This window comes from Shinella sp. (assembly GCF_052438155.1).
Lineage (GTDB): Bacteria > Pseudomonadota > Alphaproteobacteria > Rhizobiales > Rhizobiaceae > Shinella.
Window position 1 is genome coordinate 300,501 of record NZ_JBQVPI010000005.1, and the last position, 55,529, is coordinate 356,029.

At 62.8% G+C, this 55,529-nt stretch carries 57 protein-coding genes and 2 tRNA genes (2 of these 59 cut by a window edge); 29 read left to right on the top strand and 30 right to left on the bottom strand.

Annotated elements, in window-relative coordinates:
* The 8 genes from ACT6VE_RS12305 to ACT6VE_RS12340 all read left to right on the top strand — a co-directional run.
* On the top strand, positions 1-254 hold the end of the coding sequence (locus ACT6VE_RS12305; RefSeq protein ID WP_444798887.1) for a cytochrome c oxidase subunit 3. It extends 625 nt beyond the left edge of the window; the window shows 254 of its 879 coding nt (coding positions 626-879); its start codon lies beyond the left edge, outside the window; the stop codon is at positions 252-254.
* Positions 255-422: 168 nt separating this feature from the next.
* Entirely contained in the window at positions 423-806 is a 384-nt protein-coding gene (locus ACT6VE_RS12310; protein WP_444798888.1) for a DUF983 domain-containing protein, read from the top strand.
* Between the two features lie 16 nt (positions 807-822).
* Positions 823-1,575, top strand: a complete 753-nt coding sequence (locus ACT6VE_RS12315) for an SURF1 family protein (protein WP_444798990.1) — start codon at positions 823-825, stop codon at positions 1,573-1,575.
* A 40-nt stretch (positions 1,576-1,615) separates the two neighbouring features.
* Entirely contained in the window at positions 1,616-1,981 is a 366-nt protein-coding gene (locus tag ACT6VE_RS12320; protein WP_444798889.1) for a DUF1304 domain-containing protein, read from the top strand.
* A 3-nt stretch (positions 1,982-1,984) separates the two neighbouring features.
* A complete protein-coding gene (gene ispH / locus ACT6VE_RS12325; protein WP_444798890.1) occupies positions 1,985-2,992 on the top strand; it encodes a 4-hydroxy-3-methylbut-2-enyl diphosphate reductase in 1,008 nt (335 codons plus the stop codon).
* 63 nt (positions 2,993-3,055) lie between these two features.
* Entirely contained in the window at positions 3,056-4,021 is a 966-nt protein-coding gene (locus ACT6VE_RS12330) for a homoserine kinase (protein ID WP_444798891.1), read from the top strand.
* Complete coding sequence (gene rnhA, locus ACT6VE_RS12335) at positions 4,018-4,455, top strand: ribonuclease HI (protein ID WP_444798892.1); 438 nt, start codon at positions 4,018-4,020, stop codon at positions 4,453-4,455. Before ACT6VE_RS12330 ends, rnhA begins: the two co-directional genes overlap by 4 nt.
* 87 nt (positions 4,456-4,542) lie before the next feature.
* On the top strand, positions 4,543-5,499 hold the full coding sequence (locus ACT6VE_RS12340) for an endonuclease/exonuclease/phosphatase family protein (RefSeq protein WP_444798893.1): 957 nt from the start codon (positions 4,543-4,545) through the stop codon (positions 5,497-5,499).
* A gap of 36 nt (positions 5,500-5,535) precedes the next feature.
* Here ACT6VE_RS12340 and ACT6VE_RS12345 read toward each other — a convergent pair whose 3' ends face one another.
* On the bottom strand, positions 5,536-6,021 hold the full coding sequence (locus ACT6VE_RS12345) for a peroxiredoxin (protein ID WP_444798894.1): 486 nt from the start codon (positions 6,019-6,021) through the stop codon (positions 5,536-5,538).
* A 72-nt stretch (positions 6,022-6,093) separates the two neighbouring features.
* On the bottom strand, positions 6,094-6,876 hold the full coding sequence (locus tag ACT6VE_RS12350; protein WP_444798895.1) for a protein-disulfide reductase DsbD domain-containing protein: 783 nt from the start codon (positions 6,874-6,876) through the stop codon (positions 6,094-6,096).
* Positions 6,877-7,049: 173 nt separating this feature from the next.
* Here ACT6VE_RS12350 and ACT6VE_RS12355 point away from each other — a divergent pair, with 173 nt between their 5' ends.
* From ACT6VE_RS12355 to ACT6VE_RS12365, 3 genes are all read left to right on the top strand, one after another.
* A complete protein-coding gene (locus ACT6VE_RS12355; RefSeq protein WP_444798896.1) occupies positions 7,050-7,655 on the top strand; it encodes a YqgE/AlgH family protein in 606 nt (201 codons plus the stop codon).
* Between the two features lie 92 nt (positions 7,656-7,747).
* Complete coding sequence (locus ACT6VE_RS12360; protein ID WP_069059549.1) at positions 7,748-7,939, top strand: CsbD family protein; 192 nt, start codon at positions 7,748-7,750, stop codon at positions 7,937-7,939.
* 115 nt (positions 7,940-8,054) lie between these two features.
* Positions 8,055-9,122, top strand: a complete 1,068-nt coding sequence (locus tag ACT6VE_RS12365) for a zinc-binding metallopeptidase family protein (protein WP_444798897.1) — start codon at positions 8,055-8,057, stop codon at positions 9,120-9,122.
* Between the two features lie 13 nt (positions 9,123-9,135).
* On the opposite strand, the gene ACT6VE_RS12370 is transcribed toward ACT6VE_RS12365, so the two are convergent.
* The 7 genes from ACT6VE_RS12370 to thrC form a co-directional block, all read right to left on the bottom strand.
* Complete coding sequence (locus ACT6VE_RS12370; protein ID WP_444798898.1) at positions 9,136-9,537, bottom strand: VOC family protein; 402 nt, start codon at positions 9,535-9,537, stop codon at positions 9,136-9,138.
* 66 nt (positions 9,538-9,603) lie between these two features.
* On the bottom strand, positions 9,604-12,462 hold the full coding sequence (locus ACT6VE_RS12375) for an EAL domain-containing protein (RefSeq protein WP_286157214.1): 2,859 nt from the start codon (positions 12,460-12,462) through the stop codon (positions 9,604-9,606).
* 162 nt (positions 12,463-12,624) lie between these two features.
* Complete coding sequence (locus ACT6VE_RS12380) at positions 12,625-13,218, bottom strand: GNAT family N-acetyltransferase (RefSeq protein WP_069059545.1); 594 nt, start codon at positions 13,216-13,218, stop codon at positions 12,625-12,627.
* 292 nt (positions 13,219-13,510) lie between these two features.
* Positions 13,511-13,660, bottom strand: coding sequence for a DUF1127 domain-containing protein (locus ACT6VE_RS12385; RefSeq protein ID WP_069061486.1), 150 nt, complete (start codon positions 13,658-13,660; stop codon positions 13,511-13,513).
* Between the two features lie 122 nt (positions 13,661-13,782).
* Positions 13,783-15,957: a mechanosensitive ion channel family protein gene (locus tag ACT6VE_RS12390; RefSeq protein WP_444798899.1), complete on the bottom strand. Its 2,175-nt coding sequence runs from the start codon at positions 15,955-15,957 to the stop codon at positions 13,783-13,785.
* Between the two features lie 243 nt (positions 15,958-16,200).
* A complete protein-coding gene (locus tag ACT6VE_RS12395) occupies positions 16,201-17,499 on the bottom strand; it encodes a M16 family metallopeptidase (RefSeq protein ID WP_444798900.1) in 1,299 nt (432 codons plus the stop codon).
* Between the two features lie 97 nt (positions 17,500-17,596).
* Positions 17,597-18,994 (bottom strand): threonine synthase, encoded by a 1,398-nt coding sequence (gene thrC, locus ACT6VE_RS12400; RefSeq protein ID WP_444798901.1) that lies wholly within the window; start codon positions 18,992-18,994, stop codon positions 17,597-17,599.
* 325 nt (positions 18,995-19,319) lie between these two features.
* Between thrC and ACT6VE_RS12405 the strand changes: the two genes are divergently transcribed.
* Entirely contained in the window at positions 19,320-19,874 is a 555-nt protein-coding gene (locus ACT6VE_RS12405) for a hypothetical protein (protein ID WP_444798902.1), read from the top strand.
* A gap of 76 nt (positions 19,875-19,950) precedes the next feature.
* On the opposite strand, the gene ACT6VE_RS12410 is transcribed toward ACT6VE_RS12405, so the two are convergent.
* Positions 19,951-20,640, bottom strand: coding sequence for an HAD family hydrolase (locus ACT6VE_RS12410; protein WP_444798903.1), 690 nt, complete (start codon positions 20,638-20,640; stop codon positions 19,951-19,953).
* Positions 20,641-20,880: 240 nt separating this feature from the next.
* Here ACT6VE_RS12410 and ACT6VE_RS12415 point away from each other — a divergent pair, with 240 nt between their 5' ends.
* Positions 20,881-22,338: a calcium-binding protein gene (locus ACT6VE_RS12415; protein ID WP_444798904.1), complete on the top strand. Its 1,458-nt coding sequence runs from the start codon at positions 20,881-20,883 to the stop codon at positions 22,336-22,338.
* Positions 22,339-22,399: 61 nt separating this feature from the next.
* On the opposite strand, the gene ACT6VE_RS12420 is transcribed toward ACT6VE_RS12415, so the two are convergent.
* The gene (locus ACT6VE_RS12420; RefSeq protein WP_444798905.1) at positions 22,400-23,077 is read right to left on the bottom strand and encodes an ArsR/SmtB family transcription factor; all 678 of its coding nucleotides are present in this window, start codon (positions 23,075-23,077) and stop codon (positions 22,400-22,402) included.
* 128 nt (positions 23,078-23,205) lie between these two features.
* Between ACT6VE_RS12420 and ACT6VE_RS12425 the strand changes: the two genes are divergently transcribed.
* Both ACT6VE_RS12425 and ACT6VE_RS12430 read left to right on the top strand, forming a co-directional pair.
* A complete protein-coding gene (locus ACT6VE_RS12425; protein WP_444798906.1) occupies positions 23,206-23,535 on the top strand; it encodes an NIPSNAP family protein in 330 nt (109 codons plus the stop codon).
* Complete coding sequence (locus tag ACT6VE_RS12430; protein ID WP_444798907.1) at positions 23,532-23,879, top strand: antibiotic biosynthesis monooxygenase family protein; 348 nt, start codon at positions 23,532-23,534, stop codon at positions 23,877-23,879. The genes ACT6VE_RS12425 and ACT6VE_RS12430 overlap by 4 nt, the downstream gene beginning before the upstream one ends.
* A 214-nt stretch (positions 23,880-24,093) precedes the next feature.
* On the opposite strand, the gene ACT6VE_RS12435 is transcribed toward ACT6VE_RS12430, so the two are convergent.
* A complete protein-coding gene (locus ACT6VE_RS12435; RefSeq protein WP_444798908.1) occupies positions 24,094-25,764 on the bottom strand; it encodes a vWA domain-containing protein in 1,671 nt (556 codons plus the stop codon).
* 232 nt (positions 25,765-25,996) lie between these two features.
* Here ACT6VE_RS12435 and ACT6VE_RS12440 point away from each other — a divergent pair, with 232 nt between their 5' ends.
* Positions 25,997-27,127: a site-specific DNA-methyltransferase gene (locus ACT6VE_RS12440; protein ID WP_444798909.1), complete on the top strand. Its 1,131-nt coding sequence runs from the start codon at positions 25,997-25,999 to the stop codon at positions 27,125-27,127.
* A 339-nt stretch (positions 27,128-27,466) separates the two neighbouring features.
* On the opposite strand, the gene ACT6VE_RS12445 is transcribed toward ACT6VE_RS12440, so the two are convergent.
* Together ACT6VE_RS12445 and mutY are read right to left on the bottom strand one after the other, a co-directional pair.
* Positions 27,467-28,084 (bottom strand): HAD family hydrolase, encoded by a 618-nt coding sequence (locus ACT6VE_RS12445; RefSeq protein ID WP_444798910.1) that lies wholly within the window; start codon positions 28,082-28,084, stop codon positions 27,467-27,469.
* The gene (gene mutY, locus ACT6VE_RS12450; protein WP_444798911.1) at positions 28,081-29,175 is read right to left on the bottom strand and encodes an A/G-specific adenine glycosylase; all 1,095 of its coding nucleotides are present in this window, start codon (positions 29,173-29,175) and stop codon (positions 28,081-28,083) included. The genes ACT6VE_RS12445 and mutY overlap by 4 nt, the downstream gene beginning before the upstream one ends.
* A gap of 225 nt (positions 29,176-29,400) precedes the next feature.
* On the opposite strand from mutY, the gene ACT6VE_RS12455 reads away from it, so the two are divergent.
* The 3 genes from ACT6VE_RS12455 to smc all read left to right on the top strand — a co-directional run bounded on the left by ACT6VE_RS12455 (position 29,401) and on the right by smc (position 34,482).
* The gene (locus tag ACT6VE_RS12455) at positions 29,401-29,922 is read left to right on the top strand and encodes a DUF721 domain-containing protein (protein ID WP_444798912.1); all 522 of its coding nucleotides are present in this window, start codon (positions 29,401-29,403) and stop codon (positions 29,920-29,922) included.
* A 174-nt stretch (positions 29,923-30,096) separates the two neighbouring features.
* On the top strand, positions 30,097-30,942 hold the full coding sequence (locus ACT6VE_RS12460) for a DsbA family protein (protein WP_444798913.1): 846 nt from the start codon (positions 30,097-30,099) through the stop codon (positions 30,940-30,942).
* A gap of 75 nt (positions 30,943-31,017) precedes the next feature.
* On the top strand, positions 31,018-34,482 hold the full coding sequence (gene smc, locus ACT6VE_RS12465; protein ID WP_444798914.1) for a chromosome segregation protein SMC: 3,465 nt from the start codon (positions 31,018-31,020) through the stop codon (positions 34,480-34,482).
* A gap of 127 nt (positions 34,483-34,609) precedes the next feature.
* Here smc and ACT6VE_RS12470 read toward each other — a convergent pair whose 3' ends face one another.
* A complete protein-coding gene (locus ACT6VE_RS12470; protein WP_444798915.1) occupies positions 34,610-35,380 on the bottom strand; it encodes an N-acetylmuramoyl-L-alanine amidase in 771 nt (256 codons plus the stop codon).
* A gap of 367 nt (positions 35,381-35,747) precedes the next feature.
* Between ACT6VE_RS12470 and ACT6VE_RS12475 the strand changes: the two genes are divergently transcribed.
* Together ACT6VE_RS12475 and ppdK are read left to right on the top strand one after the other, a co-directional pair.
* Positions 35,748-35,894 carry a hypothetical protein gene (locus ACT6VE_RS12475; protein ID WP_171902405.1) on the top strand — a complete coding sequence of 49 codons (147 nt, stop codon included), beginning with the start codon at positions 35,748-35,750 and terminating at the stop codon, positions 35,892-35,894.
* Positions 35,895-36,074: 180 nt separating this feature from the next.
* Positions 36,075-38,744 (top strand): pyruvate, phosphate dikinase, encoded by a 2,670-nt coding sequence (ppdK, locus tag ACT6VE_RS12480; protein ID WP_444798916.1) that lies wholly within the window; start codon positions 36,075-36,077, stop codon positions 38,742-38,744.
* Positions 38,745-38,802: 58 nt separating this feature from the next.
* Here ppdK and ACT6VE_RS12485 read toward each other — a convergent pair whose 3' ends face one another.
* The 3 genes from ACT6VE_RS12485 to ACT6VE_RS12495 all read right to left on the bottom strand — a co-directional run bounded on the left by ACT6VE_RS12485 (position 38,803) and on the right by ACT6VE_RS12495 (position 40,305).
* On the bottom strand, positions 38,803-39,060 hold the full coding sequence (locus ACT6VE_RS12485; RefSeq protein WP_444798917.1) for a hypothetical protein: 258 nt from the start codon (positions 39,058-39,060) through the stop codon (positions 38,803-38,805).
* Between the two features lie 61 nt (positions 39,061-39,121).
* Positions 39,122-39,502 carry a hypothetical protein gene (locus ACT6VE_RS12490; RefSeq protein ID WP_444798918.1) on the bottom strand — a complete coding sequence of 127 codons (381 nt, stop codon included), beginning with the start codon at positions 39,500-39,502 and terminating at the stop codon, positions 39,122-39,124.
* Between the two features lie 176 nt (positions 39,503-39,678).
* Positions 39,679-40,305, bottom strand: a complete 627-nt coding sequence (locus ACT6VE_RS12495; RefSeq protein WP_444798919.1) for a pentapeptide repeat-containing protein — start codon at positions 40,303-40,305, stop codon at positions 39,679-39,681.
* 609 nt (positions 40,306-40,914) lie between these two features.
* On the opposite strand from ACT6VE_RS12495, the gene ACT6VE_RS12500 reads away from it, so the two are divergent.
* A complete protein-coding gene (locus tag ACT6VE_RS12500) occupies positions 40,915-41,820 on the top strand; it encodes a DUF1499 domain-containing protein (RefSeq protein ID WP_444798991.1) in 906 nt (301 codons plus the stop codon).
* Here ACT6VE_RS12500 and ACT6VE_RS12505 read toward each other — a convergent pair whose 3' ends face one another.
* On the bottom strand, positions 41,821-42,762 hold the full coding sequence (locus ACT6VE_RS12505) for an MBL fold metallo-hydrolase (protein ID WP_444798992.1): 942 nt from the start codon (positions 42,760-42,762) through the stop codon (positions 41,821-41,823). It lies immediately after the preceding gene.
* Positions 42,763-42,773: 11 nt separating this feature from the next.
* Positions 42,774-43,070, bottom strand: a complete 297-nt coding sequence (locus ACT6VE_RS12510) for a cupin domain-containing protein (RefSeq protein WP_160861528.1) — start codon at positions 43,068-43,070, stop codon at positions 42,774-42,776.
* Between the two features lie 229 nt (positions 43,071-43,299).
* On the opposite strand from ACT6VE_RS12510, the gene ACT6VE_RS12515 reads away from it, so the two are divergent.
* From ACT6VE_RS12515 to ACT6VE_RS12525, 3 genes are all read left to right on the top strand, one after another.
* Positions 43,300-43,374 (top strand) — tRNA-Gln (locus tag ACT6VE_RS12515).
* A gap of 179 nt (positions 43,375-43,553) precedes the next feature.
* The gene (locus tag ACT6VE_RS12520) at positions 43,554-43,991 is read left to right on the top strand and encodes a DUF3597 domain-containing protein (protein WP_444798920.1); all 438 of its coding nucleotides are present in this window, start codon (positions 43,554-43,556) and stop codon (positions 43,989-43,991) included.
* Between the two features lie 251 nt (positions 43,992-44,242).
* Positions 44,243-45,343, top strand: a complete 1,101-nt coding sequence (locus tag ACT6VE_RS12525; RefSeq protein WP_444798921.1) for a thioesterase domain-containing protein — start codon at positions 44,243-44,245, stop codon at positions 45,341-45,343.
* Here ACT6VE_RS12525 and ACT6VE_RS12530 read toward each other — a convergent pair.
* Positions 45,340-46,062, bottom strand: a complete 723-nt coding sequence (locus ACT6VE_RS12530) for a hypothetical protein (RefSeq protein WP_444798922.1) — start codon at positions 46,060-46,062, stop codon at positions 45,340-45,342. The genes ACT6VE_RS12525 and ACT6VE_RS12530 overlap by 4 nt on opposite strands.
* A gap of 205 nt (positions 46,063-46,267) precedes the next feature.
* Positions 46,268-46,978, bottom strand: a complete 711-nt coding sequence (locus ACT6VE_RS12535; protein WP_444798923.1) for a hypothetical protein — start codon at positions 46,976-46,978, stop codon at positions 46,268-46,270.
* A gap of 210 nt (positions 46,979-47,188) precedes the next feature.
* Here ACT6VE_RS12535 and ACT6VE_RS12540 point away from each other — a divergent pair, with 210 nt between their 5' ends.
* Positions 47,189-47,893 (top strand): SDR family oxidoreductase, encoded by a 705-nt coding sequence (locus tag ACT6VE_RS12540; RefSeq protein ID WP_444798924.1) that lies wholly within the window; start codon positions 47,189-47,191, stop codon positions 47,891-47,893.
* An 81-nt stretch (positions 47,894-47,974) separates the two neighbouring features.
* Here ACT6VE_RS12540 and ACT6VE_RS12545 read toward each other — a convergent pair whose 3' ends face one another.
* The 5 genes from ACT6VE_RS12545 to ACT6VE_RS12565 form a co-directional block, all read right to left on the bottom strand.
* Complete coding sequence (locus ACT6VE_RS12545; RefSeq protein ID WP_444798925.1) at positions 47,975-48,721, bottom strand: class I SAM-dependent methyltransferase; 747 nt, start codon at positions 48,719-48,721, stop codon at positions 47,975-47,977.
* A 67-nt stretch (positions 48,722-48,788) separates the two neighbouring features.
* The gene (locus ACT6VE_RS12550) at positions 48,789-49,124 is read right to left on the bottom strand and encodes a hypothetical protein (protein WP_444798926.1); all 336 of its coding nucleotides are present in this window, start codon (positions 49,122-49,124) and stop codon (positions 48,789-48,791) included.
* A 462-nt stretch (positions 49,125-49,586) separates the two neighbouring features.
* Positions 49,587-49,772: a hypothetical protein gene (locus tag ACT6VE_RS12555; protein ID WP_444798927.1), complete on the bottom strand. Its 186-nt coding sequence runs from the start codon at positions 49,770-49,772 to the stop codon at positions 49,587-49,589.
* Positions 49,769-49,936, bottom strand: coding sequence for a hypothetical protein (locus ACT6VE_RS12560; RefSeq protein WP_160861518.1), 168 nt, complete (start codon positions 49,934-49,936; stop codon positions 49,769-49,771). The genes ACT6VE_RS12555 and ACT6VE_RS12560 overlap by 4 nt, the downstream gene beginning before the upstream one ends.
* 204 nt (positions 49,937-50,140) lie before the next feature.
* Positions 50,141-50,404, bottom strand: coding sequence for a hypothetical protein (locus ACT6VE_RS12565; RefSeq protein ID WP_444798928.1), 264 nt, complete (start codon positions 50,402-50,404; stop codon positions 50,141-50,143).
* Positions 50,405-50,879: 475 nt separating this feature from the next.
* Here ACT6VE_RS12565 and ACT6VE_RS12570 point away from each other — a divergent pair, with 475 nt between their 5' ends.
* Positions 50,880-51,239 (top strand): nuclear transport factor 2 family protein, encoded by a 360-nt coding sequence (locus tag ACT6VE_RS12570; RefSeq protein ID WP_444798929.1) that lies wholly within the window; start codon positions 50,880-50,882, stop codon positions 51,237-51,239.
* A 324-nt stretch (positions 51,240-51,563) separates the two neighbouring features.
* Here ACT6VE_RS12570 and ACT6VE_RS12575 read toward each other — a convergent pair whose 3' ends face one another.
* The 3 genes from ACT6VE_RS12575 to ACT6VE_RS12585 all read right to left on the bottom strand — a co-directional run bounded on the left by ACT6VE_RS12575 (position 51,564) and on the right by ACT6VE_RS12585 (position 52,959).
* Positions 51,564-51,893, bottom strand: coding sequence for a hypothetical protein (locus tag ACT6VE_RS12575; protein ID WP_444798930.1), 330 nt, complete (start codon positions 51,891-51,893; stop codon positions 51,564-51,566).
* A gap of 122 nt (positions 51,894-52,015) precedes the next feature.
* The gene (locus ACT6VE_RS12580; RefSeq protein ID WP_444798931.1) at positions 52,016-52,282 is read right to left on the bottom strand and encodes a hypothetical protein; all 267 of its coding nucleotides are present in this window, start codon (positions 52,280-52,282) and stop codon (positions 52,016-52,018) included.
* Positions 52,283-52,882: 600 nt separating this feature from the next.
* Positions 52,883-52,959: transfer RNA gene (locus ACT6VE_RS12585), tRNA-Pro, on the bottom strand.
* Positions 52,960-53,115: 156 nt separating this feature from the next.
* On the opposite strand from ACT6VE_RS12585, the gene ACT6VE_RS12590 reads away from it, so the two are divergent.
* Entirely contained in the window at positions 53,116-53,628 is a 513-nt protein-coding gene (locus tag ACT6VE_RS12590; RefSeq protein ID WP_444798932.1) for an MgtC/SapB family protein, read from the top strand.
* Between the two features lie 207 nt (positions 53,629-53,835).
* On the top strand, positions 53,836-55,529 hold the 5' portion of the coding sequence (locus ACT6VE_RS12595; RefSeq protein ID WP_444798933.1) for a type I secretion system permease/ATPase. It continues 43 nt past the right edge of the window; only the first 1,694 of its 1,737 coding nucleotides appear in the window; it begins with the start codon at positions 53,836-53,838; its stop codon lies beyond the right edge, outside the window.

The window sequence follows — 55,529 nt, forward strand, 5'->3', positions numbered from 1 at the left end:
TCGCCTTCAAGGATTCGATCTACGGCGCGACCTTCTTCATGGCGACCGGCTTCCATGGTTTCCACGTTCTGGTCGGCACGATCTTCCTGATCGTCTGCCTCATCCGCGCCATACGCGGCGACTTTACCCCGAAGCAGCATTTCGGCTTCGAGGCCGCCGCCTGGTACTGGCACTTCGTTGACGTCGTCTGGCTCTTCCTCTTCTTCTCCATCTACATCTGGGGTGGCTGGGGCGCGCCGATCGCTCATATGTGATCAGCCGATACGAGATTTCCGAACGGCCGCAGCGATGCGGCCGTTTGCTTTTGGGGCACTGCCCGGCCGCTTTGTCGCAGCTTTTCGGTTGGACGCGGCGCCACGCGGGCGCTACCTATCGGGAATGCGGCCGTCAGGCCGAAAGACCTGTTTGATTGGACTTGCATCATGGACGAGGACAAGGCGCTCTTTCCGCCCGTCGACCCCTTCAGCGCCGGCGCGCGCGGCTGTTGCCCGCGCTGCGGCCAGGGCAAGCTGTTCGACGGTCTGCTGAAGGTGCGGCCGGCCTGCACGAATTGCGGGCTCGACTATTCCTTCGCCGATTCGGGTGACGGCCCGGTCGTCTTCGTGCTGCTGATCGTCGGTTTCATCGTCGTCGGTGCAGCACTATGGGCGGAGGTGAACTATGCCCTGCCGATGTGGCTGCATTTCGTCCTGTGGGTCCCGCTGGCGATCGGCCTCGGCCTGTGGCTGACACGCATCCTCAAGGGCCTGCTGATCACCCTGCAATACAAGAACAATGCCCGGCCGGGCGAGATCGACCGTGGCTGAGGTGCCCGCGAGCCATATGCCGCACGATGGCAAGGGCCGGGGCCGGGGCAAGGCGATCCTGGCCGGCATCGCCTTCCTCATCGCGCTCGCCATCCTGCTGTCGCTCGGTACCTGGCAGATGCAACGGCTCGCCTGGAAGGACCAGCTCCTCGCCGACATCGCCGAGCGCCGTGTCGCGGCCCCGCTGGCGCTTGCCGATCTCGAGGCGATGGCCGCGAAGGGCCAGGACATCGAGTACCGCCCCGTCACCGTATCGGGCGTCTTCGCCAACAACCGGGAACGCCACTTCTTCGCCACCTGGCGTGGCCAGACCGGCTACTACGTCTATACGCCGCTCCAGCTTGCCGACGGCCGCTTCCTCTTCGTCAACCGTGGCTTCGTGCCCTTCGAAGCGAAGGAGCCGGAGATGCGCAAGCAGGGCCAGTTAACCGGTGAGCAGACCGTGACAGGTCTCGCCCGCGCTCGCCTTGCCAAAAAGCCGTCCTCCATCGTGCCGGACAACGATCTTTCCAAGAACATCTTCTATTGGAAGGATCTTGGCGTCATGGCGTCGAGCGTCGATATTCCGGCCGACAGGCTGGTGCCATTCTTCGTCGATGCCGGCGATGCGCTGAACCCCAAGGGCCTGCCGATCGGCGCCGTCACCCAGTTCGACCTGCCGAACAATCATCTGCAGTATGCCGTCACCTGGTACGGCCTTGCCGCAGCGCTTGTCGGCGTCGCGCTCTACGCGCTCTTCCGGCGAAAAGACGATCGCCCGACGTCCTGAAATGTCTTAGAAAAGGCGAGGGGACAAAAGGGGCAAAGACATGCAGACACTCGCGACCATACTCGTGGCGATCATCGCCCTCGAACACGTCTACATCCTCGTCCTCGAAATGTTCCTCTGGAGGACGCCCAAGGGCCTCAAGGCCTTCGGCATGACGCCGGCGCAGGCGGAGGCCACAAAGGTCCTCGCCGCCAACCAGGGCCTCTATAACGGCTTCCTCGCCGCCGGCCTGTTCTGGTCACTCGTCCACCCCGATCCGGCCTTCGCCTACCAGATCAAATTGTTTTTCCTTGGCGCGGTCGTGGTCGCCGGCCTATATGGGGGCGCAACGGCCTCGCGGAAAATTTTGGTCATCCAGGCGCTTCCCGCGGCCATCGCCCTTGTTGCTGTCCTGATTGCCGGATAACCGATGCGCATGATTGAAAACCGTTCGGACTTGACCATCAGGCTGTGTGGCCCGCGTGGCTTCTGCGCTGGCGTCGACCGCGCCATCCAGATCGTCGTGCTGGCGCTGAAGGCCTATGGCGCGCCGGTCTATGTGCGCCACGAGATCGTGCACAACCGCTATGTCGTGGAAGGCCTGGAGGCCAAGGGAGCGATCTTCGTCGAGGAACTCGACGAGATCCCGGAAGAACACCGCAAGCAGCCGGTCGTCTTCTCCGCCCATGGCGTGCCGAAGTCGGTTCCGGCAGATGCCGAGAGCCGCAACCTGTTCTATCTCGATGCGACCTGCCCGCTCGTCTCCAAGGTCCACAAGCAGGCGATGCGCCACCAGCGGCTCGGCCGCCATGTCGTGCTGATCGGCCATGCCGGCCACCCGGAAGTCATCGGCACGATGGGCCAGTTGCCGGATGGCTCCGTCGACCTCATCGAGACCGTCGAGGACGCAGATAAATACGTGCCGCCGGATCCGGACAATCTCGGTTTCGTCACCCAGACGACGCTCTCCGTCGATGATACGGCCGGCGTCATCAAGCGCCTGCACGAGCGCTTCCCGAATCTCACCGCACCCGCCGCCGATTCGATCTGCTATGCCACCACCAACCGGCAGGAGGCCGTCAAGCAGGCTGCGCCCGGCTGCGACCTCTTTCTGATCGTTGGTGCGCCGAACTCGTCGAATTCCAAGCGCCTCGTCGAAGTGGCGCTCAGGGCCGGTGCCACGAAGTCCGTGCTGGTGCAGCGCGCCTCCGAAATCGACTGGGAGACGATCGGCGATATCAGAACCGTCGGCCTGTCGGCTGGCGCGTCCGCGCCGGAAGTCATCGTCAACGAGATCATCGAGGCGTTTCGCGCCCGCTACAATGCGGTGGTGGAGCTTGCCGATACGGTCGAGGAAAACGAACACTTCCTCGTCAATCGCGAGCTGCGCAGCATTGAACTCACCTCCGCCGACATGGCCTTCGTCAATGGGGAGTGAGGCCGCGAACACCTGTTCGCCGGCCTCCGTCCCTGATTTCACCCCGCAAGCCTGAGAGCCGCCGTGGCCGTCTATACCGATATCACCGAAGATGATCTTTCCCGCTTCCTGACCGCCTATGACGCCGGCACGCTGACGTCCTACAAGGGCATTGCCGAGGGCGTGGAGAACACCAACTTCCTGCTGCACACCACGAAGGGCGCCTTCATCCTGACGCTCTACGAAAAGCGTGTCGACCGCAGCGACCTGCCGTTCTTCCTCGGCCTGATGCACCATCTGGCGGAGCGCGGCCTGTCGTGCCCCCTGCCGCTGCCGCGCAATGACGGCGCACTGCTCGGCGAACTCTCCGGCCGCCCGGCCGCGATGATCTCCTTCCTCGAAGGCATGTGGCTGCGCAAGCCCTCGGCACAACATTGCCGAGAAGTTGGCCGCGCGCTCGCCGAGATGCACCTTGCCGGCGCGGGCTTCGAGATCACCCGCCCGAACGCGCTCTCTGTCGGCGGCTGGCGGCCGCTCTGGGACAAGTCCGCCGACCGTGTCGACGAAGTGGAAAAAGGCCTTCAGGACGAGATTGCCGGCGAGCTGGCTTACCTGGAAACAAACTGGCCCAAAAACCTGCCGGCCGGTATCATCCATGCCGATCTTTTCCCGGACAACGTCTTCTTCCTCGGCGACGAGCTGTCCGGCGTGATCGATTTCTACTTCGCCTGCAACGACCTGCTCGCCTACGACGTCGCCATCTGCCTCAACGCCTGGTGCTTCGAGAAGGACGGTGCGTTCAACCTCACCAAGGGCATGGCGCTGCTTGCCGGCTACGAAAGCGTGCGCCCGCTCTCGGACGACGAGGCCGCTGCCCTGCCACTGCTGGCGCGCGGCTCGGCGCTGCGCTTCTTCCTGACGCGGCTCTACGACTGGCTGATGACGCCGCCCGGCGCATTGGTCGTCAAGAAGGATCCGCTCGAATATCTGCGCAAACTGCGCTTCCACCGGCAGGTAGCAAACCCTGCGGAATACGGTCTTTCCCGATGAAACATGTCGATATCTACACGGACGGCGCCTGCTCGGGCAACCCGGGTCCCGGCGGCTGGGGCGCGGTGATGCGCTACGGCGACGTCGAGAAGGAACTCTCCGGCGGCGAGGCCGATACCACCAACAACCGCATGGAGCTTTCCGCAGCACTCGCGGCCCTCGACGCGCTGAAATCGCCCTGCGAGGTCGATCTCTACACCGACTCGAAATACGTCATGGACGGCATTTCGAAATGGATTTTCGGCTGGAAGAAAAACGGCTGGAAGACCGCCGACAAGAAACCGGTGAAGAACGGCGACCTTTGGCAGGCGCTGGACGCTGCGCGGCTGCGCCACAAGGTCGAGTGGCACTGGGTCAAGGGCCACGCCGGCCACCCGGAAAACGAACGCGCCGACGAACTCGCCCGCACGGGCATGGCACCGTTCAAGCGTTGACGCGCCACTGGTAAAATCCCGCACGCTGTCGTTAGATCATCGCACGCGAATGCTAGCGATGCGCTGGCTGCGAAAGGGAACCATGCCGTGAACAAGACGTTTTCCGCCTGCCTGTTTGTTTTGAGCCTGTCCTTCACCGTGCTGCCTGCGCAGGCGACGGACCTGACGGTTATGACCTTCAATATCTGGGGCGGCGGCGCCAATGCGGACAAGCCGGTCGACGAGACGGTCGCGGTGATCAAGGCGGTCAATCCGGACATCATCGGCATGCAGGAGACGCGGGTGGAGCCGGAAAACTGCACGGCGGAATCCTGTGCGGCGGCTGGCGAAAGCGTGGCAGCGAAGATCGCCGAAAAGCTCGGTTATCATTACTACGACCAGAAGAAGAGCAACGTCGCTCTGTGGGCGAATGCGGTACTGAGCCGCTATCCGATCGGCAAGGCGACGTCGAACGACCTTGGTGTCGAGATCGACGTCGAGGGCCGCAAGGTCGCCGTCTTCAACATTCACCTCACGGACTATCCCTACCAGCCCTACCAGCTTCTCAATATCGAATATGGCGCCGCTCCCTATCTGAAGACGGGGGAGGAGGCCGTCGCTGCCGCCAAGGCCGCACGCGGGCCGGCGCTCGATCTTCTGGAGAGTGACCTGAAGGAGCTGTCTGGCGCCGATGCCGCCTTTTTGTTCGGGGATTTCAACGAGCCTTCCCACCGTGACTGGACGGCGGAAGCCGTCGCGACAAAACTACAGCCGCTTGTCGTACCCTATCCAACGACGACTCGCATCGAGGCTGCCGGCTTTGTCGATCTCTTCCGGGCAAAAAACACCGACGTGGTGGCGAAACCCGGCTTCACCTGGACGCCGACAAGCGAGCCGACTGCGACCGACGACCATCATGATCGTATCGATTTCACCTTCGGCAGGGCACGGAATCTTGTCGTCGTCGAGGCGGACATCGTGGGGGAAAAGGCACCGGAGGCGGATATCGTCGTCACGCCATGGCCGTCCGATCATCGTGCCAGTATGGCACGGGTACAATTCTGATCCCGGGGCTGTACCCCGGGATCGTGTTCAATCGGCTCAAAGCTGCTCGATCATCGCCGCAGCGCCCGAGACAGTCGCCTGGCCGGGGCTTTCCTCGACGTTCAGGCTCTTCACCACGCCGTCTTCGACGAGCATGGAATAGCGCTTGGAACGAACGCCCAGCGTGCCGGCGGAGAGGTCTACGTCCATGCCCAGCGCCTTGGTGAAGGCGGCGTCCCAGTCGGCGAGGAAGCGCAGCTTGCCGGCGCCGCCGGTCGATGTGGCCCAGGCGCCCATGACGTGGTGGTCGTTGACGGAGATGACGGCGATGTCGTCGACGCCCTTGGCGAGGATGGCGTCGCGGTTCTCGAGATAACCGGGCAGGTGGTTCAGCGAGCAGGTCGGCGTAAAGGCGCCCGGCACGGCGAAGAGCACGACGCGCTTGCCCTTGAACAGGTCCTCGGTTGCGATCTCGGCGGGGCCGTCCGGCGTGCGCTCCTTGAGCTTGAGGTCGGGCAGCTTGTCTCCAACGGCAATGGTCACGAGGCGTCTCCTGTCAGATAATCGTCATGGCGGGCGGCCGGAAGGGCCGTGCGACGGGACTATAGGCGACAGTCATTCGATGGCAAGCGGGCTTTCCATCGTCTTGTCGCCGGCGCGCAGGGTCAACTGGATCGGGTTCTTCGCAAGGTCGAACACTTTCGGCCTGCGCAGCACCGGTATGTCCGAAACGAGCGTGTCGCCATCGCGGCGGACCGGGCCGGCGGCGCCGAACTCGAAAGGCGCGCCGGAAAGGAAGACATCCGGAAGCGGGCCGTTTGCCGGCGCCTCGAAGCGCACCGTCACCATCTTGTTGTCCGCCGACCATTGGCCGGAAAGGGGCCGGAAGCCATCTTCCGCGCCGCCGGGAAGTGTCGCTTCGGCACCGGCGATCGCGGTTTCCTCCAGCGGATTGGCAAAACTCTCCGCGCTGGCATCGGCCGTCAGTTCGGCCTGCACGGGAATACAGATTTCCTTGCACACACCGAGGAAGATCGTCGCCTTGACCGCTCCGTCCACCTTGTCGAGCTTCATCGGCAGGCGAACCGGTTTGTCATAACCGATGTAATGGTTCTCGACATCTCCAAGCCGTTTCGGCGCGGGAAAGCCGACCGAGACGAGATTGGCTCCCGTCACGACAATCGATGGTGGAATGCCGCTGCCGCCCGGATCGCGCCAGTAGGTCTTCCAGCCGTCGTGCAAGCGAATGTCGAGCATGGCGCGCGTCGTGCCGTCGGCTGCCGGCAACGTGACGAGGCGCACGTCGCCGCCCGGCGTCTCGACCCAGGCAGAGGTCGCGGCCAGAGTGGCGGAGGGAAGGAAAAGCAGCGCGAGGGCGGCGGTTTGCAAGCGTTTCATGCTTCCACATCTAGCGCCGGTGCCCGCCGCTTTCCAGCAACAAACGCTCGCGCGTCAATCATAAAAGCTTGATCGCCCGTCCGATCACCGCTCGATCCTCCCAGGGCCGGTCTGCCGCACCGGCGAAAAAGAACGCTTTTCATTTGGCGGCGAATTGATAGGCTATCGCCATTATGGCTATGTCGGTTCTGAAAAACAGACGAGAACGCGGCTTCCTTGACGGTCAGTTCCTGATCGCCATGCCGGGCATGGCCGACACAAATTTTGCCCGCACGGTCATCTATATCTGCGCTCATTCGGATGATGGCGCGATGGGTTTCATCATCAATCGGCCGCAGCAATTGAACTTCTCCGATGTGCTGCTGCATCTCGATATCGTCGAAGAGGACGAGGTCATTCGCCTGCCCGGCACGACACGTGATTTCCCGATCCGCGCCGGCGGCCCGGTCGAGAGCGGCCGCGGCTTCGTGCTGCATTCGGACGACTACCTGTCCGAATCGAGCATTCCGGTGAGTGACGACATCTGCCTGACGGCGACGCTCGACATCGTGCGCGCCATTTCGCGCGGCCGCGGGCCGCGGCGTGGCCTGATGATGCTCGGCTATGCCGGCTGGGCCGCGGGGCAGATCGAGAACGAGATCGGTGCCAATGGCTGGCTGTCCTGCCCGGCGCAGGAAGAGATGATCTTCGATAAGAACCTCGACAGCAAATACGAGCGCGCACTCGGCCTCATGGGCATCAAGCCCGCCATGCTGTCGGCCGAAGCCGGTCACGCTTGATCCCTGCTGCCGAGATTTTCCTGGAACTTGTTGGAGCCTGCTCCGTTCTCTTGCCGTGTGGAAAACACGCCTCGAACAACAGGAGTACGATTGTGGGTAGCACGAGCGACAAGATCAAGGGCACGGCAAACGAACTCGCTGGCAAGGCCAAGCAGGCCGCCGGCAAGGCGACAGACAATCCGAAGCTGCGCGCAGAGGGCGCTGGCCAGGAAGCCAAGGGCAAGACCCAGAAGGCTGTCGGCAAGGCCAAGGATGCCGTCAAGGGCGCGGTTGATCGCCTCTGATCGACATGGGGATGACACGTCGGTGTCATCCAGCATTCGCGACTGAAGAATACCCGTATCGCCATTGGTCGATGCGGGTATTTTGCGAGAGGCCATACCGCAATTTGGGAACGCCATGAAACTCTTCACCTGCACGACCTGCGGCCAGACCATCCATTTCGACAATCGCGTCTGCGTGCGCTGCGGTTCCTCGCTCGGCTTTCTCGCCGAGGACGTGACGTTGCACGCCCTGGTGCCGGAAGGCGACGGTTTCTGGAAGATTGCACCGGGCGAGGGCGTCTATCGGTTCTGCGACAATGCCGCGCACGACGTCTGCAACTGGCTGCTGCCGGCGGACAGTTCCCATGCCTTCTGCCAGGTCTGCCGGCATAACCGCATCGTGCCGACCACCGATCCAAAGGGGCTGGAACGCTGGCAGCGCATCGGCGGGGCACAGCAGCATCTGTTCTATTCCATTCTGCGCTGGGGGCTGCCGCATCCGACACGCGAGGAGGATCCGAACGGCGGTCTGGTCTTCGATTTCCTGGCGGACGAGGTGGACACCTATGGCAACGTCGTCAACGCCGCCATGACCGGCCATGAGGACGGCCTCATCGGCCTGCGCGCGGCGGAAGCCGACGACGCGGTGCGTGAAAGCGTTCGCGTCTCCATGGGCGAGCCGTATCGTTCGCTGCTTGGCCATTTCCGCCATGAGATCGGGCATTTCTACTGGGCGCTGCTCGTTCGAGACGAGGCGACCCTAGAGGAGGCACGTCGCCTCTTCGGTGACGAACGCGAGGACTACGCGGCCGCCCTGCAACGCAATTACGAGCAGGGGCCGCCTGCCGACTGGTCGCAGAACTTCATCAGCACCTATGCAAGCGCACATCCGTCAGAGGATTTTGCCGAGTGCTGGGCGCACCTCTTCCACATCGTCGATACCTTGGAAACTGCGCGTGCCTTTGGCCTCAACACGGATCCCAGGGGCCACGAGGAGCTGGAAGCCGAGGTCAACTTCGATCCCTATCGCGCGCCGAATGCCGGCCGCCTCGTCGAAGCCTGGATCCCGCTCAGCGTCGCCCTCAACGCCATCCAGCGTTCCATGGGTCAGCCGGACAGCTACCCCTTCGTGCTGCCGCCGCCGGTCGTGGAGAAGCTGGATTTCATCAACCGGCTGGTGCGAACGGCGGGCGGTAGAAACTAGCCGGCGGCGAAAATCAGGGCTGTTGCGAATTGTCAGGAGATCCGAGATCTTGCGGCTCTCCGATCTCGACCGCGTGCCCGTCCGGATCGTAGAACCGGAACACGCGTTGCCCCCATGCCTGACGCTCGATGGGGTGTATCAGCTCGACATGGGGCGCAATGGCCTCGAAGGCCGCATCGACATCGTCGTGCTCGAAATACAACAACAGATTTCTTCGACCGTAGGGCTCTTCCGTCGCAAACTCTTTTCCCCAGACGGTTTGTTCGAGCGACCGTCCTTCATGGATGGCAAAGCCGGACTCGAAGAGGACGAAGTTCCCGAAATCTTCCCGTACCTTTAGGCCGAGCCTCTTTTGGTAAAATTCCTTGGAACGGCTGATGTCGCGCACGAAAGGGATTGGGTTGATAAACTGCATCGCATTCGTCCCGCTGCGTTCTGGTCTCGCGACGAAGCGCAGGGTGCACGCAAAGCGGCCGCGCCGTTACGCCCGCTTCATCAGTGGAAAGCGCTCTTTCAGCAGCCGCAGGACCGAGTCGTAGCCGATCGGCGGACCGAACAGGTAGCTCTGGCCGAACTCGCAGCCCATATTGCCGAGTTCGATCGCGTCCTCTTCCGACTCGATGCCTTCGGCAACGACCTGCATCTCCAGCTCGCGCGCCATGGAAATGACGGACCGCAGCAGCACGGAGCGCTTGTCGGAACCGTCGCGCACCAGCGCCTTGTCGATCTTGATCGTGTCGAAGGGGAAGCGGGTAAGGTAGGAGAGCGAGGAGTGGCCCGTGCCGAAATCGTCGAGCGCCAGGCCAAGGCCGACATCCTTCAGCTTGGTGAGGATCAGGCGGGCCTGTTCCGCATTCTCCATCACGACGGATTCGGTCAGTTCCAGCTTGATCTTCTGCGGCTCGCAGCGCGTCTTGGCGAGCACGGCGCGCACGTCGTTATAAAGTTCGTTGTTGAGCAGCTGCGCACTCGACACGTTGACCGACACGAAGACCGGCAGGTCACCGGTCTGGAGCTGCCAGTCCATCAGGTCGCTTGCCGCCTTGTCGATGGCGAACAGGCCGAGCTGGCCGATCAGGTCGGACGATTCCGCGATCGGAATGAATTCGGTCGGCGAAATGTTGCCGCGTTTCGGATGATCCCAGCGCATCAGCGCCTCGAAACCTGCAATCTCGGCATCCGACAGACGCACGATCGGCTGGTAGACGAGCGAGAGTTCCTTGCGCTCGATGGCGCGGCGAAGGTCCGTTTCGATCTGCAACCGGTCGGCGCCGAAGGTGCGGAAGGCCGGGCGGAAGGGTTCCACGCGGTTGCCGCCGGCCTTCTTCGCCCGGTACATGGCAAGCTCGGCATCGTTCAGCAGGCCCTGCGCGTCTTCCTGCTGGTCGACCCAGGAGACGAGGCCGATCGACGCCGTCAGGATGATCTCGCGACCGCCGAAATTGATCGGCACCATGATCGCCTTGCTGACCGCATCGGCGAAGTCGGCAACCTTGGCCGGATCGCGCTCGGACATCAGGATCAGGCCGAACTGGTCGCCGGCGAGCCGCGCCAGCGTATCCTGCGGCTTGAGCAGGCGACGCAGGCGGCGGGTCAGCGCGATCAGGATATTGTCGCCGGCGGCAATGCCGAGCGCATCGTTGACCTGCTTGTAGCGGTCGATATCGATGGTCAGCACCGTCGGGCGTACGGCTTCGGAGCTCGCGGTCAATGCGAGGACCGCCTGCAGGCGATCAAGGAAGACCTGGCGGTTCGGCAGGCCGGTCAGGTTGTCGTGCAGCGCGTCCTGCAGCAGGCGGTCGACGGAGTTGCGCTGCTCGGTGATGTCGATGATCGTACCGACGCAGCGGATGATCTCGCCATTGGCGCCGAGCACCGGCCGGGCGCGGATCGACAGCCAATGATAATGGCCATCCTCGGCGCGCACGCGGAACTGATGGTTGAGCCGGCCCTTGCGGTGTTCGAGCAGCACGTCGAGCGTCGCGCGGAACCGGTCGCGGTCGTCCGGGTGCAGGCGCGGCAGCCAGTTGCGCGCCGGCCCATGCATGACGCCGGGGGCGAGGCCGAGCTGGATGGAAATGTCGGGAATGGTGACGACGCGGTCGCGCGCCACGTCCCAGTCCCACACCGTATCGCCGGAACCCGTCAGCGCCAGCGACTGGCGCTCGAGATCGGAGAACAGGCCCTGGCTGTAGGCGCCGCCGGCAAAGGCATGCTGCATCACCGTGAAGCCGATGAGGAGCACGATGAGCACGAGGCCGCCGCCAAGTGCCGGCTGGATGATGTCGTTGTTGAGCTGGCCCGTCACCGTCAGCCAGGCGCCGAACAGCCAGACGAGGATCAGCGCCCAGGCCGGCACCAGGAGGATGGCGCGGTCATAGCGGTTGAAGCCGAGATAGGCGATGAGCACGATGCCCACCGTGCCGGTCAGTGCGAAGGAGAGGCGGGCAATGCCGGACGCGATCGGCGGATCGTAGATCGCGACGCCGAACAGCAGGCCAAGGCCGAGGATCCAGGCGAGCGTCGCATAGGACAGATGCGCGTGCCAGCGGTTAAGGTTGAGATAGGTGAACAGGAAGACGACAAGGCCGGCTGCCAGAAACACCTCCGTGCCCGCGCGCCATATGCGCTCGTCGCCTGCCGTGATGCTGATGAGCTTCGACAGGAAGCCGAAATCGACGCAGATATAGCCGAGCACCGCCCAGGCAAGGGCCGCCGTCGCCGGCAGCATGGAGGTGCCCTTCACCACGAACAGGATGGTGAGGAACACGGCAAGCAGGCCGGCAATGCCGAGCACGATGCCGCGATAGAGCGTGAAGGCGTTGACGGTGTCCTTGTAGGCATCGGGCTGCCAGAGGTAGATCTGCGGCAGGTCGGGCGTGGCAAGCTCGGCGACGAAGGTGACGACGGAACCGGGGTCGAGCGTGATGCGGAAGACGTCGGCTTCCTCGCTCGGTTGCCGGTCGAGCGCAAAGCCCTGGCTCGGGGTGATCGAGATGATGCGCTTGGCGCCAAGGTCCGGCCAGAAGATCTTCGACTGCACGAGACGGAAATGCGGCGCGACGATCAGGCGGTCGATCTGCTCCTCGGAGACGTTGGCGAGCGCGAAGACGGCCCAGTCACCCTGATGATCCTCGGAGGTGGCGCGCACCTCGATGCGCCGCACGATGCCGTCCGTGCCGGGCGCTGTGGACACCTGGAAGGCTTCGCCCCGGCCGGTATAGATCTCGGTGGTGGCGGTAAGGTCGAGTGCGGTGTCGTCACGCGAGATTTTCACCGGCTCGACCGCAAGCGCGCGCGCTACCGGCATGCCGGCGAAGAGCATCGTTGCGAGGAGCATGAGGGCGAGCAAGCGGCTGGCACGCAGCGTTTGCAGCACGAATGAAGACGTCATTGAAAGCGCATTGTCCTTAGGTACTGCCCAGTCCTGTCGCGCCGTGTGCTCCAGCTTTGTTTACGCAATTCCGGATGCAAACCGCACAAGCGCTTTTGCTGGAACTGCTCACGGCCGCCTGTCGGCTGCCAGAAGCGAAAACATCACGTGGTCGCGCCACTCCCCGTTTATCTTCAGATACTCCCGAAGGTAGCCTTCCTGCTGAAAGCCGGCCTTTTCAAGGAGGCGGATGCTTCTTGTGTTGTCTGGAATACAGGCTGCCTCGATACGGTGCAACTGAAGGCTGGAAAAGATATAGGGGATGGCCAGTTTCAGGGCACCATACATATGGCCCTGGCCGGCATGCCGCTCGCCCATCCAGTAGCCGACCATGCAACATTGCGCGGCACCCCGCCTTATGTAGCCGACGGTCAGCCCGCCGAGCAGGATGTTTTCCCCACGCTCGAAAATGAGGAGCGGCACGGCCTGGCCGGAGGAAAATTCCTGTTCATTCCGGACGACACGGGCGCGAAACGAACTCTCGGTCAGCTCATCCCCCCGCCAGGTCGGTTCCCACGGCTCGAGAAACCGCCGGCTTCCGGACCGCAGGGCATACCATTGGCGATAGTCATTGAAACGGGGAAGGCGCAGCAGGTGGCGATCGCTCGCAAGCTCAACGGTGTCGGACTGCCGCGACAGAAACCGAAAAACCGACCGTGTCATTCAATCCTCCGCGTATGCCGGATCCTGCGGCACGCCTGATGTTCAGAGTATGACAGCGGGTGCGATGGCGTCAAATGGTGATGCGGGATAAGGCAATCCATCTGCTTCCTGGGCGGGACTGTGTGCAGATCCGCACACGGTTTCAGCACGGGGAGCATGCCCTGGCAGGGCATTCGGCGCGATGCATGAACCGGCGGGGCAAAACAAAACCCGCCTTGTGGCGGGTTGTTTCATTCTGAACAGGCGCGTCCCTATCGGCGCGCCATTATCATCATGCCTGGCGTGGGCTGTCTCAGCCGAATACCAGGAAGCCCTTGACGGCGGACTGGATGTTCGAGCGCGAGATGCCGAGGTCCTGGAGGGCGCGGTCGTCGAGAGCGCTGAGTTCGCGGACGGCACGGCGGTTGGCGACGTTCTTTTTAAGCTTTGCGAAGATGTTCATGGTCAACTCCTTTGGGTTGCCCATTATGTATACGATCTAGAGCTCGGAAAATATGCATATGCTTGCAGCGGAGGCATGCTGTTGTTGCATAGCGCCCGCTGCAAGTCGTTAGATACGCGTTCTCAGGCCTCTTCCTCCGAGGCCGCAGGATCCTTCTTCCGGCGCTGGAGATGGACCTGTGCGGCCACGGCTTCGTTTTCCGGGCCGATCGGCAGTGCACCCGTCGACTGGCCGTGGATATGAACCGTAGGTACGGGCAGCTCGATGCCGTTCTGCTTGAAGACCTCGCGAACGCGCAGATAGAACTTGCGCTTCATGCCGAAGGCACCGCCTGGACGCGTCGTCGCCTTGATGCGCAGGACGATGCCGTATTCGCCGAATTCCTGCACGCCCTGCAACTTGATCGGCTCGATGATCCAGGGTTTGTATTCCGGGTCCTCGGCCAGTTCGAGGCCGATCCGCTTGATCAGCTTGCGCGCGAAATCGAGGTCCGTTTCGAAGCCGACGGTGATGTTGAACTTGTCGGTGGCCCAGTCGCGGCTTCCGTTGCGCACGGCACCCAGTTCCCCGAAGGGAATGGTGTAGAGTGACCCGCGATGGTGGCGCAGCTTCACGGAGCGCAGCGAAAAGCTCTCGACGGTGCCGCTGAACTTGCCGGTGGAAATGTATTCCCCGACCCGGAAGGCGTCGTCGAGCAGATAGAACACGCCCGAGATCACATCCTTGACGATCGTCTGGGCGCCGAACCCGACGGCCACGCCGACGACGCCCGCGCCCGCGATCAGCGGCCCGATCTGAATCCCGACCGATGACAGCACCATCAGGACCGCCATGACGAGAATGATCGCGAGCATTATGTTCTGGAGGATCGGCAACAGCGTGCGCAACCGGGCCTGCTGCGGATCGAGCACCGGCGCAGCTTCCCCATCGTTCATCGCGACCGGCGCCTGGATGCCGATCTTGCGCTGGATGACTGCCTTGATGATCGACCAGATGAAATCGGCCCCGAGCGCGATGACCGCCGCATTGAGAAGGCCGCGCAGAATGAGGGTCACGCGCGGGCTGGTCTCCGCCATGCTCGACATGTCGAGACCCCACACCTTCGCCAGGAGATAGGCGGCCAGCACGATGAGGCTCAGCCGGATGGCGCGATCGACGACCGCGACGGTAACAGCGGGAAGGGGAGGTGTCTTGTTCTCGCCCAGCGGCGGCCTCAGCACGTAGTTGACGGCACGCGTCGCCACCACGACGGCGGCTGGCGCGGCAAATGCCGCCAGGACGAACCAGAAGGCCACGTTGGCGCCGCTGACGCGAATGAGAAACAGCAGCACGATATAGACGGTCAGCAGCCAGGAGGTGGCCTTGTGGCCGAACATGCCGGGGTGCTCCTGGTCCTCGGGCCGCGCCACGGGCCGCTTCCAGATCGCAAGCAGTGCGATGACCAGCAGAGCGAGGTCGATCGGGACGGCGAGAGCGAGCACGTCATCCGGCGTGAAGCCGAAGCGCGAACGAAGGGATATCGTCGCCGCGGCAATGGCGACCACGGATGAGAAGATGACGATCCAGCGGTTCCAGTGATCGGCACGGGCATCGCTGATGTTGAAGGCCCGCACTTCCCGCGCGCGCAGCACACCCATGAAGGAAGGCAGAAGAACGACCCGCAAGACGATGCGGATCGCCCAGATGGCGATGGCCGCCGTCAGATAGGCGAGCACGATCTCGCGCAACAAGGGCGGCCATTCGAACAGCAGAAACGCGCCGGCACTGCCGATCGTAAATGCGCTCAGCATGAGCAGGCCGACCAGAAAACGTCCGCCGAACTTGCCGACCCTGCCCTGTGGGGTCTCCATGTCCTGCGCGATGACCCAGAGGCGCAGGGGGCGTGCCAGGCGGTAGGCTATGTAGGAGAGGATGGCCCCGACACCGACGAAAAGCGCGATCAGCGCGACGACGCTCAAGCCGCCTCTCTCGCCGACATCCTTCATGACCACCTGGCGCACCGTTTCGAAGCGCTGCGGCATGAGCGGCCAGGAATGTGCAAGGCGCGTCAGGTGCCCCTTCACGCGCTCAAGCGCAGACGACATCATGCCTCGATCGGTATCGTCCGCGGGCGAGGCTGCGGTCACGTCGCCGGCGGGTGCCTGCGTTCGCCTGGCGGCGAGCCAGTCCTTGACCGTGGGATCGTCGAGCAAGTCGAGCAGTTGCTCGACTTTGTCGGGGGCCGGGGGGGAGACTTGCGCCAATACCGGCGCTGCCAGGAAATGGAACGCCAGGAGGCTCGCGAGGAGGGCAAGCATTGCCCGTGCCGGCGCTGCCAAAAATCGTTTCCGTGGCCGATCATTCGTGAAGGGTAAGGCGCTTTTCATGGACAGGGCGATCCGCGAGTCATGGATGTTGTAATCCGCAAGGACTCAATGAAAAGCGGCTGTGCGTCAATCGAATATCACGGCGACACCGACGCGAAACGCCGAGCTGGGCGCTTCGCGTGAGTGGTCGCTTGTCAGTCGAAGGTGGGGGTGGTCCGGATGAGGTTCATCCGTTCAGCCCGCCGCACGCTCCGGCACCGTGCCGCGCGCCAGAGACCGCGCAATATCGCCGGTGGGCACCAGATGCTCCAGCGGGCCGATTGCCGAGATCGTCGGGGCCGTGTCGAAGAACAGGCGGCCGGCGAGGTCGGTGAGGCGCTCGATGGTGATGCCTTGCAGGCGTTCCATCAGTTCCTCGTTGGGGATCGGGCGGCCGTAGAGCATCATCTGGCGGGCGATCTGGCCGGCGCGGGCGGCCGGGCTTTCCTGGCCCATCAGGAGCTGGGCGCGGATCTGCGCGCGGGCGCGTTCGATTTCCTGCTGCTCGATATTGTCCGACGACTTCTTCAACTCGTCGAAGATCACCGGCATCAGCTCGGGCAGGTTCTCGCCGCCGGTCGCGGCATGGATGCCGAAGATACCGGTATCGGAAAAGCCCCAGTGGAAAGCGTAGATCGAGTAACACAGGCCGCGATGCTCGCGCACTTCCTGGAAGAGGCGGGAGGACATGCCGCCACCGAGGATGTTGGCGAGGATCTGCGAACAGTAGAAGTCGCGCGCATGGTAGGCCTTGCCCTCGAAGCCGAGCAGCACCTGCGCATCCATCAGGTCGCGCGTCTCGCGAATGTCGCCGCCGGTATAGCGGGCGGGCTCGAACACCGGAGAAATTTTCGGCGCGGTCGGCAGGCTCGAAAAACGATCCTCGACCTGGCGCACGATTTCGTCGTGGTTCACGGCACCGGCCGCGACGACGAACATGCGGTCCGTCGTGTAGTTGCGGTCGAGATAGTGGCGGATTTCGCCGGGCGTGAAGGACAGCACGGAATCCGGCGTGCCGAGGATGGCGCGGCCGATGATCTGGTCGCGATAGGCGACCTCGGAGAACTTGTCGAAGACCACGTCGTCGGGCGTATCGTTCGCCGCGCCGATTTCCTGCAGGATGACGTGTTTTTCGCGGCGAAGCTCTTCCTCGTCGAAGACGGATTCCGTCAGGATGTCGGCGAGGATATCGACCGCGAGCGGTACGTGGTCCTTCAGCACGCGGGCATAGTAGGAGGTGGTTTCCGTCGATGTCGCGGCGTTGACCTCGCCGCCGACATTTTCGATTTCCTCGGCGATCTGGCGGGCGGAGCGGCGGTCCGTGCCCTTGAAGGCCATGTGTTCCAGAAGGTGGGCGATGCCGTGCTCGTCCGTGGTTTCGTTTCGCGACCCGGACTTGATCCACACGCCGAGAGCGACACTCTCCAGATGCGGCATGTTTTCGGTCACCACGGTCAACCCGGAAGCAAGCCGGGTGCACTCAACTTTCATCATGCGCACTTTCTGCGTTTCAGCATGTCCGCTCGCTCGGAGGCTGGACATGCCCTCCTGTGATCACACAATCCCTGACGAAACCGCTTCTGGAATTGCTCTAGCCCCGGATTTGCGAATGGTCGCCGATGAAGGCTTCCACGACGTCGAGTTCCGCACTCAGCACGTCAAAACGCTCCTCCCTTTCCATCATGTCAGCAAGCCATGATGGAAGCGCCGGGTCAATACCGCACGCCGATTTTACTGCGGCGGGGAATTTTGCCGGGTGGGCGGTGGCAAGCGTAACCATTGGCGAACTGGGCTTTTCGTGCTTGGCGGCGACGAAAACGCCGATCGCCGAATGCGGATCGAGCAGGTAGCCGGTGTCCTTCAGCGTGTCCTTGATCGTCTGGGCGACCTGTTTTTCCGAGGCTCGGCCGGCGCGGAACTGCTTGCGGATCGTCTTCAGCGCATGCGCCTTGATTTCGAAGGCGCTGGATTGCTTGAGGCTCTCCATGGCGCGGCGCACCGCACCGGCATCGCGATCACTGGCCTCGAACAGCAGGCGCTCGAAATTCGACGAGATCTGGATGTCCATCGAGGGCGAGGTGGTGGCCTTCACGCCCTTCATTTCGTAGCGACCGGTCTTCAGCGTGCGGGCAAGAATGTCGTTCTCGTTGGTGGCGATGACCAGCTTGTCGATCGGCAGGCCCATGCGCTTGGCGGCGTAGCCGGCAAAGATATCGCCGAAATTGCCGGTCGGCACGGTAAACGAGATCTTGCGGTCCGGCCCGCCGAGTGCCACGGCGCTGGTGAAGTAATAGACGATCTGGGCCATGATGCGCGCCCAGTTGATCGAGTTGACGCCGGAAAGCTTCATCCGGTCGCGGAACTTCGTGTCGTTGAACATCGCCTTCACAAGGTCCTGGCAGTCGTCGAAATTGCCCTTGATGGCAAGCGCGTGCACGTTCTTCTCTTTCGACGTGGTCATCTGGCGCTGCTGCACCGGCGAGACCTTGCCCTCCGGGAAGAGGATGAAGATGTCGGTGCGCTCGCGGCCGGCAAAGGCATCGATCGCCGCCCCGCCGGTGTCGCCCGAGGTGGCGCCGACGATGGTGGCGCGCTCGCCACGGACGGCCAGCGCATGGTCCATCAGGCGGGCAAGCAACTGCATCGCCACGTCCTTGAAGGCGAGCGTCGTGCCGTGGAAGAGCTCCAGCACGAAGGCATTCGGCCCGGTCTGTACCAGCGGCGCGATCGCCGGATGGCGGAAGGTGGCATAGGCTTCGTCGATCATCGCCCGGAATTTTTCCGCCGGAATGTCACCCTCGACGAAGGGCGTCAGCACGGTAAACGCGATCTCCTGGTAGGATTTTCCGCGCAGCGCCCGGATTTCCTTCTTCGAGAAGGTCGGCCATTCGCGCGGCACATAGAGGCCGCCATCGCGGGCAAGCCCCGCCAGAAGCGCATCGGAGAAACCGAGGGAAGGGGCTTCGCCCCGCGTCGAAACATAATCCACGTTCACAGGTCCTTGGAATTGTTGGGATTTGCGGAGGCTCTCGCCCTCCGGTCGTTCGGTCGCTGTGCTGCCATCGTCCGTCCGACCTTACCCGAAAGGCCACGCATACCGCAGGTCTCTTTGCGGCAGATCGTGGCAATGCCGTTGCGTCACGCCCGCGGGACACGGGCTTCTTCGAAATTCTGCGGGCGGTTTCATTCGACAATCGATTTTTCGCCACGCCGCTGCTATAGACCATCGCCTAGGGTCGTGAAAAGACCCGCTAAAAGAGTTCCGAAAGGCTTGGTCGCCGGGGGCGGGGCCTGATCGCAGGGGTACAAGTAACGTGTTTGGACTGAATATCCGCCGCTTTCTCGGCATCTCCCTTCTTGCTGTCGTCGCCGGCTGCAACCAGACCGACAATTCCAACATGGGCGTGACGACCGACCCATCCGGTGTGCAGACCGCACACCAGCAGCAGACCGGGACCGCGGTCGTGCAGGGCTCGTGCCCGCAAGTCTACCTGCGCGACGGCACGGCCGTGCTTCGCCGCTATGCCAAGGGCGCCAAGGACGATCCGCAGAAGCTGCTCTATCAGGTGACGCTTGCCGATTCGACGCGCCAGTGCGTGCTGAGCGAAAACCAGCTCGTCGTGACCGTCATGGTGCAGGGCCGGGTGGTCGAGGGGCCGGCGGGCACGGGCGGTACGGTGAATGTGCCGATCCGGGTCGCCGCGACGGACGAACAGAAGACGCTCTATTCCGAACTCGTGCAGCATTCGGTCGATATCGGGGCCGGCCAGTTCATCTTTACCCAGGCCAATATCGCCTTGCCAGGCGGTTCCGGCGGCTTCACGAAGGTCTATGTCGGCTTCGACGAAGGCCCGTACAATACGAAGTAATCGCTTGCTTCAATTCGAAGAAAGGCCGCGGAAGATAGCTTCCGCGGCCTTTTTCATGTCCTGCAGGTGAAAGCGCTCAGATCGCTTCCTGCCATTCGGCAAGCGCCGTGATCACGCCGGGCAGTTCGCTCATGCGCGAGATCACCGTCTCTGCGCCGGCTTCCGTCAGGCGGTCGGCATGGGAGGGATAGGTGTGCGAGGCGCCGGTAAAGCCCACGACGCGCATGCCGGCGGCGCGCGCACCCGCAATGCCATGCACCGAATCCTCGATGACCAGCGTGTTGGCTGGGTCCGCACCGAACTGCTTGGCGCCATGCAGGAAGATGTCCGGCTTCGGCTTGACGCGGTCCGGCCCGAGATCCTTGGCCGAATAGATATGCGGTGCGAAAACCTGCTTGAGGCCGACCTTCGAAAGCATCATGTCGAGGCGGTGGGAGGATGAGTTCGAGCAGATGCAATAGGGCTTGCGGATGCGCGAGAGCATCAGCTTGACGCCGTCGATCACCTTCACCTCGGCGGCAAGTCGCGCGTCGAGCAGCTTTTCCGACTTGTCGAGCAGCGAGGCGGAGAGCGGAATGGCGGCCTCGCGTTCGATGGTCAGAAGAATATTGTGCCAGGTCATGCCGGCGAAGCGCTCGCCCATCTCCTCGACGCTGATCGGGTAACCCGCCTCGGTGAGCAGCCGCGATTCCACTTCCGCCGCGATGATTTCCGAATCGACCAGAACGCCGTCGCAGTCGAAGATGATGAGGTCGAAACCGTCCATGTCGTCGTCTTTCCTTTGAGGGGCAGCGATACGCCCGGCAAGCGGGGCTTCCCTACACGAAAGGGCCGGGGGCGACAATTGCCAGATTGGCAGGACTGCCGTGCTGCGACCTTGTGTTGAGGTGTAGGCAAGGTCGAGTTGTACTTAGCCGCCGCGCGCTGTTACCTTGGGAACAGGGAGATCGTGGCTCGACCCTATAGTGCGGGACATTGTCAGCACCAGTTCCACCAGGAGATCGAAATGGCAAGAGATCCGAATGGCAACATCACGGGCACGAGCGGTAACGATCTCCTTTGGGGGACCGCACGCGTTCTGGGCGACGGAACCTACGACAACCATGTGGATTCCGACAGTGCGTTCTACAAGGGCGCGATCCGCGGCTATGGCGGCAACGACACCATTTTCGGTGACATCTACCAGGACCCCACGGAAACCACCGAGGGCGACGTCGCCTACGGCGGCGACGGAGATGACCGTATCTTCGGCGATACGGGTTTCGACGAGCCCAACTGGCAGTACAACACGCATGGCGGCTCCGACACGCTTTACGGCGGAAACGGCGCTGACCAGATCTACGGGCAGGGTGGCCACGACCAGCTTTATGGCGATGCGGGCAACGATCTTCTGGTTGGCGGCACCGGAAGCGATACCCTTCACGGCGGCTCGGGAAACGATATTCTCTGGGCGGATATCAAGGGCAAGACATACGCCGCGCAAGCGATGAACCACCTCTATGGCGGAACAGGCAATGACAGCCTCTATGGTGGCGAAGGTATCGACGAACTCTATGGCGATGCCGGCTCGGATATCTTGCGCGGCGGCGGCGGCGGTGATGACATGGCCGGCGGCGATGGCTCCGATATGCTTTATGGCGGCGCGGGCGACGACATCCTGGACGGTGCCGATCTCGGCGCGCAGGCCGATGCAAAGGACCACCTCTACGGCGAGGCTGGCAACGACCGCATGACCGGAGGCGCGGGCAACGACTATCTCTTCGGCGGCTCGGGCAACGACTCCATGGAGGGCGGTGTCGGCAACGACTACATGAATGGCGGCACGGGTGCCGATACCTTCGACTGCGGTGCCGGCAACGATATCTACATCATCGATAATACAAAGGATGCTTTCCGCTTCGAATTTGCCGATTCCGGCACGGACACGATAAACTCTTCGGTGACCTGGCGCCTGGGTGACTTCCACGAAAACCTCACGCTGACAGGCACCGGGGCGATATCGGGTGTGGGCAATGATGTCGGCAACATCATGCGCGGTAACGATGCGGCCAACACGCTGAGCGGCAAGGGCGGAAACGATTTCATTTCCGCCGGCGCGGGCGACGACAAGATCTATGGCGGCATGGGTGCCGATGATCTCTACGGCGGGGCAGGCAAGGATGCCTTCATCTTCAGGTCGATCAAGGAATCGACCCTGGCGTCCAGGGACACGATCTTCGATTTCGTCAGAGGCGATCGCATCGATCTGTCGGTCATCGACGCCAATACGAAGGTCGCCGGCAACCAGGCCTTCACCTTCGTCGCCAATGAGGGGGGCTTTACCGGCAAGGCCGGGCAGCTGATCTACGACAAGAAGGCCTCGGATACCTACATCTACGGCGATGTGAACGGCGACAAGAAGGTGGATTTCTCGATCCATCTCGATGACGACCTGACACTGCTGAAGGGCGATTTTATCCTTTAGCCCAGGATCGCGTCACAGGGCGATACAAGGGCGGCTCTCGGGCCGCCCTTCATCTTCGTGCCTACGGAAACAGCGTCATGAAGCGCCGCTCGCCCTCTGCCGTAAAGCGGATGGCGCGGCTGTCCTTCTCGCGCTTCGCCCAGCCATCGGTGATGAAGCGGGTGAGCAGCGCTTCGCCAAGCGAGCCCGCCAGATGCGAACGCCGTTCGCTCCAGTCGAGGCAGGTGCGGCAGACGGGGCGGCGTTGGGCGCGAAGGGCGGGAACGTCGATGCCGATGGCAGCGATACGCGTTTCGCCGGATTGCGTCAGCGCGGCATCGTCGCCGTCGAGCGTCACGTCGCCATCCGCAACCAGCCGGTCCAGCATGCGCACACCAAAATCGCCGGCGAGATGGTTGTAGCAGACGCGCGCCTTGCGCAGCGCCGGGTCCTTCGGCCCCGGGCGGGTGCGCAGGTGCCCGCGATTGGCAGCAAACCCCATGATGTTTTCGAGCAGCAGGCCCACCTCGTCGTCGGCAAGCGCAAAATAGCGGTGCCGGCCCTGCTTGCGCTGGGCGATGAGTGCGCCGGCCTCCAGCTTGGAAAGGTGCGAGCTTGCGGTCTGCAAGGTGATGCCGGCGGCACCGGCAAGCTCGGTCGCCGTCAGCGCCTGCCCGCCCATCAAGGCGGTCAGCATGTTGGCGCGGGCGGGATCGCCGATGAGTGCGCCGATCTGGGAGATGTCCGGTCCTTCTTTCATACTTCGATGGTAGACGAAGCATTCACGTCGGGCAATATGGGAAAACACGTCATCGCAAACGAAGCAATTCCAGCAAAAATGCGTGAGCGTTTTGCATCCGGGATTGCGCGTAACAAAGAGAAATGACGATGATCACCTGTTTCATCCGCTACGAGATCGATCCCTTCAAGAAGGACGCCTTCGCCACCTATGCCCGCAACTGGGGTCAGGCGATCCCGCGCTGCGGCGCCGACCTGATCGGCTATTTTGGCCCGCACGAGGGCTCTGCCACCACCGCATACGGTGTCTACAACATCGAAAACCTCGCCGCTTACGAGGCCTATCGCGCACGCCTTGTCGCCGATCCGCTCGGCCGCGAAAACTACGAATTCGCCAGAAGCGAGCGCTTCATCCTGAAGGAAGACCGCATCTTCCTCAAAAACGTCTCGCTGCCGCACGCGCTGAAGGTGGTGCCATGATCGCCGTCATCTTCGAAGTGGTACCGGCCTCTGGCCGCATGGACCGCTATCTCGAAACCGCGCGCGACCTCCGCCCGCTGCTCGACAATATCGACGGCTTCATCTCCATAGAACGCTTCCGCAGCCTCACCGACCCGACGCGCCTGCTCTCGCTGTCCTTCTGGCGCGACGAAGCGGCGGTGAAGGCCTGGCGCACGACCGAAGAACACCGCGCCGCCCAATCCCTCGGCCGCCACGGCATCTTCGACGCTTATCGGTTGCGCATCGCGAGCGTGGTGCGGGATTATGGGCTGAACGACCGGGATCAGGCGCCGGAGGATAGTCGAAGTTTTCATGCGGCGTGAAAGCAAATGGCCCGCTCACGGCCGGCCGTTCCAGTTCGTTCCGAACGCCTTCGGGTTGCGTTCACAACGCCCTCAACCCTCTCCATCGTCATCCTCGGGCTTGACCCGAGGATCCACTTCCACGGCAAACGCTAACCTTTTGGCATGGATCCTCGGGTCAAGCCCGAGGATGACGACGGAGAGGAGTGTCGTATGGGCTTCCCATCATTTTCGCCTACTGCACCGCTACCTCCGACCGCTCCCCGGCCTTGACCGTCGCCTTCGCCTCCTTCGGCGCCACGTCGCCCTCATACTTCACGACCACGACATAGTCTCCGGGCGGTAGCGTTTCCTGGTATTCGGCGCCGTAATTGGTCGACATGGATTTCTGGTTGCCCTGGATATCCTTCTTGGCATTGAGGATTTCGATGCTGTAGGCGTCGGGTGCCGTGATCGCCAGCACGCCGGCATCGATGTTGACGACGACCTCTTTCATCTCGCCCGCCTTGACGGTGAAGGGGATTTCGCCGGTCGCCAGGCCGAGCTTGGCCGTCAGCACATGGTCGCCGGGCGGAACGTCGATCTTCGTGCCGGTGCCGTAGCTGTTGGCGATGCTCTTGCGTGTGCCGTCGATATTCTTTTTGGTCTCCACCACCTCGAAGAACATATTGCCGGAATCAACTTCCGGCCCGCCTGCTGCATAGATCGCCTTGTTGAGCACGATGCCCGAGCCGATGATGAGATCGCGCTCGACCGTCTCGCCCGCCTTGACGCTCAGGGTTTCCGTCACCTTGGCCGGGCCGATGGAACCGTTGAGCTTCACCTCGCCGGCGGAGGCGTAGAATTTTGCCGTGCCGTAATAGGTTGTGGAATAGTCGCCGAAGGCGATTTCGATTGCTGCATTGGAATCGGCATCGGCATCTTCAGGCGTGCGCTTCGGCATGATGACCAGCCGGGCGGCGTCGAAGTTGACGAAGGGTTTCGCGACGGCTCCGTCCTTCACCTCGAAGGGTGCCTGGCGCTTGATTGAACTCTGCAATGTGGCAACGGCAATGTATTTGCCCGGCGGGTAATTGCCGGAAAACGCGCCCTTGTACTGGCTTTCGATATAGTCGCCGGCAGGCGCTCCATTCGCGTCCGCCTTGTAGATTTCCCAGAACACATCGTTGTTGTCGCCAAGCGACGGGCCGCCTTCGGAAAGCACGCTGTCGAGTTCGGTGTTGAATTCGATTGCCGGTGCCGGTTCGGGCTCCGCGACCGCCACTTCCTGCACAGGCTTCGACATCGGCGCTTCCGCCACCGTCTCGGTCAGCGCCGCGACGAGTTGCGTCGCGTCGGACGCCTGGAAGTATTTGCCGCCGGTGTTTTCGGCAAGGCAGGCGACCTGCCTGCCTTCCTCCTCCGTCAGGCCGAAGCCGACGACGTGCGTGGTAAAGTCTACCCCCTTGCTTTCGAGCGCCGAGGCGAGCGCGCAGGGGTCTGCCTCGCAGGTCTCCAGCCCGTCCGTCACCAGTACGACGGTCGCCTTGTCCTCGGTATATTTGAGGATATCGGCTGCCTGTTCGACGGCGTGCGAAATCGGCGTCTTGCCCTTCGGATTGATACCCGCGACGAAGGAATTGATTGCATCCTCGGTGCCTGCACCGGGCGGCACGGCAAGCTCGATATCGCTGCACGAACCCTTTTCGCGGTGGCCATAGACCATCAGGCCGAGTTCCGTTCCGGCCGGCACGGATTTCAGCACGGTGCTCAGCGTCTCGCGGGCAAGGTCGATCTTGGCGCGGCCATCGATCTGCCCCCACATGGAGCCTGACGCATCAAGCACGATCATCGTCTTGTCGGCGGCGATGGTCTGCGTGGCGGCAAGAAGCCCCGCCAGAAGCATGAAGACGGTCTTCAGTCGCACATCGTTCTCCTCGGTCCCCCGGAAAACCCGGTCGTTCACGCCGGCAGGGGCACGGCATGTTCATCGAATGACGGACGGGGAGGACCATCTATTCGCGGCCGCTTGAATTCCATTAAAGGTCCCGCCGCGGAACGAATTTCGCTTTTTCTCCAATCCTTTCAGTCTTTGGTAACCATCTTCGGTAACCATAAGGATCAGTTCAGCCCCGAGTAAGCGTATCAGCGAGTATCAAATGCCATCTGTTCTTTCGCTTGCAGACGTCTCCCGTTCGCCCCGCAAAAGCGGCTGGCTTGACTCGATCATCAAGGGAGATTGCGTTGCAGCCCTTGAGGCCCTGCCGGATCAGTCCGTCGACGTCATCTTCGCCGATCCGCCATACAACCTCCAGCTCGGTGGCGCGCTCACGCGGCCGGACCAGTCGCTGGTCGATGCCGTCGATGACGAATGGGACCAGTTCGCCTCGTTCGGGGCCTATGATGCCTTCACCCGAGCCTGGCTGCTCGCCTGCCGCCGCGTGTTGAAGCCGTCTGGCACGATCTGGGTCATCGGCTCCTACCACAACATTTTCCGCGTCGGCGCGACGCTTCAGGACCTCAATTTCTGGATCCTGAACGACGTCATCTGGCGCAAGGCAAACCCGATGCCGAATTTCAAGGGCCGCCGGTTCCAGAACGCGCACGAAACGATGATCTGGGCGACCCGCGATCCGAAGGCCAAGGGCTATACGTTCAACTATGATGCCATGAAGGCTGCCAACGACGACGTGCAGATGCGCTCGGACTGGCTGTTCCCGATCTGCAACGGCGGCGAACGCCTGAAAGATGCAGACGGCAAGAAGGTGCACCCGACCCAGAAGCCGGAAGCGTTGCTCGCCCGTATCCTGATGGCGTCCTCCAAGCCCGGTGACGTGGTGCTCGATCCGTTCTTCGGCTCCGGCACGACGGGTGCGGTCGCAAAACGCCTCGGCCGCCACTTCGTCGGCATCGAGCGCGAACAGGCTTACATCGATGCCGCCCGTGAACGCATCGACGCCGTCGAACCGCTCGGCAGCGGCATGCTGTCCGTGATGACCGGCAAGAAGGCCGAACCGCGCGTCGCCTTCAACACGCTGATCGAAAGCGGCCTGATTGCCCCCGGCACGGTGCTGACGGATGAACGCCGCCGCTACAGCGCCATCGTTCGCGCCGATGGCACGCTCGCCTCGGGCAGCGATGTCGGCTCCATCCACCGCGTCGGCGCCCGCGTACAGGGCCATGACGCCTGCAACGGCTGGACCTTCTGGCACTACGCGGAAGGTGCCGCGCTGAAGCCGATCGATGCATTGCGCGCCGTCGTACGCGCCGGCATGGCCGGTATCGAATAGGCCTGTTGCCCACGAAAAAAACGGTTTCTCCAGCCGCGGCCTCCGGTGCTCCCTGCACCGGGGGCTGTGGCTTTTGAGGGGAAGGGGGCGCCCGCCATTTGACAGGACCCCCCAACTTCCACAGGCGCGATTCAGGTGATGTTAACCATCAGGCGCTTACTGTGATCTGGTAAATACATCAGGCCAAGCGGCGGAAATCGTTGCGGAAAGCCAGGGCCGATCAACCGGCCGGGCAGGCCAGATATCGCTTTTCCGGTTTTTGTACCTTCAGTCCCGGAAAAGTGAAAACGCCCGGAGCCATAAAGCTCCGGGCGTTTCGGTTTCAGGAGATGCCCTCAATCAAAGCGCAATGCCGTGCGCCGCAAGGTCGCTCTTCAGCTTCTCCGGGTCGGTGAACTGGACAGCGTGCCAGCCGGCATTCCGGGCACCTTCGACATTCGCCGGCGCGTCGTCGATGAACAGCGTATGGGCGGGCGACAGGCCGAAATCGTTGCTGTGCTTCTCGTAGATCGCAAGGTCCGGCTTGATCAGGCCGATCTCCCCGGAAACCGTCACGCCGCGCGGCATGTCGAGGAAGGGGAAGAGTTGGCGCGCTTGCCTGAATGTATCGGCGGCAAAGTTCGTGAGCATGGTCACGTCGTGACCTTCGGCGATGAGGGTCTCCATGATCGCCACGCTCTCCACATAGGCGTGCGAGACCATTTCGTGCCAGTATTTGCGGAAGGCGCGGATCTGTTCGATGCGGTCGGGATGTTCCGCAATCAGCAGGGCTTCCGCCTCCGCCCAGTCACGCCCGCGGTCCTGCTCGAGGTTCCAGTCGTGCGTGCAGACATTGGCGAAGAACCAGTTGCGTTCGGCATCATCGGGGATCAGGCGGGCGAAGGGGATGTGCGGGTCGTAATGGATCAGCACCTTGCCGATGTCGAAGACGACGTGTCTGATTTCGATGCTGCTCATGCTGTCCTCGTCGTTTGAAACGCGTCGGGTATGGCTTGTTTTATTGCCTTCTTCATGACGGTCGGCAGTGCCTCGCCATCGAGCGTGTCCTTCGCCTGCCACCATCCTTCGCCGGCGCCGGTATTCAGCGGCACCTTGGAACGGTAGATGGAGAGGCGCAACTCGAAATGCGTGAAGACATGGGTGACGGTGCCGCAGGCCTGCCAGTCTGCCTGAAAGGGTGCGGCTTCGGTGCCGGTCTCGCCATCGATGCGCCCCGTCCAGGCACTTCCCGGCACTTCCGTCATGCCGCCGAGCAGCCCGCTCTCGATACGCTTGCGCAGGAAAACAGCACCGGTCTCGTCCTCGGCGATGAAGGCGGCACCCAACCTCACGGGTTTTTCCTTCTTCGCTGCCTTGCGCGGAAACAGTTCGGGGTCTTCACGGCCGAGCACGCGACAGTTCGCATTGAACGGACAGAGCGCGCAGGCGGGTCGCCGCGGCGTGCAGATCGTCGCGCCGAGATCCATCATCGCCTGGGCGAAATCGCCCGGCCGGTCCTCCGGTGTCATGGCAGCGACGAGCGCCCGCATTTCCGGCTTTGCCGCAGGAAGCGGCGTCGTGATGGCATGCAGGCGCGAGATGACGCGCTCGACATTGCCATCGAGCACGGCGCTTTTCCGGTTGAAGGCGATGGCCGCGATCGCCGCTGCCGTATAGTCGCCAATGCCGGGAAGCGCCTTCAGGCCGTCCTCGGTATCGGGAAACACGCCGCCATGCTCGAAGGCGACCGCCTCGGCGCATTTCTTGAGGTTGCGGGCGCGCGCGTAATAGCCAAGCCCTGCCCAGGACTTCATCACGTCTTCATTGTCGGCTTTCGCGAGATCGATAACCGTCGGCCAGCGGGAGGTGAACAGCGCGAAATAGGATTTGACCGCCTGCACCGTCGTCTGCTGCAGCATGACCTCGGACAACCAGATCCGGTAGGGATCGGGTTCGATACCGCGCGCCGCCATCGGCGGGCTCACCCGCCACGGCAGGTCCCGGTGATGCCGGTCGTACCAGGCAAGAAGCAGGTCGGCGGGCGCCGCTGTCCGGTGGGCTTGGGTCATGATTTGCCTGAACGGGGTCGGAGCGACCCAATATACTGACGCAATTCCGGACGCAAAACCGCTGCGCACTTTTGCTGGAATTGCTCTATAACTGACGGAGTGATCCGCGATCTTCAAGTGCTTCGCGGCAAAAACAGGAATATTTTCCCTGCCGGCAATTCCAGCAAAAGCGCGCAACACGGTTTTGCTTGTCGCGAATCGCCCAACAAGGGGACAAGGTAAAACGTGAACGCCAAAGCCCAAAAACCGAGACGTGGCATCGTCCAGATCAGCGAAGTGGCGAACGCGCTGATCGATCCGGTGCTGGCGAAACGCGCCGGCATCAATACGATGCTGCTTGGCTCGTGGGATGAGATCGCCGGCACGCAGTTTGCCGATTGCACGCGGCCGGAGCGCATTTCCTGGCCGCGCCGCGCCTCAGAGATGACGGGCGAGGGCGGCGGCTACCAGCCGGGCGTGCTGACGATCGCCTGCGAGGGCGCGCGTGCGCTGTTCCTCAGCCACCAGCAGGGTGAGATCATTCAGCGCATCAACGGCTTCTTCGGTTTTCCGGCAATCAGACAAATCAAGATCGTGCAGAAACCGGTGGCGGCGCAGCCGCGCCGCAAGCCCAAGCCGCGCCCGCTGACCGGCGCGGCCGCCCGCCATCTCGACGATCTTGTCGAGGGCATCGAGGGCGATGCGCTGAAGGCGGCGCTGAAGCGCCTCGGTACGGCGGTGCTTGGCATGCCCCGAAAAGCGCCGTGAGCAACCATTGAACGGTCACAATTCTTTGAAGTTACTAGCCTTAACTCCGCTTGTTCCTGCCCCAAAGCAGGTATAACGGGAGTGCCAAGAGCAATTTCGGGTGCGAAGCGGTTTTCCGTCCGGGCTTGCGTCGATGGACCCAAGAATTCCTTATCCCTTCCGACAGGAGAGACCATGTCCCTTTCCGAAATGAGCCTGATGAAGCGCCTCTTGACCGGCGCTGCCGTTGCGGCGCTCGCCGTGACGCTGGCTGCCTGCTCCGACGAGAAGAAGGAGGAGACCGCCAAGGCTCCCGAGACCAGCCAGACGACGACGGGCGAAAGCGCAAGCTCGACGCCTGCCACGTCTACCGGCACGGCAACCGAAACCTCCACCACGACGACGACCACCACCACGACTCCGGCCGAGACGGCTCAGAAGCCTGCGGCAGAAGTTCCGTCCGCTGAGGGCGACGTCGATATGGCGGAAGTGCTGAAGCCCGGCGCGCTGCCGGATATGGTTTTGGGCGAGGCGAATGCTCCCGTCACCATCGTCGAATACATGTCGACGACCTGCCCGCACTGCGCGGCCTTCCACAACAATACCTTCGATGCGATCAAGGCGAAGTATGTCGATAGCGGCAAGGCCCGTTTCATCGTGCGCGAATTCCCGTTCGATCCGCGTGCCGCCGCCGCCTTCATGCTGGCACGCTGCCAGCCGCAGGATTCCACGAAGCTCACCGAAGCTGCACAGTATTACCCGATGATCTCGATGCTCATGAAGCAGCAGGAAACCTGGGCCGCCGCACAGGATGGCCGCGAAGCGCTGCTCCAGATGTCGAAACTCGCCGGTTTTACACAGGAGAGCTTCCAGGCCTGCTTGACGAACCAGAAGCTTCTGGATGATGTGAACGCGGTACGTGAACGCGGTGCCAAGGAATTCGGCGTCGCAGCGACCCCGACCTTCCTGATCAACGGCAAGCGCTATTCGGGAGACATGTCGGTTGACTCCATGTCGGCCCTCATCGAAAGCCTTCTTTGATCCTTCGACCGGATTTCCGGCGGGCGACGGCGGAAGCCGTGCGCCCGCTTTTTGCTTTACGGCACGGGTGAACGCATGAAGTTCACAAAGCTCCGTGTGCTCGGTTTCAAGTCCTTCGTCGAACCCATCGAATTTGTCATCGAACGCGGCCTCACCGGCGTCGTCGGGCCGAATGGCTGCGGCAAGTCGAACCTCGTCGAGGCGCTGCGCTGGGTGATGGGGGAGAATTCCTACAAGAACATGCGCGCGTCCGGCATGGACGACGTCATCTTCTCCGGCTCCGGCCACCGCCCGGCGCGCAACACCGCCGAAGTCGGCCTCTATCTCGACAATTCCGACCGCACCGCGCCCGCCGCCTTCAACGACCAGGACGAAATCCAGGTCACGCGCCGCATCGAGCGCGAAAACGGCTCGGTCTACCGTATCAACGGCAAGGAAGCGCGCGCCAAGGATGTGCAGCTGCTCTTCGCCGACGCGTCCACCGGCGCCCGCTCGCCCTCGATGGTAGGCCAAGGCCGTATCGGTGAGCTCATCCAGGCAAAACCCCAGGCCCGCCGCCAGCTGCTCGAAGAGGCGGCCGGCATTTCCGGCCTGCATTCGCGCCGCCATGAGGCGGAACTGCGCCTGCGCGCCGCCGAAACCAATCTCGAACGGCTCGACGACGTCACCTCGCAGCTCGAAAGCCAGATCGAGAGCCTGAAGCGCCAGTCGCGCCAGGCGAACCGCTTCAAGGCGCTCTCCGCCGATATCCGCCGCCATGAGGCGATGCTGCTGCACATTCGCTGGGTGCAGGCGAAGGAGGCGGAAGGCGAGGCGGAAAGCCAGCTCAACCAGGCGACCTCGCTCGTCGCCGAGCGGGCGAATGCGCAGATGCAGGCGGCCAAGGACCAGGCCGTCGCCAGCCTGAAACTGCCGGAACTGCGCGAGAACGAAGCGAAACTCGCCGCCGTGCTGCAGCGTCTGCAGATCGCCCGCGCGCAGCTGGAAGAGGATTCCGCCCGGCTGCTGCGCCGCCGCGACGAACTGACCCGCCGCCTAGCGCAACTTGGCGAGGACATTGTTCGCGAGGAGCGCATGGTGGCCGACAACGCCGCCGTGCTGGACCGTCTGACGACGGAAGAGGAAGAGATCGACGAAATCCTCGCCGAGGCCGACGAACGCGCCGAAGCCGCCCGCGAGACGATGGACGAGGCGGCGGCAAAACTTTCCGAGAGCGAAGCGGCCCTTGCCGCCGTCACCGCTGAGCGGGCCGAGGCGTCAGCGTCACGCAACCAGCTCGAAAAAGCGATCCGCGACCTGTCCGAACGCCATCTGCGCCTCGGTCAGCAGCTTGATGCGCAGGCCCGCGAGCTCGATGAGATGGACGCCCGCATTGCGGATCTTCCCGATCCGGAAGAGCGGCGCGCTGCCGTGCAGTCGGCGGAAGAGGCGCTGGAAGCGACCGGCGAGATGCTCGTCGCCGTCGAGGAGGCGCTGGAGGAAGCCCGTTTCAGCGAATCCGCCCTGCGCGGCCCGGTCGATACGGCGCGCGCGCGCCTTGCCGGCATCGAGACCGAGGCGCGCACCATCCGCCGCATGCTGGAGGCCGGCAGCGGTGACGGTTCCTTTGCGCCGGTCGTCGAAGACGTGCATGTCGATCGCGGGTTTGAGACGGCTCTCGGGGCAGCCCTTGGCGACGATCTCGATTCGCCCGCTGATACTGCGGCACCCGTGCATTGGCGGCTCACCGGCAACATGTCCGACGATCCGCACCTGCCGGCCGGCGTGACCGCGCTCACCACCCATGTCCGCGCACCAAACGTGCTGCACCGCCGGCTTGCCCAGATCGGCGTCGCCGCAAGTGTCGACGACGCGCTTTCCCTCCTGCCGCATCTGCGGACAGGCCAGCGGCTCGTCACCCGCGAAGGCGCCGTCGTCCGCTGGGACGGTCACGTCACCGGTGCCGATGCGCCAAGTGCTGCCGCCCTTCGCCTGGAACAGAAGAACCGCCTCACCGAACTCGAGGCGGAGCTGGACGATGCCCGCGCAGCACTAGCCGATGCGCAAGCCGATCTTGCCCGCGCCGGCGAGGTGATCCGAGCCGAGACGCAGCGCCAGCAGCAGGCGCGCGATGCGCAGCGCAACGCCACCCGCACGCTTGCCGAAGCGCGCGACTCTCTGGAAGCCGCCGAGCGTGCCTCCGGCGACCTCATCCGCCGCCGCGCCGTGCTCGCCGAAACCCGGGTGCAGATCGAGGCGCAGGTCGAGGAAGCCGCGCAATCGCTGGAGGATGCGCGTGCAGCGTTGGAAGACGCCCCCGACCTCGCCGATCTCGATCTCAGCCTCCGCACTCGCACGATGGAGGTCGCGACTGACCGGGCGACGCTGGCCGAAGCGCGCGCCGCCCATGACGGCCTTGCCCGCGAAATGGCCGACCGCCGTCGCCGTCTGATGGCGATTTCCGCCGAGCGCGAAACGTGGAAGGGCCGCGCCGCCAATGCGGAAAGCCACATCGCCACGCTGCGTGATCGTGAGGGCGAAGCGCGCGAAGAGATGGAAGGGCTTGCCGAGGCGCCCGACGAGATCGAGGAAAAACGCCGCGAACTGCTGACCGGCCTGACCAATGCCGAGGCCGCCCGCCGGGAAGCCGCCGACGCCTTGCAGGAGGCGGAAAACCAACAGCGCGAGGCCGACCGCACCGCGACGACCGCCCTCTCGCAGCTTGCCGAATCGCGCGAAACGCGCGGCCGCGTGGAAGAACGCCTCGTTTCCGCCCGCGAGCGCCGCGTCGAGGGCGAGGCGCGTATCCGCGAGGCGCTGTCCTGCGCACCGCACGAGGCGCTGAAGCTCACCGGCCATCCGGCGGGTGCGCCGCTGCCGGACCCGCGCGATCGTGAAAGGGACCTCGATCGGTTGAGGATCGAGCGCGAACGTCTCGGCGCCGTCAACCTGCGCGCCGAGGAAGAGCAGAAGGAATTGACCGAAAAACTCGATGCCATCGTCGCCGAGCGCGAGGATATCATCGAGGCGATCCGCAAGCTGCGTTCGGCGATCCAGAGCCTCAACCGCGAGGGCCGCGAGCGCCTGCTCGCCGCCTTCGATGTGGTCAACGTGCAGTTCCAGCGCCTCTTCACCCACCTTTTCGGCGGCGGCACGGCGGAGCTGCAATTGATCGAGAGCGATGATCCGCTCGACGCCGGCCTGGAAATTCTCGCCCGCCCGCCCGGCAAGAAGCCGCAGACCATGACGCTGCTGTCCGGTGGCGAACAGGCATTGACCGCGATGGCGCTGATCTTCGCCGTCTTCCTCACCAACCCGGCGCCGATCTGCGTGCTGGACGAAGTGGATGCGCCGCTCGACGACCACAATGTCGAACGCTACTGCAACCTGATGGACGAGATGGCCGCCTCCACCGAGACCCGCTTCGTCATCATCACCCACAATCCCATCACCATGGCCCGCATGAACCGCCTCTTCGGCGTCACCATGGCGGAGCAGGGCGTGTCGCAGCTGGTGTCGGTGGACCTGCAGACGGCCGAGCAACTGCGCGAGGCGTCGTAGCGCAATTCCGGTGAAATCTGGTTCACCGGAATTGCTCTAGATTATTGTTTTTGCCGCATTATCCGACACCGAAGCGATGCCGCTTCGGCTGGAAATGCTCTAGGCTTCGGCCGTCGCTTTTCTGGTCTTACGATACCGCGACGAGGAAGTCGGACGAAACCCATCCGACATGGCCCTGCGGTGTTCGAACCTGCCACCAGGCTTGCTGCATGGCGATACGCTCGACCAGGGTATTCTCCGGCAGTTCGCCGACCTTGTCTCCGCCGGGGCTGGACCTGAAATTCAACGTCGAAGGAGCCACGCCCTTGACGCGAAAACGGGGCAGCCTGAGATCGGACGAAAGGGCGCCATGCATCGAAGGGTTCAATCCGTCGAGTTCTATAGCAATGCGGCGACGCATCTCGTCGCCAATGGGGCGGTGGCCGACGAATGCATTCGTAAAAGACAGACGGGTTACATCCCACTTGCCGTTCTGCAATATGCCGAGCGTTGGCTGAACCTCGGCATGGGTCAGTATTGTTTGCCGGGTTACAGGGATGTCGTAGCGTTTCGCCAACTGGGCAGCCGCTTTTATCATGGTGTCCCATTGTATTTCCTGGAGCGGATTGCTTCCGCTGGAAAATGGGCTCTCGCGAGCGCCGGTCATCGAGCACATCGATATGCCTATTGCCCCTGTATTGGCATTCTTCGTATGGGAAGCATGCCCCGAACTGGGAGCGCCCGGAGCATTCGCTGCAATCGATTTGTCGCCACGGACGAGGTTTCCATCGCCCTCGACAAGTATATGGTAGGATTTCTTGTCGGTGCTGTTGGCCGTGTGGCCACCGGCAGTCCAATGCACATGAACACGTTTCATGGCGGCATCCGGCATCCATGAACTGGGGATACTTGTTGGCATGATCCTCTCCCTATGTTTTGTAAGCTGACTCCATTTTCCATCAATAAATATTTAGGCGAGCAGGCTCATCGTGAGGCCAATACTACTCGCGTCATGGGGTGTTTTCTTCAGAAGATGGCAGCGCTTCGCTCTTCCGGGCAGGAAGTGACACTTCCTCGTCCAGATGGCCTCGTTCATTCTGCATGCTCGGCTATGGTGATCGCAAAAATACCATTTCCACCTCGGCTTGCACAAGATGTCCGTGATGTTCGCCGAGATGTTTTTTGCGGACCGGTTTGGCGATCCTGGCGCGGAACAAAGCCTTGCCTCGTGCATTTACGAGCACCTGCAGGCTTTTGCAGACGCGTGTTACAACTGGGGACCAAACGTGGATAGAAACGCACTTTACATGCTCATCGGCGCACTCATCGTCGTGGTGGCCGGCTTTTCCTATTATGCCTATCAGCAGGAGAAGCAGCCGGACGGCGTCGAGATCAAGCTCAACGAGCAGGGGCTTTCCATCGAGGGAAACTGAGCGACCCTGTCTGGCCAGCCACAAGCCGTGTTCCTGCCGGAGCACGGCTTTTATATTTGGTTTCTATAATTTTGCATCGCCGTCGTAATTTTGATGCAATGCAGCAAAAAACTCATCATCTCGCGTTTTCAAAGACATGCTGTTCATGTAGATTGAGAAAACGCATTTGGGGAGGCGTCGATGGAGAAGTGGGTCTATACCTTTGGGGATGGTCGTGCCGAAGGCAGTGCGGGCGATCGCAATCTGCTCGGTGGCAAGGGCGCAAACCTTGCCGAAATGAGCAATCTCGGCCTGCCGGTGCCGCCCGGCCTCACCATCGTCACCGCTGCCTGCAACCACTATTACGACAACGGCCGCATGCTGCCGGAGGGCCTGAAAGACCAGGTCCGCGCCGGCATTCGCCAGATGGAGGCGATCACCGGCCGCAATTTCGGCGATACGGCAAAGCCGCTGCTGCTCTCCGTGCGTTCCGGCGCGCGGGCTTCCATGCCGGGCATGATGGATACGGTGCTCAACCTCGGCCTCAACGACCGCACGGTACAGGCGCTCGGCCATGATGCGGGCGATGCGCGTTTTGCCTGGGACAGCTACCGCCGCTTCATCCAGATGTACGGCGATGTCGTCATGGGCCTCGACCACGAGGCCTTCGAGGAGATTCTGGAAGACGAGAAGGGCCGGCTCGGCCACGAGCAGGATACCGAGCTTTCGGCCGTCGAGTGGCAGCATGTCGTCGGGCGCTACAAGGAAACCATCCGCGAAGAGCTGGGCGAAGAATTCCCGCAGGACCCGGAAGTCCAGCTCTGGGGTGCGATCGGCGCCGTTTTCGCAAGCTGGATGAATGCCCGCGCCGTTACCTATCGCCACCTGCACAATATCCCGGCCGTCTGGGGCACCGGGGTCAACGTCCAGGCCATGGTCTTCGGCAATCTCGGCAATGCGTCGGCAACCGGCGTCGCCTTCACGCGCAATCCCTCGACGGGCGAAAATTCGCTCTATGGCGAGTTTCTCGTCAATGCGCAGGGCGAGGATGTCGTCGCCGGCATTCGCACGCCGCAGAACATCACGGAAGAGGCGCGCATCGCGTCCGGTTCCGATCGGCCGTCGCTGGAAAAACTGATGCCGGAGGCCTTTGCCGAATTCTGCGGCATCTGCGACCGGCTGGAGCGGCACTACCGCGACATGCAGGACCTCGAATTCACCATCGAGCGGGGCAAGCTCTGGATGCTCCAGACCCGCTCGGGAAAACGCACCGCCAAGGCGGCGCTGAGGATCGCCGTCGACATGGCGACGGAAGGGCTGATCAGCGAGGGCGAGGCCGTCGCACGTATCGATCCCGCCTCGCTCGACCAGTTGCTGCACCCGACCATCGATCCGCGCGCGCGCCGTGACGTCATCGGCTCCGGCCTGCCGGCCTCGCCGGGTGCCGCGACGGGTGCGATCGTCTTCACCTCGGAGGACGCCGTGCAGGCGCAGGAGGAGGGCCGCAAGGTCATTCTCGTGCGCATCGAGACGAGCCCGGAAGACATTCACGGCATGCATGCCGCCGAGGGTATTTTGACCACGCGCGGTGGCATGACGAGTCACGCGGCCGTCGTCGCCCGCGGCATGGGCACGCCCTGCGTCTCCGGCGCCGGCACACTGCGCGTCGACCTGCGCAACGAACTGCTGGTCGCCCATGGCGTGACGCTGAAGCGCGGCGACGTCATCACCATCGATGGCTCCTCCGGCCAGGTGCTGAAGGGCGAAATCCCCATGCTCCAGCCGGAGCTTTCCGGCGATTTCGGCCGCATCATGGAATGGGCGGATCGCACGCGCCGCATGAAGGTGCGCACCAATGCCGAAACACCGGCGGATGCCCGCGCGGCACGCTCCTTCGGTGCGGAAGGAATCGGCCTCTGCCGCACGGAACACATGTTCTTCGAGGGCAGCCGCATCAATGTGATGCGCGAGATGATCCTTGCCGAGGACGAGGCCGGCCGTCGCGCGTCGCTGGCAAAACTCCTGCCCATGCAGCGCTCCGACTTCGTAGAGCTGTTCGAGATCATGCACGGCCTGCCGGTGACCATTCGCCTGCTCGACCCGCCACTGCACGAATTCTTGCCGAAGACGGACGAGGAGATCGCCGATGTGGCGGCGGCGCTGTCGATCGACGAGGCCGTGCTGCGCCGGCGTGTCGATACGCTGCACGAGTTCAACCCCATGCTCGGCCACCGCGGCTGCCGGCTGGCGATCTCCTATCCGGAAATCGCCGAAATGCAGGCCCGCGCCATCTTCGAGGCGGCGGCGGAAGCCGCCCGTGCGACGGGTGCCGCCGTCGTGCCGGAAATCATGGTGCCGCTCGTCGGCCTGAAGGCGGAGCTGGACTATGTGAAGGCCCGCATCGACAGCGTGGCAAAGGCGGTCATCGCCGAGAGCGGGGTGGCGATCGACTATCTCGTCGGCACGATGATCGAGCTGCCGCGTGCGGCACTGCGCGCTCATGTCATTGCCGAATCGGCGGAGTTCTTCTCCTTCGGCACCAACGACCTGACGCAGACGACCTTCGGCATCTCGCGCGACGACGCTTCAGCCTTCCTCTCGACCTATATCCAGAAGGGCATCATCGAGCAGGACCCGTTCGTGCAGCTCGATTTCGACGGGGTGGGGGAACTCATCCGCATCGCCGCCGAACGCGGCCGGCGCACGCGGGGTGACCTGAAGCTCGGCATCTGCGGCGAACATGGCGGCGATCCGGCGTCGATCCATTTCTGCGAAGAAGTGGGGCTCGATTACGTCTCGTGTTCACCCTTCCGCGTGCCGATCGCGCGGCTCGCAGCAGCACAGGCCGCCTTCAAGGGCGTCAAGGGCTGAGAGAAGACAGGCGCTGCGCTCGGCGGCGCCAAGGCCCGCAAAAAGTCAGGCGTCGCGTTCAACGACGCCGGTCACGCACGTAGATATAGGTCGGCCCACCCCAGAACGGATCGTTCATCCGGGTTGCGCGGAAATCCGCGCGGCGGTCGAGATCGATGCGCTGCAAGCACTCGGCAAACGCGTCCGTTCCCGCGCGAAAACCGTAGGAACGGCACTTGTTCTCGTCGTTGGCGCGCACTTCCGCGGCCGTCTGGCAGCCGGCGAGAAGGAGGGTGGTGGCAGCGAGGGCGGCAAGGCGAATCAGCATCTTGGACATGCGAACTCCGGCAAACTGTTGCGCGCCTTGGATAGGCCTGTCCGGATCGAGCCGCAAGTCCTCAGATGCGTTGCAGAACGTCGATGAAGGCGTCCGCGAAGCGCTTCAGGTCCTTGGTTTTCTCATCGGGATTTTCCATCCGGATGGCCGCACCTTCCGCGTCCAGCAGTGCGAAAACCACGGCGAGCGCCCGGTCTTCGCCCTTCGGTACGCGCAGCGCCGCGATGCGTCGGCAGTCGTCCTTGAGCCCCGAGGCCGGCAGGTCGAACAGGAAATCACCGCCGACCTGACCGGCGGCCGTGCGCACGGCCTCGGTAAAACCGGCATCGTCGCCGGAAAAGCCATCGAGCGACAGTTCGAGTTCCAGAAGCTCCAGAGGAAGGGCGGGTTCGCCAGCCGGAATGGCGGCAGGTGTCTCGGCGACCGTCTGCGTCGGCAACATCGTCTTGCTCCTTTACTACCCCCGTTTGTGAACGTTCGTTAACGAGCGTGGCAAATTTGCGGCACGCAAGGAATTTCGTGTCGCGGGCGGGAAAAACGAAGCAGGCCAACGCCCATTTTGGTCTGAAGGCGGAGTTCCATACGATACTGTCGACGTCTGCCTCGACGGCCTTGAGATCAGAGGACTTTCAAACCGAGTTCGGAGAGCAAGTCGGCCGCCTGTGCCCGCGAAATGACCGCGCCCTTGAACTGTTTGGCATTGTTCAGGCGCACGCCCCCAAGGTCGGCACCGCGCAGGTCGGCGCCATCGAACCGGCTGTCGACCAGATGCGCTTCACGAAGGCTGCAAGCCTCGAAAACGGCCTCGCGGAAATCGCAACGGGAAACATCGGCGCCGCTGAAGTCGAGTTGCTTCAGGTGCAACTTGCGGAAGGAAAAACCCGGCAGGCGCGCATCTGCGAAGATGACTTCTTCGAAGTCGCAGCCAAGCGTCCGGGCCTCCGCGAAATTTGCACCGGTCAACTTGCAGCGCTTCAAAGATGAGGAGGTCAAGATCACGCCGCGAAAGCCGCCATTGTTGAAGTCGCATCCCGCGATTTCGGACTCCGACAGATTCGCTCCGGTGAAGTCGGCAAAAGGCCCGCGGCAGCCCGACCACCGGCTCTCGGTCAGAGTCGCCCCGGTGAACTTCGCGCGCGTCAACCGGCACGCATCGAAGGTCCATCCCGTGAAAGCGAGGCGGGACAGGTCGGCCTCTTCGAGACTGCAACGCTGCAGCGTCACCGGGATATTGCGGGCAACCAATGCTGAGACCGCCTCTCTGTCGAGCGTCTGTTCCGTGACGATGAAGCTGTTCGGCGGGCTTTCAGATGGCATTGGTCAGTTCCTTTCATGCGGATGCCTCCCATCCGGCCTGGAGGCGAGGTTCAATACCACGGTTTTGTGCTGACGCTCGTCATGCCGCCTCCCGAATTGCTCGTCATCCTCCCGCGCTGCGTCGTACGCGGCGGCATAGGTCTATAGCCGGGCGCTCCGAACGGTACATCGATGTAATCCCAGGGCCAGCGCGCAGCCTTTGCGTCGTCCAGGCCCAGCCAGCTTTACCAAAGCGCGATTGACAGTGCCCAGCCGAAGCTGACTCGGCTCAACGGGCGTCCTGCGTCTTGGCAAGCTTCTCGGCAATGACGTCCAAACAAACGCAGGCAGTTCTCTGTCAACCACCTGGGTTATGGCCCTTTGACGGACTGCTCGATCTCCCGGCGAAAGAATCTGTTCAGGAGCCGCATCACACGCACCCCTTCGTGCGTGTGGCGTCACCTCAATGGAAAGCCTCCCCACGCAATGCCGATGGAAAAATCTACCGTCCTGCGTTAGGGAGAGGAGACGGCAGACGCATCCGGTGAGGCCATGGCGATCACGATCCAGTATGAACGGCCTGTTTCGCATGCGGCGTATTGGGCGCGGCGCATGGCACTGTTGTCCTGCGTGCTGTTCATTGCCGTCGTGCTGTCGCACCGCTTCGGCCCGCTGACGACGCCGCATTTCCTTGCATTGGCGGGTTTTGCCGCAGTGATGGCCGGGCTTGCCGTGCTGCTGGCGGCGACCGGGCTTGCCCGCCTCTGGCATGTCGGCGCGCGCGGCGGCAAGGCCGCCCTTGTGGCGCTGTTGTTCGCTCTGCTGCCGCTCGGCGTGACGGGGGCTGCGGCCTATGCCTATTTCTACAAGCCGGCGCTCTACGACGTGACGACCGACACGGTATCGCCGCCGCCCTGGCTGTCCCAGCCTTCTGCCGCGCAGGATTGGCTGCCGCGCCTCGGCACGGTTACGCCGCGCGACCGCGAGGTGCAGCTCGACGCCTATCCCGGCCTCTCCGGCCGGCGCTACGAGGGCGCGCTCGACCGTGTCTATCAGGGCGTGCGCAAGGTCGCCACGGCCTATGGCATCACGATTACCGCCGAAGACGGGCTCGACAACATCCTCGCCGATCTCGAAGACCTCGTGATCGATCCGAAGAAGGTAACGCAGGGTGCCGAGGCATTGGGCGAGGTGCCGATCCCCGAGGCCCGCCCGCTCGAAACGCCGCTGATCCCCTCTGTCGGCGGTGCCGGCGATGTCCTCTTGCAGGGGGAATGGCGCTCGCCGATCTTCGGCTTCCGCTTCGACGTGGTCATCCGCCTGCGCGAAGAAGCCGAGACGACGCTTGTCGACATGCGCGCCGCCTCGCGCTACGGGCCGCACGACCTGGGCATCGGCGCGTCTCTTGTCGAAGGTTATCTGAAGGCGCTCGACGCCGAGCTGCTCGGCATCGCGGGCGATTGATCAGAGGCCGGGTGCGAGGAAATACAGTCCCGCCAGCGACGGCGGCCCCTCGGTCACCACCTCGCCGCGCGCGACCAGATCCTCCAGATGCGCCAGCACCGAGAGTGCCGCCGCACCATGCAGGCGGGGATCCGTTTCGCGGTAGATCACCTTCACCATGTCGGCGATCAACCGGTCGCCGGCGCGGATGCGTTCGCGCACCGCCCGCTCGCGCATGCGCCGGTGCGTGCGCAGCCCGCGCAGGAACGCCGCCGGCTCGGTCACCGGGCCGCCATGGCCGGGAAAATAGAGGCGGTCGTCCCGCTCCAGCAGGCGGTCGAGCGAGGCCATGTAGTCCGCCATGGCCCCGTCCGGCGGCGCGACGATGCTGGTTGCCCACGCCATGACATGGTCGGCGGAAAACACGATGCCCTCCGGCCCATCGAGGGCGAAGGCGGCATGGTTTGCGGTATGGCCGGGCGTCAGCAGCGCCGTCAGCGCCCAGCCGTCACCCTCCACCCGGTCGCCATGGGCAAGCGCAATGTCCGGCACGAAGTCCACATCCGAGCTTTCGGCAAAAGGATTGCTCTCGCCGGCATGCAGCGGCCGGGACGCCCGGTGCGGGCCTTCCGCAACGACAATCGCGCCGGTCTCTGCCTTCAGCCGGCGGGCGAGGGGAGAGTGGTCACGGTGGGTGTGGCTGACGGCGATATGCGTCACCTCGCGGCCGGCAAGCGCCGTCATCAGCGCCTGGAAATGCGCCTCATCCTCCGGGCCGGGATCGATCACCGCGACCGACCGATCGCCGACGATGTAGCTGTTGGTGCCGTGAAAGGTGAAGGGGCTCGGATTGTTGACGGTAACGCGCTCGACCCGCGCGGCAACCGGCACCGCCTCGCCATAGGCCGGCTTGAACTCGAGATTGAAATGCGGGGGTTCCCGGCTGTCGTCTTGCTTGGAGATTGCCACGGCCGTCACTTGTACTCGATTTCGATGAAGCTCATCGGGCTGTCGCCGCCATTGACGACATTGTGCGCCACGCCCGCCTCGCGCCGGTAGACGGCGCCGGCCTTGCTGTGCACCCGCCGCTCGCCCGTCTCCTCCTCGATCAGGAAGTCGCAATCCGTCATCGGCACCACGACATAGCCGAGCCCATGCACATGGTGGCCGGTATCGGCACCCGGCTCGAAATCCCAGCGCGTGACGCGCACCACCGCATCGTCGAGAAGAATGGTCGGCACGGCCGGCGGGCGGGCGCGGAACTTGGACATGGCGGCTCCTCGTGAGGAAGCGGCAGTCTCACAACCCCGAATGGCCGGGCGACCTGCCGCCGAAAAGGACGATCTAACGGCCGGACCCTAGCCCCGCCATGTCCGCCTGCCAAGCGCGAAGCCTGCCGATCGCCGACGAATCAAGAGGATGCCCGCGAGAATAATCGCGCAAACCGGAACTTAACCATTGTCCGCCCGCCCGCCCTTTGCTATCAGGCTCCCGCCACGGTGGGGCGTCGCCAAGCGGTAAGGCACCGGTTTTTGGTACCGGCATTCCCAGGTTCGAATCCTGGCGCCCCAGCCATGGCTTACTTCATGAAGCCCGTCACTATCCTCTTCCAGACGCGTCGTATCGTGCGGTGTGCCGCTGAAACTACCCAGGATGCCGCGTCGTTTGAAAAGCATTCATTGAAATGACAGGCCGCGACCCTATTGTTTCGTCACGCCGGGCGAAAGCCGGCGAGAAGCAACAGGGAGTCAGATATGGGTATATTCAGTTCCATCAAGGAAAAGCTCTTCGGCAAGGCGGAAGAGCAGAAGCCGGTCGAAACGATTACGGCTGACGCCGTGAAGCCGGCGACGGCCGATATGGCCGCGACGCCGAGTGTCGGCAAGGATGCGGTTGTGACCCCCGCGGAAAGCCGCCCGGCGACGCCGAGCCAGCCGGTCGATGTTGCGGCGATCCTCGATGCAGCTGTTGCCAAGAATGGTCAGAAGCTCGATTGGCGCCGTTCCATCGTCGACATGATGAAGGCGCTCGGCATGGATGCCAGCCTTCAGGAGCGCAAGGAACTTGCCGACGAGCTGGGCTATACCGGCGACAAGAGTGACTCCGCCAGCATGAACATCTGGTTGCACAAGGCCCTGATGAAGGCGCTCGCCGACAATGGCGGGAAAGTTCCTGCCGACCTGCTGGATTAAACACGTGACGGCCCGCCGAAAGCGCTTCGGCGGGCTTCTCGCTTCGTAATCCCCGTGGTGGTTTCGGTCCTGTCGGCTACACGGCGGGCAGGGGCGCATGGTGGGGCCGTCCTCAAATCGTTGGATATGTTTATGCGGGTTCGCTCATGGGTTGCCGGGCGGGCTATCCCGTGTATGGTGCTTGAACAGCACGCTTGGGCGCGGTTCGGAGGATGGGCTTGTCTCCAAGAGGAACGGAACTTGGAGTTGGCATGGACAGTGCGGCACAAGGACTTTCCGGCCGGCTCCTCGAAATTTTACGGGAAGAACTGAAAAAGCCGGTCGCGCTCAACGATCGGCTGCTCGGCAGCGGCCTGACGATCAACCGCGCGCTGCGGATCATCGCCCGGTTCTGGAGTGAAACCGGCATAGAGCTCGATGTGAACTGCTTCTATGCCCATGCGACGGTTGGCGCGTTCGTCGGCGCGGCGCCCGAGGAAGGCACGCGCAGCCTGCGCAAGCTCATCGACGTGCGTGCGGGCTCCCCGGCAGAGACGCTCGTCGTCTTCGCCGGTGGTCTCAGCTGTTTTCTGGAAATACAGGATCTCATCGACCGGCTGGATTTTCCCGGCCAGGTTCTGGGCATGGTGCTCACGCAGTTCGGGCGGGGCAATCGGGATCCCGCTCTGGTGGCCGACGAGATTGCCGAATCGCTGCGCGGACTGGATGCCGCCGGCATCCGTGGACCCTATCGCCTGCTCGGCTATTCGTTCGGCGGTATTTTTGCCCTTGAGCTGGCGCGCGCGCTGGCGGTGCGCGGTGACGACATCGCCTTTCTGGGGGTGATCGACGCGCCGCAGGGCGAGCACTGCTGGCCGCTGCCCGTCTGGTTGCGCTTCATGGCAAAACGCGCCGGACGCCGCTGGGCGACCAACAAACAAGGCCGGGCCAATCCGGAGGGCGCGTCCGAACGGGCCGCACCGGAGCGACAGGGGCGGGCCACCTTGCTGTCGGCCGTGCGGCGGGCGTTGAGGCCGCTTGCTCTGCGCTTCGCCGATCCCCGCTCCGAGCACTATCCAGGCCTGGCGCCGCAATGGATCGGCAACTATCCGCCGCGCTACGATGCGGCCGCGCGCCAGCTCCTGCGCATGAAGGGCCTCTACAGGCCATCGCCTTATACGGGCATGCTCACCTATTATCGCGCGCTCGGCGGCTCGCCGGTTGACTGTGATCCGAGGGCGATCTGGCCGCGTTTCCTGCCCCGCGCCGAATGGGTGGATATGCGGGGCAACCATCAAAGCGTCATCGTCGGCCGCAACGCCGAAATCCTTGCCCGCGATATTTCCCGACGGCTTGGGGGAGCCGGGAGTTAGGCTTCGCACAGCCTTTCCGTGGCCGCGACAAGGCGTTCAACCTCCTCCCGCATCCCGTCCTGTGTCACCCGCGGCAAAACCCATTGCAGAGGTGACAGCAGGCAGAAGTGAAGCAGCCCCTCGTAAACCTGCGCTGCCTTGAGCAGGTTTCGACCTATCTCGATGCGGGGCAAGTGTTCGGACCATTCCGGCTGGTCCGCCTCCGGCAGGAGACGTTCCGTCTGAATGGCCGCGACGACCGCCTTTACATCTCGGCTTACCGTCTTGGCGGTGCCGCGCAAGGCAATGAGAGGCCCGAGCGTCAAGGTCGCCGGCAAGCCGTCCTCCCGGACGCTGAGCACCGGGCTGTCCAGCTGCCGCAGGATCGGGAACGGAACGATCTCGCCCGTGGCCTGTTTCCGGGTGACTGGCCTGGCATGTGCCTCGATCAGGTCATCCAGATCCTTGCCCCGTTTTGCCGCGAGCACCTCGGCACGCAGCAATCCTTCCCCCGTCAGGTTGTAGAAGGTGGGTTTGCCCAGGGTGTAGGAGCCGCGCAGAAGCCCATTGTTGCAAAGCAGCTTCATGGCGCTGTCCGGCCAGCTCTCATCGAAGGGGTCGCTGATGTAGCGCGCGGCAAAGCCAGCATCGACCAACGTGTTTGTCTTCTTGTCTACACTGGCCGCGCAGGCAATCAGAAATTCGTCGATAAAGGTGTGAAAGGGCAAGCGTTTCTTCATGCTCGTGTCTTTCGGCAGGCAGCAATCAGCCGACCGCGCACCGAACGTCCGGCGGCGGTTTCGAGGGGCTTCACGGATAATCCAACTGTGACGGAAGGATGCGGGAAGCACACATGCATTGCAACTATATTGTGCATCAGGTTGTGGAGCTTTACCGCGCGGCCCACACATTTCCACCGGCCATCGAATTCGCCCGCCGCGGACGCTACTCGCCCACCAGGCTTTCCGTCATCTCAATGAGGCGTTTGATCTGCGCGCGTATGTGGTCTTCACCGACCCTTTCATGAAACCAGCGAAGGGCGATCAGCAGAATATATTTGAGGAGGTCGAGATCTGTCTGCTCTGCCTTGAGCAGGCCGCTGGCAGCCTCCAGTTCATGGTAGTGCTGAGAAAAAGCGGGACTGTTTTCAGCTGGAAGCCGGTTGCTCTTGCGTAAGTCTTCGAGCGTTGCCTGGATATGCGCATTCAGGCTTTTGGAAGCATCGGACAGCCGAAGGATGGTTTGCATTTTGGCACTATAGGCACCACCGCCCTCTTGAGCACTCCAGACGGGGCTATTGGTCTGGAGTGCCCAAGAGGGCTCCTGTTCGGTTTCACGAGAACGCGGGGCCTTCTTAATGCCAGCAAGGGCGTAAAGGTCTTGCCCAAGCACTGCCATAAGTTCTGCAGCCCGCGTCAAGCCGGCGCCTGATAGCTCATAAATGGGGTCGTGGCCCATATAACGCGTACCTCTCAACATGCCAGCGTCCGCAAGTTCGAGGATGGCAGGTCTAATCCAGGATGGGTCGTGGCGGGCCGTGACATACTCCATCGCTGCTTCTGCCTCGACAGGCTGGCCGATTTTTGCATCGGCTTTCAGGGCGTAGGCAATCAGAAGGGCATCTTTGAAATCAGGGTATAGCCGCTCGTACTCCATGACCTTTTCCTGGTCCCCGATCTGCAACCGATTTCTACTTCAGGTTATGTTGAATGGGTGATTTCCGTTTTGCAACTATGTTGCGAGCGGAAGGGCCGAAGAAGACGGCTTCCCCGCAGATTGCCAGTGGATAATCCTGCGCAAACCGGTTCGTCCTTGCCCATGGAAAATGCTATCACCGTCGCCTAACAGAGACGGGAGAGACACGGAATGAGCACGAACAAGGTAGCAGTCATCACGGCGGGCGGCAGCGGGATGGGGGCGGCGGCGGTGCGACGGCTGGCGGCGGATGGCTTCAAGGTGGCGGTGCTGTCTTCCTCCGGCAAGGGCGAGGCGCTGGCGAAGGAACTCGGCGGCGTGGGTGTGACGGGTTCGAACCAGTCGGCCGATGACCTGAAGGCGCTTGTCGATCTCGCAATCTCGACCTGGGGTCGCATCGACGTGCTCATCAACAGCGCCGGCCATGGCCCGCGCGCGCAGATCATCGAGATCAGCGACGAAGACTGGCACAAGGGCATGGACGTCTACCTGTTGAATGTCATCCGCCCCGTACGGCTGGTGGCGCCGATCATGCAGGCGCAGAAGTCCGGGTCGATCATCAACATCTCCACCGCCTGGGCCTTCGAGCCGTCGGCGATGTTCCCGACCTCGGCCGTCTTCCGCGCAGGCCTTGCTGCCTATACGAAGATTTTTGCCGACACCTATGCCGGCGACAATGTCCGCATCAACAACGTGCTGCCGGGCTGGATCGACAGCCTGCCGGGCACCGAGGAGCGGCGCGACAGCGTGCCGATGAAGCGCTACGGCACCAGCGAGGAAATCGCCGCCACCGTCGCCTTCCTCGCCTCCGAGGGCGCCGGCTACATCACCGGGCAGAACATCCGAGTCGATGGCGGCTTGACCCGCTCCGTCTGAGCCTGGCGCAGGCAGATGCGGGCGAGTCCGCATCTGCCTGGAATTCGCAGGGCAGGGCACATCGCCGAACAAGGTTTCCGCTCAGGCGAGCGTGCCGACCGGAATCAATTCTGCTGCGCCGGGCTGCCACGTGTTGCCATGCCAGTCACCGAGCCAGCGCTCCACCGCGAGTCCTGCTTCGGCGATCAGCGCCTCCAGTTCGGCCTTTTCCGGAAAAGCAATGCGGGAGGCGGCGGAAAGCCGCTTGCCCGTCGCACGGATTTCATAGTGCGTGCCGTAGGTGACGATGCCGGTTTCCGGGTCGTGGGAAACATCGTTCCATGCCGCGACGGCGCCGAAGCGGGGATGCTCGACCACACGCATCGAATCCTCCGGTCCCCATTCCTCCCATTCCCGGCAGGCTGGGTTGCGGCTGTCGAAGGTGAAGCGCCCGCCGGGCGCCAGATGCGCCGCGATGGTGGCAAGGGCTGCGCGCCGGTCATCCGGCGTGAGAAACACCTGGAAAGCATGGCCGGTCAGCACGATACGATCGAAGCGGCGGCCGAGCCGCAGCGTGCGCGCATCGCCTTCGATGAAGTCCACGGCGTCCGCGCCGGGCTTTTCTCGCGCGATCGCAAGCATTGCCGGCGCCGGATCGACGCCGACGACCCTGCGCCCGCCGGACAGCGCGACAGCAAGCGCGCCGGTGCCGCAGCCGAGATCCAGCACGCTTTCGGCCGTGTCGGCGAAGGCCAGGCAATAGGCGAAGTCGGGCGACCGCTCCCAGCCGTTTTCGAGATCGTAGAAATCGGCAAGGTCAGGGTCGTGGTAAAGGCGGTCTTCGTCCATTCTGTCCTCCAAATGAAAAGGCCGCGCGTTTCCGCACGGCCTTGAAAGGATTTATCGAACGCTGCGCTTACTTCACGGCATCGAGAACCTTTTCGCAGTGCGTCGGGCCGCCGTTCGGATCGACGCGATCGCCGATGGCGCGGATAGTGTCGATCTTGTAGGCCTCGTTCACCGTCAGCTCGACCGTGCAGGACCGTCCCTTGGAAAAACCGCCGCGCCACTTGTAGAGCGTCGTGCCGCCCGAGCCGGCAATGTCGGAGATCGGCGGGCCGTAGGCGGCAAAGAAGCTGCCGGCGGTCTTGCCGTTCCAGCGGGCCTGGAGGGGGTTGGAAGCGATGGTAACGGTGGTGCATCCTGCGAGAGCAAGCGTCAGGCCTGCCAGAATTGCAATGCGGGAGTTCATCTGTGCCATGTCCTTGGACTTCGGTGCGGCCGGAAAACGGGCGACTCGGAAATCGAGCCTCAATTTCGCCATAGCGCAGCGCGTGGCAAAGGGGAATCACCGTCCGCAAACTTTGTTCCTATCCCCGTCGAAGGGCCGTGAACCTTGCGGATTTGCAACAGTTCGTGCCGTCACGGCCCCTCGCAAGACGGCTGTGTTGCCGGGCGCGGCTTGATCCGGGAGCGGCGGCGCTCGGTGGTCGCGCCGTGAGCCGGCGGGGCTGTTCACATGAGGCTGGCGAAATCGGGCGGATTGGACACGCGCGAGCGCGCGGCTCACACCATGATTAAGGACGGCCAGCGTGATCTCGCGGCAGCGACGTGACGTCAATCGGTCACCCGACCCCGATCTAAAGCTATCGGCAGTCGCGTCCTGGGAGGCTTTTGCCAGAAGGAACGGTGTTCGTCCACTCCCGTGTGGCGATCATGACCGCCGGCCTCGCACGTGCATCCGGCCGGCAAGCCTTGCGAAGGACAGGCGCTCTTCCACCGCGTCGCGCTCCGCGATTAATGTGCGTAGTGCCTCGAGAGCATCGCCCTTGTGAAGGTCGAGGATTTCCTTGGCTTCATCGGGAACGCTGTCGTCCTGGCGTTTCGGCGCACGGATCATTGCAGGCGCAACTCCAACTGCTTCTTGCTCTTGAGGACATAGAGCGGCTTGGCCGCCGCCTCGACCTTGCGTTGGATCTCGGCGCGATTGGCCAACTGTTTCTCGCGAAGAGACTGGCCAGAGGCAATGATTTCACGCGCACGTTCGACCGCATCCATCTGCATGAGAACCTCCATTTGTTCTTGATATGTTCTCATTGTGGATTGAAGAAGTCAAGCGCCTCCGTTTCGCGCTTTTTGCACCAGCAAAAAAGCGCGAATCTGCCCGTCATGCGCGGTCAGGCATAGATTTTCGAAGCAGGCACGATTGATGGTTGGAGCCACAGGTCCGGTGGCTCAGGAAACCGCGATGATCGCCGGATCTTTCGATCAATGCGTCGTCGGCACATCGTCCTCTTCGAGGAAGGATTGGATCCCGTCGCGTGCCACGGTCGCGAGGAATTCGTCAAACGCTTCCCGATCGGTCGGGAATGGCTCGTCCCATTCAAAGAGGTCTTCGTTCTGCGTGACGACCTCCATCCGCCAGTCCTGCTGGGTGCCTGCCGGACGGTAGATGTCGACGAGCACGGTCACATCGTCCTCGGTGAATTCACCGGACAGTTCGGAATGTTCCAGTTTTGGTTTTTTCGTCATTCGTCGTCCCACTTAACCTTACCCTGCCGCTTATATAGGGTCCCCCGTGTCTGTGGGAAGGCGGAGAATGAACCGTGGCGTCACAAACGCCTCCCAGTCGGATTTCGCTGGGCTCCAGCGGCTGGGATCTGACGCCTCGAGGGCAGGTTTTCGGGTGGCGACGAGATCAACGCGGCCAAGTCAGGCAGCTCATTGGTGGGTTTCGTCAGATGACTATCGGCCCTGACTACGCCGTGGTGCTGCTAGCGTTTGCGTCGCTTCAGGGTATGCAATCCGGAGTAGGCTCTATTTGACGCGACCTGATGACGAGACCCTGTACGCCATCGCCGACCGTCTCGAGCGGGCTGCGCTATGTTCGACGCCCTAACACCAGATGTCGCAGCTTTCTTGATGTTAGTATATACTAATAAATCCTGGCGCTGCCGCCCCTTGGGCAGCCGCGGTCGGCTTCAAGATGCGATTATGGGAGGGCAAAATGAAGACAGTAAATGTTGTTGATGGCGCGGCAATTAAGCAGGCCATCGAAGGACGCGACGGCAAGCTCCTGCCTACCTTCTATGCAGACGATGCGGTCGTGCGCGTTATCGACCGCGACAACCCGCCAAGCAAGCCACGTGAGGTTCGTGGCCAGCAGGCGATATCCGAATACTTCGCGGATGTGTGCGGTCGAGACATGATTCACAAGGTCGATATCATCCTCACCGAGGGGGACCGGCTCGCCTTCACGCAGAACTGCATGTACCCCGACGGCGCGCGCGTATTCTGCGCCGCGTTCATCGAGTTTGGCGGCAGTCGAATAGTCCGGCAAACGATCGTGCAGGCCTGGGATGGATGATGTCGCGGCTAGATTGGCTACGCTGTAAGACGGGACAGCGCGCAGACCAAGTTGAAAGTGTATCAATGGAAACGACGAAGGCACAAACAATGGCATCGGCGCTGAATGCGTTCACAACCAAGGCTCATTCTTGCCGTCTGTGCATGAAGTTCTGGAAGCCATCGCCGCCGCATGGCGGCCACACGTCGTGACGGATAAGTGCCGCGGCGACTTCCGCGCCATAAAGCATAGACAGCGAAAGCTGCCGGTGGCAGGGCTTCTGCGATTTCTCAGGGGGCGGTCAGTACAAGTAGCAAACGCAAAATCTGCGTTTGCTACTCAGCCTCATTTCGGCGATGCTTTGCCTATCCCTTTCGGGCGGAGTTCCTTACGCAATCGGGTCATATCGGGAAGCTCGCAGAAATCGACGATACGCTGAGCAACATCCCGCGTCAGTTCCTGTCCTTTCCAAATCGCGGCGAAATCAGGGTCCTCTCTTAGCAGGAATTCCTTCACGTGAGGGCGGAAGCTCCTCAAGTTAATATTCGCCTCATCTCGCGCTCCAGTGGCATATGCGCAGGCGAGCTGCTTGGCCGTATCTTTCTGAAGGTCTTGACATCCTGTCAAATAGAGCATGGGCGCAATGATCGAGGAAAAAACAATGGTAGAACGCAAAACATAATCTCCGGTTGTCCTCTTTCGTACCTAGAGTCCGGAAAGCGTAGTTTCAAGTCAGAGAGTAATCGGCGACATCGATTATCTCAGCAGTGAGTTCAACAGCCTCGATTTTAACGCCCTTAGGACGAACAAGCAGCTTCAAATTCGCCAATGACATCTGGAGGATTGTCATCGCGGAGAACCGCATCGGCGCCGACCAAGCTGGGGTCGAGTTCTGCTGCTTGCTGTGTGTATGAAGCCACGTAAAAAGCCTTCTGCCCTTCCCACACTTCACGACCATTAACCAGCCCAGGGCATGGTAGCGCCGCTTCGAAGTCGATCTGGAGATCGTCGGCGGTTGGCGGCGCTGCCGTCAGGGCAAGCGCGATAGCGAACACGGAAAGCATAGCGGACCTCGGCTGAGTGAACCGCGAACACATCCGATTCTATGGTCCGCGTCGACCGGCCAATCGAGGAACCCACATAAAAGAATGCGGGGCTCTTCTGGTCACGGCCCATCGGCAGCAGTTTCACGATACCTGCAACCGAAGGAAGGCGATCAGGGCTGGGAGTGGTTTTGGGCGTTGGATTGGTTTAGCTCCTTGCCAATATCCCTCATAGGCTTGGATCTTCAATTGGGCAGTCTCCTCATCGATCCTCACGATGGAAGCGGGAAGCCTGCCGACCCGAAGAGGGCGTTCCGGAACTTGGTGGACGGAAGTCCCAGGTGAGGGGGCGGAAGGCGTTGTGCGGCACACCTTGCGCCATACAGCTGCTACCTGGTTGATGCAGGCCGCTGCGATAAGGGGGAGGCTTCCGGCTATCTGGGAATGCCCGTGGAGACGCTGGAAAAGACCTGCGACCACCACCACCCTGGTCATCGAGCGGGAGTCGGGGAAGCGTTCGCGACAGGGAGGGCAGGGCGAATGAAGTCGTCATGCATTGCCGTGATTTTTGGGATGCTTTTCGGGATGATGTTGAAACGCATAATTCTCAGCGGCTCAAGCTGGTCGGAGTGAGAGGATTCGAACCTCCGACCCCCACGTCCCGAACGTGGTGCGCTACCAGACTGCGCTACACTCCGTGACCAGCGGCGCCTCCTATAGACCAGGCTTTTGGGTTCGACAAGCGCAAAATATCAAAAAATCCGCTAGCTTGGGGAAAGTGCTGCGGTGTCGGGAAATTTTCGTTTCGCCGGTCCGCAAGGGAACCGGCTCGTGGTTCATCCGTTTCCGCCGCCATGGAACAGATCCTTGCCGACCTCTTTCCGAAGACCGAAGTGCCCTATCCGGTCATCCTTGCGCGCATGGTGGGTGCCATCCTGCTTGGCGCCGTAATCGGGGCGGAACGCGAATACCAGGACCATCCGGCAGGCTTGCGCACGCATATCCTTATTGCGCTGTCGGCCTGCGTCTTCTCCATTCTGTCTATCGAGAGCGTGCATATGGCTGGTTTTTCCGGCGAGCAGGTGCGTATCGATCCACTGCGCGTCATCGAGGCTGTCACTTCGGGCGTCGCGTTCCTCGCCGCCGGCATGATCGTCTTCTCGCGCGGCGAGGTGCGGGGCCTGACGACGGGGGCGGGCATGTGGCTGGCCGGCGCGGTGGGTCTTTCGATAGGGCTCGGCTTCTGGTTCGTCGCCGTCGTCGCGACATTTGCCTGTTTCGTGGTGCTCTTTGTCCTCGGCAAGCTTCAGGCGAAGGTGGACGAAACCGGCAAAGCGGACAAAATATCGGGCAAAGATGACCGCTGAGGTTGTGTTTGGGATTAGTTTATCGAAATTCTGTTGATTTACGAATAAAACGCGCCCTATACCGTCTTCCAACGAGGCCGTGCGCAACCATGCGGACGGCTCCCGCATCCGGCCGGCCGCGGCGGAGCGGTCGAGTGGCCCTTCGCCGCCCGGATAATGGCCGTCAATGGCCGCGCATCCGGCGTCGATCTTTAAAGAGACATTGTCATGCGTTCATCGGGCAAGACCGGTGTGGACGAACTGAGAGCCGTGCTGAAGTCGAGCGCCACGGGATTCGTCGCCATCGGCCTCTTCAGCTTCTTCGTGAATCTGCTCGTGCTCACCGGGCCGCTCTTCATGCTGCAGATCTACGACCGGGTGCTGGCATCCCGCTCGGAGGCGACACTGGTGGCGCTGACCGGCCTCATCATCGGCCTCTACCTGATCATGGGCGTGCTGGACCACATCCGCAGCCGCGTCGCCGCACGCATTGGCGCCCGCTTCCAGGCCCGCTTTGACAAGCGTGTGTTCAACGCCGTGCTCGATCGCACGACCCTGAGCGCCCAGGGCATTTCGACGGTCACCGGCATGCGCGATCTCGACGCGATCCAGAAGGTGCTGTCTTCGCCTGCGGTCTTCACCGTCTTCGACATTCCCTGGACACCGTTCTTCATCTTCATCATCTTCACCTTCCATCCGTGGATGGGTGTGCTCGGCCTCGTCGGAGGCCTCATCCTCGTCGCGCTTACCTGGCTCAACCAGAACGGGACGAAGGAAGACCAGGAACGGGCGATGATCGCCGGTCGCCAGAGCGACGAGATGACCCAGACGCTGCAGAAGGAAAGCGACACGGTACGTGCGCTCGGCATGCGCCGCGCGGTCGCCAGCCGCTGGCAGCTTCTGCGCGACAAGGCGCTTGAAGCCAACATCCGCTATTCCGACAGCAATGGTTTCTATTCCATCACCTCGAAGACCTTCCGTGTCTTCCTGCAATCGGCAATCCTGGCGCTCGGCGCCTATCTGGTGCTGAAAAACGAGATCACCGCCGGCGCGATGATCGCGAGCTCCATCATCATCGGCCGCGCGCTGGCGCCGATCGAGGGGGCCATCGGCCATTGGGCGCTCATCCAGCGCGCCATGCAGGGCTGGCGCCAGCTGTCCGAGCTGCTGTCGCGCGTACCGGAAGAGGATGCCCGTACCGCACTGCCGAAGCCGCGCGCGCTCCTGGAAGTCGAGCAGGTCACGGTCGTGCCGCCCGGCGAGAAAGTCGCGACGGTGCGCATGCTGTCCTTCGAGCTGAAGCCCGGCCAGGCGCTCGGCGTCATCGGCCAGAGCGCGTCGGGCAAGTCGACGCTCGCCCGCATCCTTACCGGCATCTGGCCTCCCGCCGGCGGCAAGGTGCGCCTCGACGGCGCATCGCTCGAACAATATGGTACGGACGGCCTTGCCGACCATGTCGGCTACCTGCCGCAGGACGTCGTGCTGTTCGAAGGCACGATCGCAGAAAACATCGCCCGCATGGCGCTCGATCCCGATCCGGTGAAGGTCGTCGAGGCGGCGCAGAAGGCCGGTGCGCATGACATGATCCTGCGCCTGCCCGAGGGTTACGACACCAGGCTGCCGGCCATGGGCGGTCGGCTTTCCGGCGGCCAGAAGCAGCGCGTCGGCCTTGCCCGCGCTCTTTATGGCGATCCGGTACTGCTGGTGCTCGACGAGCCGAACTCGAATCTCGACGCCGACGGCTCCATGGCCCTCAACCAGGCGATCCGCAACATGAAGACCGAGGGCAAGTCCATCGTCATCATGGCGCACCGCCCGGCGGCGATCGAGGAATGCGAGCTCATCCTGATCATGGAAAACGGCCAGCGCCTCGCCTTCGGCCCGCGCGACGACGTGTTGCGCGCCCACCTGCGCAACCACAC

Bases quoted from the DNA above. Each gene is read 5' to 3' on its own strand.
- ACT6VE_RS12310 (WP_444798888.1), top strand. From the start codon at position 423: ATGGACGAGGACAAGGCGCTCTTTCCGCCCGTCGACCCCTTCAGCGCC.
- ACT6VE_RS12315 (WP_444798990.1), top strand. From the start codon at position 823: ATGCCGCACGATGGCAAGGGCCGGGGCCGGGGCAAGGCGATCCTGGCC.
- ACT6VE_RS12320 (WP_444798889.1), top strand. From the start codon at position 1,616: ATGCAGACACTCGCGACCATACTCGTGGCGATCATCGCCCTCGAACAC.
- ispH (WP_444798890.1), top strand. From the start codon at position 1,985: ATGCGCATGATTGAAAACCGTTCGGACTTGACCATCAGGCTGTGTGGC.
- rnhA (WP_444798892.1), top strand. From the start codon at position 4,018: ATGAAACATGTCGATATCTACACGGACGGCGCCTGCTCGGGCAACCCG.
- ACT6VE_RS12350 (WP_444798895.1), bottom strand. From the start codon at position 6,876: ATGAAACGCTTGCAAACCGCCGCCCTCGCGCTGCTTTTCCTTCCCTCC.
- ACT6VE_RS12355 (WP_444798896.1), top strand. From the start codon at position 7,050: ATGGCTATGTCGGTTCTGAAAAACAGACGAGAACGCGGCTTCCTTGAC.
- ACT6VE_RS12365 (WP_444798897.1), top strand. From the start codon at position 8,055: ATGAAACTCTTCACCTGCACGACCTGCGGCCAGACCATCCATTTCGAC.
- ACT6VE_RS12370 (WP_444798898.1), bottom strand. From the start codon at position 9,537: ATGCAGTTTATCAACCCAATCCCTTTCGTGCGCGACATCAGCCGTTCC.
- ACT6VE_RS12375 (WP_286157214.1), bottom strand. From the start codon at position 12,462: ATGCTCCTCGCAACGATGCTCTTCGCCGGCATGCCGGTAGCGCGCGCG.
- ACT6VE_RS12380 (WP_069059545.1), bottom strand. From the start codon at position 13,218: ATGACACGGTCGGTTTTTCGGTTTCTGTCGCGGCAGTCCGACACCGTT.
- ACT6VE_RS12385 (WP_069061486.1), bottom strand. From the start codon at position 13,660: ATGAACATCTTCGCAAAGCTTAAAAAGAACGTCGCCAACCGCCGTGCC.
- ACT6VE_RS12390 (WP_444798899.1), bottom strand. From the start codon at position 15,957: ATGCTTGCCCTCCTCGCGAGCCTCCTGGCGTTCCATTTCCTGGCAGCG.
- ACT6VE_RS12395 (WP_444798900.1), bottom strand. From the start codon at position 17,499: ATGATGAAAGTTGAGTGCACCCGGCTTGCTTCCGGGTTGACCGTGGTG.
- ACT6VE_RS12410 (WP_444798903.1), bottom strand. From the start codon at position 20,640: ATGGACGGTTTCGACCTCATCATCTTCGACTGCGACGGCGTTCTGGTC.
- ACT6VE_RS12415 (WP_444798904.1), top strand. From the start codon at position 20,881: ATGGCAAGAGATCCGAATGGCAACATCACGGGCACGAGCGGTAACGAT.
- ACT6VE_RS12420 (WP_444798905.1), bottom strand. From the start codon at position 23,077: ATGAAAGAAGGACCGGACATCTCCCAGATCGGCGCACTCATCGGCGAT.
- ACT6VE_RS12425 (WP_444798906.1), top strand. From the start codon at position 23,206: ATGATCACCTGTTTCATCCGCTACGAGATCGATCCCTTCAAGAAGGAC.
- ACT6VE_RS12430 (WP_444798907.1), top strand. From the start codon at position 23,532: ATGATCGCCGTCATCTTCGAAGTGGTACCGGCCTCTGGCCGCATGGAC.
- ACT6VE_RS12440 (WP_444798909.1), top strand. From the start codon at position 25,997: ATGCCATCTGTTCTTTCGCTTGCAGACGTCTCCCGTTCGCCCCGCAAA.
- ACT6VE_RS12445 (WP_444798910.1), bottom strand. From the start codon at position 28,084: ATGAGCAGCATCGAAATCAGACACGTCGTCTTCGACATCGGCAAGGTG.
- mutY (WP_444798911.1), bottom strand. From the start codon at position 29,175: ATGACCCAAGCCCACCGGACAGCGGCGCCCGCCGACCTGCTTCTTGCC.
- ACT6VE_RS12460 (WP_444798913.1), top strand. From the start codon at position 30,097: ATGTCCCTTTCCGAAATGAGCCTGATGAAGCGCCTCTTGACCGGCGCT.
- smc (WP_444798914.1), top strand. From the start codon at position 31,018: ATGAAGTTCACAAAGCTCCGTGTGCTCGGTTTCAAGTCCTTCGTCGAA.
- ACT6VE_RS12470 (WP_444798915.1), bottom strand. From the start codon at position 35,380: ATGCCAACAAGTATCCCCAGTTCATGGATGCCGGATGCCGCCATGAAA.
- ppdK (WP_444798916.1), top strand. From the start codon at position 36,075: ATGGAGAAGTGGGTCTATACCTTTGGGGATGGTCGTGCCGAAGGCAGT.
- ACT6VE_RS12485 (WP_444798917.1), bottom strand. From the start codon at position 39,060: ATGTCCAAGATGCTGATTCGCCTTGCCGCCCTCGCTGCCACCACCCTC.
- ACT6VE_RS12490 (WP_444798918.1), bottom strand. From the start codon at position 39,502: ATGTTGCCGACGCAGACGGTCGCCGAGACACCTGCCGCCATTCCGGCT.
- ACT6VE_RS12510 (WP_160861528.1), bottom strand. From the start codon at position 43,070: ATGTCCAAGTTCCGCGCCCGCCCGCCGGCCGTGCCGACCATTCTTCTC.
- ACT6VE_RS12520 (WP_444798920.1), top strand. From the start codon at position 43,554: ATGGGTATATTCAGTTCCATCAAGGAAAAGCTCTTCGGCAAGGCGGAA.
- ACT6VE_RS12525 (WP_444798921.1), top strand. From the start codon at position 44,243: ATGGACAGTGCGGCACAAGGACTTTCCGGCCGGCTCCTCGAAATTTTA.
- ACT6VE_RS12530 (WP_444798922.1), bottom strand. From the start codon at position 46,062: ATGAAGAAACGCTTGCCCTTTCACACCTTTATCGACGAATTTCTGATT.
- ACT6VE_RS12535 (WP_444798923.1), bottom strand. From the start codon at position 46,978: ATGGAGTACGAGCGGCTATACCCTGATTTCAAAGATGCCCTTCTGATT.
- ACT6VE_RS12540 (WP_444798924.1), top strand. From the start codon at position 47,189: ATGAGCACGAACAAGGTAGCAGTCATCACGGCGGGCGGCAGCGGGATG.
- ACT6VE_RS12545 (WP_444798925.1), bottom strand. From the start codon at position 48,721: ATGGACGAAGACCGCCTTTACCACGACCCTGACCTTGCCGATTTCTAC.
- ACT6VE_RS12550 (WP_444798926.1), bottom strand. From the start codon at position 49,124: ATGAACTCCCGCATTGCAATTCTGGCAGGCCTGACGCTTGCTCTCGCA.
- ACT6VE_RS12555 (WP_444798927.1), bottom strand. From the start codon at position 49,772: ATGATCCGTGCGCCGAAACGCCAGGACGACAGCGTTCCCGATGAAGCC.
- ACT6VE_RS12560 (WP_160861518.1), bottom strand. From the start codon at position 49,936: ATGCAGATGGATGCGGTCGAACGTGCGCGTGAAATCATTGCCTCTGGC.
- ACT6VE_RS12565 (WP_444798928.1), bottom strand. From the start codon at position 50,404: ATGACGAAAAAACCAAAACTGGAACATTCCGAACTGTCCGGTGAATTC.
- ACT6VE_RS12570 (WP_444798929.1), top strand. From the start codon at position 50,880: ATGAAGACAGTAAATGTTGTTGATGGCGCGGCAATTAAGCAGGCCATC.
- ACT6VE_RS12580 (WP_444798931.1), bottom strand. From the start codon at position 52,282: ATGCTTTCCGTGTTCGCTATCGCGCTTGCCCTGACGGCAGCGCCGCCA.
- ACT6VE_RS12590 (WP_444798932.1), top strand. From the start codon at position 53,116: ATGGAACAGATCCTTGCCGACCTCTTTCCGAAGACCGAAGTGCCCTAT.